Origin of the sequence: Morganella sp. BCCO 40_0007 (assembly GCF_032989665.1) — a bacterium.
GTDB lineage: Bacteria > Pseudomonadota > Gammaproteobacteria > Enterobacterales > Enterobacteriaceae > Morganella > Morganella sibonii.
In genome coordinates this window covers 115,344-172,301 of record NZ_JAVBIN010000007.1, presented here as the reverse complement: position 1 = coordinate 172,301, position 56,958 = coordinate 115,344, and the positions used below count along the sequence as shown (strand labels likewise).

At 50.1% G+C, this 56,958-nt stretch carries 55 protein-coding genes and 1 tRNA gene (2 of these 56 running past the window's edge); 25 read left to right on the top strand and 31 right to left on the bottom strand.

The annotated features are described in order from the left end of the window. The 3 genes from R5268_RS10285 to gapA all read right to left on the bottom strand — a co-directional run. Positions 1-814, bottom strand: partial view of a D-hexose-6-phosphate mutarotase gene (locus R5268_RS10285; RefSeq protein ID WP_317419932.1) — the 5' portion only. Its footprint begins 68 nt before the window's first position; the window shows 814 of its 882 coding nt (coding positions 1-814); its start codon is at positions 812-814; the stop codon falls past the left edge of the window. 105 nt (positions 815-919) lie between these two features. Then, on the bottom strand, positions 920-1,396 hold the full coding sequence (locus tag R5268_RS10280) for a hypothetical protein (RefSeq protein ID WP_317419934.1): 477 nt from the start codon (positions 1,394-1,396) through the stop codon (positions 920-922). 455 nt (positions 1,397-1,851) lie between these two features. Then, positions 1,852-2,847 (bottom strand): glyceraldehyde-3-phosphate dehydrogenase, encoded by a 996-nt coding sequence (gene gapA / locus R5268_RS10275; RefSeq protein WP_052927560.1) that lies wholly within the window; start codon positions 2,845-2,847, stop codon positions 1,852-1,854. Between the two features lie 329 nt (positions 2,848-3,176). Between gapA and msrB the strand changes: the two genes are divergently transcribed. Together msrB and R5268_RS10265 are read left to right on the top strand one after the other, a co-directional pair. After that, entirely contained in the window at positions 3,177-3,590 is a 414-nt protein-coding gene (msrB, locus tag R5268_RS10270) for a peptide-methionine (R)-S-oxide reductase MsrB (RefSeq protein ID WP_004235540.1), read from the top strand. A 103-nt stretch (positions 3,591-3,693) separates the two neighbouring features. Beyond that, entirely contained in the window at positions 3,694-3,969 is a 276-nt protein-coding gene (locus tag R5268_RS10265) for a YeaC family protein (RefSeq protein WP_052927561.1), read from the top strand. 42 nt (positions 3,970-4,011) lie between these two features. Here the strand turns inward: R5268_RS10265 and pncA are convergent, their stop codons facing one another. From pncA to sppA, 3 genes are all read right to left on the bottom strand, one after another. After that, the gene (gene pncA / locus R5268_RS10260) at positions 4,012-4,650 is read right to left on the bottom strand and encodes a bifunctional nicotinamidase/pyrazinamidase (RefSeq protein WP_317419940.1); all 639 of its coding nucleotides are present in this window, start codon (positions 4,648-4,650) and stop codon (positions 4,012-4,014) included. A gap of 10 nt (positions 4,651-4,660) precedes the next feature. Continuing rightward, positions 4,661-5,680, bottom strand: a complete 1,020-nt coding sequence (gene ansA / locus R5268_RS10255; protein WP_046893480.1) for an asparaginase — start codon at positions 5,678-5,680, stop codon at positions 4,661-4,663. A 105-nt stretch (positions 5,681-5,785) separates the two neighbouring features. Further along, complete coding sequence (gene sppA / locus R5268_RS10250; RefSeq protein ID WP_317419943.1) at positions 5,786-7,648, bottom strand: signal peptide peptidase SppA; 1,863 nt, start codon at positions 7,646-7,648, stop codon at positions 5,786-5,788. 162 nt (positions 7,649-7,810) lie between these two features. On the opposite strand from sppA, the gene R5268_RS10245 reads away from it, so the two are divergent. The 3 genes from R5268_RS10245 to R5268_RS10235 are packed head-to-tail and all read left to right on the top strand — an operon-like array spanning position 7,811 to position 11,416. After that, positions 7,811-8,362, top strand: a complete 552-nt coding sequence (locus R5268_RS10245; protein WP_046893478.1) for an NAD(P)H nitroreductase — start codon at positions 7,811-7,813, stop codon at positions 8,360-8,362. A 28-nt stretch (positions 8,363-8,390) separates the two neighbouring features. Continuing rightward, complete coding sequence (gene selD / locus R5268_RS10240) at positions 8,391-9,434, top strand: selenide, water dikinase SelD (protein WP_410795828.1); 1,044 nt, start codon at positions 8,391-8,393, stop codon at positions 9,432-9,434. A gap of 2 nt (positions 9,435-9,436) precedes the next feature. Next, positions 9,437-11,416: a DNA topoisomerase III gene (locus R5268_RS10235; RefSeq protein ID WP_317419945.1), complete on the top strand. Its 1,980-nt coding sequence runs from the start codon at positions 9,437-9,439 to the stop codon at positions 11,414-11,416. A 212-nt stretch (positions 11,417-11,628) separates the two neighbouring features. Here R5268_RS10235 and xthA read toward each other — a convergent pair whose 3' ends face one another. Next, on the bottom strand, positions 11,629-12,438 hold the full coding sequence (gene xthA, locus R5268_RS10230) for an exodeoxyribonuclease III (RefSeq protein ID WP_046893613.1): 810 nt from the start codon (positions 12,436-12,438) through the stop codon (positions 11,629-11,631). Between the two features lie 415 nt (positions 12,439-12,853). Between xthA and R5268_RS10225 the strand changes: the two genes are divergently transcribed. Further along, positions 12,854-13,717, top strand: a complete 864-nt coding sequence (locus R5268_RS10225; protein WP_317419946.1) for a LysR family transcriptional regulator — start codon at positions 12,854-12,856, stop codon at positions 13,715-13,717. 16 nt (positions 13,718-13,733) lie between these two features. Here R5268_RS10225 and R5268_RS10220 read toward each other — a convergent pair. The 3 genes from R5268_RS10220 to R5268_RS10210 all read right to left on the bottom strand — a co-directional run bounded on the left by R5268_RS10220 (position 13,734) and on the right by R5268_RS10210 (position 15,367). Next, positions 13,734-13,818 (bottom strand) — tRNA-Tyr (locus R5268_RS10220). Between the two features lie 158 nt (positions 13,819-13,976). Beyond that, complete coding sequence (purU, locus tag R5268_RS10215; protein ID WP_046893474.1) at positions 13,977-14,825, bottom strand: formyltetrahydrofolate deformylase; 849 nt, start codon at positions 14,823-14,825, stop codon at positions 13,977-13,979. 65 nt (positions 14,826-14,890) lie between these two features. Continuing rightward, the gene (locus R5268_RS10210) at positions 14,891-15,367 is read right to left on the bottom strand and encodes a YchJ family metal-binding protein (RefSeq protein WP_046893473.1); all 477 of its coding nucleotides are present in this window, start codon (positions 15,365-15,367) and stop codon (positions 14,891-14,893) included. Between the two features lie 168 nt (positions 15,368-15,535). On the opposite strand from R5268_RS10210, the gene rssB reads away from it, so the two are divergent. The 4 genes from rssB (at position 15,536) to R5268_RS10190 (ending at position 20,020) form a co-directional block, all read left to right on the top strand. After that, complete coding sequence (gene rssB / locus R5268_RS10205) at positions 15,536-16,564, top strand: two-component system response regulator RssB (RefSeq protein WP_107680249.1); 1,029 nt, start codon at positions 15,536-15,538, stop codon at positions 16,562-16,564. Between the two features lie 162 nt (positions 16,565-16,726). Further along, a complete protein-coding gene (gene galU, locus R5268_RS10200) occupies positions 16,727-17,632 on the top strand; it encodes a UTP--glucose-1-phosphate uridylyltransferase GalU (RefSeq protein ID WP_107680248.1) in 906 nt (301 codons plus the stop codon). A gap of 22 nt (positions 17,633-17,654) precedes the next feature. Next, positions 17,655-18,998 (top strand): UDP-glucose dehydrogenase family protein, encoded by a 1,344-nt coding sequence (locus tag R5268_RS10195; protein ID WP_107680247.1) that lies wholly within the window; start codon positions 17,655-17,657, stop codon positions 18,996-18,998. Positions 18,999-19,006: 8 nt separating this feature from the next. Continuing rightward, positions 19,007-20,020, top strand: coding sequence for an NAD-dependent epimerase (locus R5268_RS10190; protein ID WP_182105443.1), 1,014 nt, complete (start codon positions 19,007-19,009; stop codon positions 20,018-20,020). Positions 20,021-20,138: 118 nt separating this feature from the next. Here the strand turns inward: R5268_RS10190 and R5268_RS10185 are convergent, their stop codons facing one another. Then, entirely contained in the window at positions 20,139-20,549 is a 411-nt protein-coding gene (locus R5268_RS10185; protein ID WP_046893468.1) for an H-NS family nucleoid-associated regulatory protein, read from the bottom strand. Between the two features lie 499 nt (positions 20,550-21,048). Here R5268_RS10185 and R5268_RS10180 point away from each other — a divergent pair, with 499 nt between their 5' ends. Further along, positions 21,049-21,651, top strand: coding sequence for a thymidine kinase (locus R5268_RS10180; protein WP_107680245.1), 603 nt, complete (start codon positions 21,049-21,051; stop codon positions 21,649-21,651). Between the two features lie 350 nt (positions 21,652-22,001). Here R5268_RS10180 and adhE read toward each other — a convergent pair whose 3' ends face one another. Further along, positions 22,002-24,662 (bottom strand): bifunctional acetaldehyde-CoA/alcohol dehydrogenase, encoded by a 2,661-nt coding sequence (gene adhE / locus R5268_RS10175; RefSeq protein WP_182105445.1) that lies wholly within the window; start codon positions 24,660-24,662, stop codon positions 22,002-22,004. A gap of 555 nt (positions 24,663-25,217) precedes the next feature. Here adhE and R5268_RS10170 point away from each other — a divergent pair. Beyond that, on the top strand, positions 25,218-25,865 hold the full coding sequence (locus R5268_RS10170; RefSeq protein ID WP_046893465.1) for a YchE family NAAT transporter: 648 nt from the start codon (positions 25,218-25,220) through the stop codon (positions 25,863-25,865). Between the two features lie 44 nt (positions 25,866-25,909). Here R5268_RS10170 and R5268_RS10165 read toward each other — a convergent pair whose 3' ends face one another. The 5 genes from R5268_RS10165 to R5268_RS10145 all read right to left on the bottom strand — a co-directional run bounded on the left by R5268_RS10165 (position 25,910) and on the right by R5268_RS10145 (position 30,987). Further along, a complete protein-coding gene (locus tag R5268_RS10165) occupies positions 25,910-26,644 on the bottom strand; it encodes an ABC transporter ATP-binding protein (protein WP_052927568.1) in 735 nt (244 codons plus the stop codon). Next, complete coding sequence (locus R5268_RS10160; protein ID WP_317419951.1) at positions 26,631-27,479, bottom strand: ABC transporter ATP-binding protein; 849 nt, start codon at positions 27,477-27,479, stop codon at positions 26,631-26,633. Before R5268_RS10160 ends, R5268_RS10165 begins: the two co-directional genes overlap by 14 nt. Next, positions 27,472-28,296: an ABC transporter permease gene (locus R5268_RS10155; RefSeq protein ID WP_317419952.1), complete on the bottom strand. Its 825-nt coding sequence runs from the start codon at positions 28,294-28,296 to the stop codon at positions 27,472-27,474. Before R5268_RS10155 ends, R5268_RS10160 begins: the two co-directional genes overlap by 8 nt. After that, entirely contained in the window at positions 28,293-29,339 is a 1,047-nt protein-coding gene (locus R5268_RS10150; protein WP_112550027.1) for an ABC transporter permease, read from the bottom strand. Before R5268_RS10150 ends, R5268_RS10155 begins: the two co-directional genes overlap by 4 nt. A 79-nt stretch (positions 29,340-29,418) precedes the next feature. Then, positions 29,419-30,987 carry an ABC transporter substrate-binding protein gene (locus R5268_RS10145; protein ID WP_317419954.1) on the bottom strand — a complete coding sequence of 523 codons (1,569 nt, stop codon included), beginning with the start codon at positions 30,985-30,987 and terminating at the stop codon, positions 29,419-29,421. Between the two features lie 740 nt (positions 30,988-31,727). Here R5268_RS10145 and R5268_RS10140 point away from each other — a divergent pair. From R5268_RS10140 to R5268_RS10105, 8 genes are all read left to right on the top strand, one after another. Continuing rightward, complete coding sequence (locus tag R5268_RS10140) at positions 31,728-33,359, top strand: ABC transporter substrate-binding protein (protein ID WP_317419956.1); 1,632 nt, start codon at positions 31,728-31,730, stop codon at positions 33,357-33,359. Positions 33,360-33,480: 121 nt separating this feature from the next. Beyond that, on the top strand, positions 33,481-35,121 hold the full coding sequence (gene oppA, locus R5268_RS10135) for an oligopeptide ABC transporter substrate-binding protein OppA (RefSeq protein ID WP_046893612.1): 1,641 nt from the start codon (positions 33,481-33,483) through the stop codon (positions 35,119-35,121). Between the two features lie 78 nt (positions 35,122-35,199). Continuing rightward, positions 35,200-36,120, top strand: coding sequence for an oligopeptide ABC transporter permease OppB (gene oppB, locus R5268_RS10130; RefSeq protein WP_107680240.1), 921 nt, complete (start codon positions 35,200-35,202; stop codon positions 36,118-36,120). Between the two features lie 14 nt (positions 36,121-36,134). Then, complete coding sequence (gene oppC, locus R5268_RS10125; protein ID WP_046893457.1) at positions 36,135-37,043, top strand: oligopeptide ABC transporter permease OppC; 909 nt, start codon at positions 36,135-36,137, stop codon at positions 37,041-37,043. A gap of 11 nt (positions 37,044-37,054) precedes the next feature. Next, the gene (locus R5268_RS10120) at positions 37,055-38,029 is read left to right on the top strand and encodes an ABC transporter ATP-binding protein (protein WP_112549576.1); all 975 of its coding nucleotides are present in this window, start codon (positions 37,055-37,057) and stop codon (positions 38,027-38,029) included. Further along, positions 38,029-39,027, top strand: a complete 999-nt coding sequence (gene oppF / locus R5268_RS10115; RefSeq protein ID WP_107680238.1) for a murein tripeptide/oligopeptide ABC transporter ATP binding protein OppF — start codon at positions 38,029-38,031, stop codon at positions 39,025-39,027. The genes R5268_RS10120 and oppF overlap by 1 nt, the downstream gene beginning before the upstream one ends. A 231-nt stretch (positions 39,028-39,258) precedes the next feature. Beyond that, a complete protein-coding gene (locus R5268_RS10110; protein WP_046893454.1) occupies positions 39,259-39,483 on the top strand; it encodes a hypothetical protein in 225 nt (74 codons plus the stop codon). 27 nt (positions 39,484-39,510) lie between these two features. Next, positions 39,511-40,068, top strand: coding sequence for a DNA-binding protein (locus R5268_RS10105; RefSeq protein WP_317419961.1), 558 nt, complete (start codon positions 39,511-39,513; stop codon positions 40,066-40,068). Between the two features lie 20 nt (positions 40,069-40,088). Here R5268_RS10105 and R5268_RS10100 read toward each other — a convergent pair whose 3' ends face one another. Continuing rightward, positions 40,089-40,421, bottom strand: a complete 333-nt coding sequence (locus R5268_RS10100) for an HI1450 family dsDNA-mimic protein (protein WP_317419963.1) — start codon at positions 40,419-40,421, stop codon at positions 40,089-40,091. A gap of 68 nt (positions 40,422-40,489) precedes the next feature. Continuing rightward, positions 40,490-41,950 (bottom strand): cardiolipin synthase, encoded by a 1,461-nt coding sequence (gene cls, locus R5268_RS10095; RefSeq protein ID WP_107680237.1) that lies wholly within the window; start codon positions 41,948-41,950, stop codon positions 40,490-40,492. 253 nt (positions 41,951-42,203) lie between these two features. On the opposite strand from cls, the gene R5268_RS10090 reads away from it, so the two are divergent. Next, positions 42,204-42,383 (top strand): YciY family protein, encoded by a 180-nt coding sequence (locus R5268_RS10090; RefSeq protein WP_046893450.1) that lies wholly within the window; start codon positions 42,204-42,206, stop codon positions 42,381-42,383. A 118-nt stretch (positions 42,384-42,501) separates the two neighbouring features. Next, a complete protein-coding gene (locus tag R5268_RS10085) occupies positions 42,502-43,236 on the top strand; it encodes a TonB family protein (RefSeq protein WP_182105467.1) in 735 nt (244 codons plus the stop codon). Positions 43,237-43,291: 55 nt separating this feature from the next. Here R5268_RS10085 and R5268_RS10080 read toward each other — a convergent pair whose 3' ends face one another. The 4 genes from R5268_RS10080 to R5268_RS10065 form a co-directional block, all read right to left on the bottom strand. Then, positions 43,292-44,074 (bottom strand): hypothetical protein, encoded by a 783-nt coding sequence (locus R5268_RS10080; protein WP_182105469.1) that lies wholly within the window; start codon positions 44,072-44,074, stop codon positions 43,292-43,294. Positions 44,075-44,202: 128 nt separating this feature from the next. Next, a complete protein-coding gene (gene dbpA, locus R5268_RS10075; protein ID WP_218454114.1) occupies positions 44,203-45,576 on the bottom strand; it encodes an ATP-dependent RNA helicase DbpA in 1,374 nt (457 codons plus the stop codon). 134 nt (positions 45,577-45,710) lie between these two features. After that, positions 45,711-46,151: an acyl-CoA thioester hydrolase YciA gene (gene yciA / locus R5268_RS10070; RefSeq protein ID WP_004238167.1), complete on the bottom strand. Its 441-nt coding sequence runs from the start codon at positions 46,149-46,151 to the stop codon at positions 45,711-45,713. Between the two features lie 69 nt (positions 46,152-46,220). Then, on the bottom strand, positions 46,221-46,760 hold the full coding sequence (locus R5268_RS10065) for a septation protein A (RefSeq protein WP_046893445.1): 540 nt from the start codon (positions 46,758-46,760) through the stop codon (positions 46,221-46,223). A 217-nt stretch (positions 46,761-46,977) separates the two neighbouring features. Here R5268_RS10065 and R5268_RS10060 point away from each other — a divergent pair, with 217 nt between their 5' ends. After that, positions 46,978-48,735, top strand: coding sequence for a SulP family inorganic anion transporter (locus R5268_RS10060; protein ID WP_317419967.1), 1,758 nt, complete (start codon positions 46,978-46,980; stop codon positions 48,733-48,735). On the opposite strand, the gene qseC is transcribed toward R5268_RS10060, so the two are convergent. Beyond that, on the bottom strand, positions 48,725-50,071 hold the full coding sequence (gene qseC / locus R5268_RS10055) for a quorum sensing histidine kinase QseC (protein WP_317420075.1): 1,347 nt from the start codon (positions 50,069-50,071) through the stop codon (positions 48,725-48,727). The two genes, R5268_RS10060 and qseC, sit on opposite strands and share 11 nt — an antisense overlap. Continuing rightward, entirely contained in the window at positions 50,058-50,729 is a 672-nt protein-coding gene (gene qseB, locus R5268_RS10050) for a quorum sensing response regulator transcription factor QseB (RefSeq protein ID WP_317419968.1), read from the bottom strand. The genes qseC and qseB overlap by 14 nt, the downstream gene beginning before the upstream one ends. A 178-nt stretch (positions 50,730-50,907) precedes the next feature. Here qseB and R5268_RS10045 point away from each other — a divergent pair, with 178 nt between their 5' ends. Further along, a complete protein-coding gene (locus R5268_RS10045; protein ID WP_107680230.1) occupies positions 50,908-51,327 on the top strand; it encodes a YgiW/YdeI family stress tolerance OB fold protein in 420 nt (139 codons plus the stop codon). Between the two features lie 35 nt (positions 51,328-51,362). On the opposite strand, the gene R5268_RS10040 is transcribed toward R5268_RS10045, so the two are convergent. Both R5268_RS10040 and R5268_RS10035 read right to left on the bottom strand, forming a co-directional pair. Further along, a complete protein-coding gene (locus R5268_RS10040; RefSeq protein ID WP_218454112.1) occupies positions 51,363-52,244 on the bottom strand; it encodes an aminoglycoside 6-adenylyltransferase in 882 nt (293 codons plus the stop codon). 9 nt (positions 52,245-52,253) lie between these two features. Then, positions 52,254-53,030: a YciC family protein gene (locus R5268_RS10035; protein ID WP_046893439.1), complete on the bottom strand. Its 777-nt coding sequence runs from the start codon at positions 53,028-53,030 to the stop codon at positions 52,254-52,256. A gap of 424 nt (positions 53,031-53,454) precedes the next feature. Here R5268_RS10035 and ompW point away from each other — a divergent pair, with 424 nt between their 5' ends. Continuing rightward, entirely contained in the window at positions 53,455-54,090 is a 636-nt protein-coding gene (gene ompW / locus R5268_RS10030; RefSeq protein WP_046893438.1) for an outer membrane protein OmpW, read from the top strand. 80 nt (positions 54,091-54,170) lie between these two features. Here ompW and R5268_RS10025 read toward each other — a convergent pair whose 3' ends face one another. The 4 genes from R5268_RS10025 to trpCF form a co-directional block, all read right to left on the bottom strand. Then, positions 54,171-54,485, bottom strand: a complete 315-nt coding sequence (locus R5268_RS10025; RefSeq protein WP_107680228.1) for a BON domain-containing protein — start codon at positions 54,483-54,485, stop codon at positions 54,171-54,173. A 124-nt stretch (positions 54,486-54,609) separates the two neighbouring features. Continuing rightward, complete coding sequence (gene trpA, locus R5268_RS10020; protein WP_317419970.1) at positions 54,610-55,416, bottom strand: tryptophan synthase subunit alpha; 807 nt, start codon at positions 55,414-55,416, stop codon at positions 54,610-54,612. After that, entirely contained in the window at positions 55,416-56,606 is a 1,191-nt protein-coding gene (gene trpB, locus R5268_RS10015) for a tryptophan synthase subunit beta (RefSeq protein WP_317419972.1), read from the bottom strand. The genes trpA and trpB overlap by 1 nt, the downstream gene beginning before the upstream one ends. A gap of 33 nt (positions 56,607-56,639) precedes the next feature. Next, positions 56,640-56,958, bottom strand: partial view of a bifunctional indole-3-glycerol-phosphate synthase TrpC/phosphoribosylanthranilate isomerase TrpF gene (gene trpCF, locus R5268_RS10010; RefSeq protein ID WP_317419974.1) — the end only. The gene runs 1,049 nt beyond the window's last position; the window shows 319 of its 1,368 coding nt (coding positions 1,050-1,368); its start codon lies beyond the right edge, outside the window — the gene reads right to left on this strand; the stop codon is at positions 56,640-56,642.

Sequence of the window (56,958 nt, the reverse complement as noted above, 5' to 3'; positions counted from 1 at the left end):
TAGGGCGGTTAATCCGCGCACTTTCGACACATACCATGGTTTTGTAACCGTCATCGGGCATATCGGCCATTGAGGCGGATAATGCCGCGCCCGGATTCCAACAGACCACATCACTGTGATGAAAGTGCACCACTTCAATATGACGTTTTAATTTCTTATCGTGAATATACGTGGATTGCTCCGGCTCGGTATAGATACGGTCTGTACGGCCATTGAACACCAGTTTTGTCTCTTCCGTATACTCTTCGCGCTGTGACAGATTATCCAGCAGATGCTGACCCAGCCCGCTGACACTGACCTGCGCAATATCCCCGACGGTAAAATAGGTATGCAGCGCAGCAGTTGCCTGATACTGACCGTAGGCTTCCAGTTCAACCTCACAGGTTTCTCCCAGACGGATACGGGCGATCAGTGTGAACTCGTGCGGCCACAATTTGCGGGTTTCCGCACTGTCGCGCAGGGTAAAGGTCAGAAATACACCTTCTTCATTTTCATTATGAGCGGTGAACTCCCACTGCATAATACGGGCAAAACCGTGAGAGGGTGCCTGCACAGGGCCGAACCACGGCCAGCAGATCGGTATCCCGCCGCGGACAGCCACGCCCGGGGTAAATGCACTGTTTTCACTGAGCCATAACCCCGGCTGTTCTGAACCGGCCGGTTGCCATGCCAGTACCTGTGCTCCCTGAAAACTGACGGCTGCACGGACTTTCGGATGGTCGATCACAATAACCGGCAGTTCCCCGATCTGACGCTGAGACAGCGAAGGGGTGATCGGACTGGTAACCGGTAATGCAAGAAGGCGCTCAATCATAATTTACCCTTTTGTAATAAAAACAGGACATTTACTCTGTACTTTACGACTGTTTACCACAAAACAAAAGAGCCGCAAAAGCGGCCCCGGGGATCTGCGGGGATTTTATGCCGCGATGGATATATTATCAAAGCAAGGATAGAAAAGATGATATGAAAGATTTGAAAAATTCGGTTCACTCAGTGAAGTGCCGCCGGTATTACTCATGATACTTTCATTTTTATAATGCGCGGTCATCAGTTGACAGGTCAGTGCAAGGTTCATCCGGTATGCTGCGCTATGAAGTATCTGAAGTTTTTCCGGTGTAATGCAGATCTCTTTATTCTGAGTATTGTCTGCCGGTTTTGCGGTAACAATATACTTGTCCTCATACCGGGAAGAATGATCTCTGGACAGACAAAAGCCCTGTTCTGCCATCTCAAGTACCATTTGTATGGTGTCTGCACTTTTTTGTGAAAACCCGCTTTCGGATGACAGATATTTATCCTGTTGTTTTTTTGAGCATATTATATGCTGCCTGTGCCGGGACAGATGAAGTGGATAAGACAGATAATTTACCGATTGATGCAGTTGCCAGTCCATTTTCTGCTGCAACAGGCTCGGTCTGACCCGGTAATACAACCCCGAGTTCCTGCGCGTACGCTTTTATTACGGGAGTCAGATAACATTCGGGGGTCATGCAGGTCAGCGCAATTAATCGTTCACACACTTTGCGGATATTATGATCTTTCTGTGTATGACATCCGGTTGAGAATGTTTTGAAACTATTAATAACGGAAGCGAGGTTGTCTTTCAGATAGCTGAAAACAGGCTGATTCTGAGTACAGCTTCCTGCTCGTAATGGCTGATATTCCGGAGCATGGGATATTATTTTCACGGTTACTTTCCTGTTGATGGTAGTCACCGGAAAAATAATATGAAACAGGTAACGAAATGTATTTAAAGATATCACCATTTAAATCTGCATGATGCTGTCACGATGTACAAAATAAAAAATGGCCGCAATTGCGGCCATTTCAGAGAACATGAGTGCAGACTTATTTGGAGATGTGTGCAATCAGATCCAGAACTTTATGAGAGTAGCCGGTTTCGTTGTCATACCAGGAAACCAGTTTCACAAAGTTGTCGTTCAGTGCGATACCGGCTTTGGCATCGAACACAGAAGTCAGTACTTCGCCGTTGAAGTCAGTGGAAACCACGTCATCTTCGGTGTAACCCATCACGCCTTTCAGCTCGCCTGCTGCAGCTGCTTTGATTGCTTCGCAGATTTCAGCGTAGGTTGCTGATTTTTCCAGACGGACAGTCAGGTCAACAACAGAAACGTTAGGGGTAGGAACACGGAAAGACATACCGGTCAGTTTACCGTTCAGTGCAGGGATAACTTTGCCCACTGCTTTTGCTGCGCCGGTAGAAGACGGGATGATGTTCTGGGATGCGCCGCGGCCGCCGCGCCAGTCTTTGTGTGAAGGACCGTCAACGGTTTTCTGAGTGGCGGTGGTGGCGTGAACAGTAGTCATCAGACCTTCAACGATACCGAACTTGTCGTTGATGACTTTTGCCAGTGGTGCCAGGCAGTTAGTGGTACAGGATGCGTTAGAAACGATTTCCTGGCCCGCGTAATCTTTGTGGTTAACACCCATAACAAACATCGGGGTTGCATCTTTGGAAGGGCCGGTCAGAACAACTTTCTTCGCGCCTGCCTGGATGTGTTTACGTGCAGTTTCGTCAGTCAGGAACAGACCGGTTGCTTCAGCAACAATATCAACACCGGCTTCGTTCCACTTCAGGTTTGCAGGGTCACGCTCGGCGGTAACGCGGATAGTTTTACCATTAACAACCAGATGGCCATCTTTCACTTCAACGGTTCCGTTAAAACGGCCGTGAGTTGAGTCGTACTTCAGCATGTATGCCATGTAATCTGCATCGAGCAGGTCGTTGATTGCAACGATTTCGATATCTGAACGCTCTTGTGCAGCACGGAATACGATACGGCCGATACGACCAAAACCATTAATACCTACTTTGATAGTCATAGTATTACCACCAGCTATTTGTTAGTGAATTAAAGTTGCTACTAAAGTTACCAAAACCTTGCCAGCCGTCAAGCGGAATCGTGTCAATTAATGTCATTTAACATTTGTTCTGCTCAACAAATCGCCACTTTCAGTAAATTTGTCGCCGCTATTATCGGGAGTTACCGGAATAAAGACAGCGTGTATGGGGCATAAATGTGAAGAATGTCACAAATAAGTGGTGTCAATGCTGACATGACAAGTTTAGAATAACATCCGGTCATTTGATGTTAATTTTTTGTTATTCTGTATTCTGACTGACCCTGCACAATAATGATAAGGATTCAGCTATGTCCGGGACTGATAAAAAGCGGGATACACCCGCTGAGCTGACAGAGATTCAGCGCTATGTCACACAGGAAGCGGGAACTGAGCACCCGTTTACCGGCCGCCTGCTCTATAATGAGAAACAGGGGGTATATCGTTGTATTTGTTGTGGTTCTCCGCTTTTTTATTCGGATACCAAGTTTGATGCCGGTTGCGGCTGGCCGAGTTTTTATGAACCGGTCAGCAAAAGTGCAGTCCGGTATATTGACGATACCTCACATGGCATGCATCGTATTGAGACCCGTTGCGGTCATTGTGATGCTCATCTGGGGCATGTTTTTCCTGACGGGCCGGCCCCGACAGGGCAGCGTTATTGTATTAATTCAGCATCCCTGAGTTTTGAAGATGAAAAAACAAAAGCGATAACAAACGGTTAGTTTGGTTATATTGAAATTTAACATTTGTATAACGACAGAAAAAACGATTCAGCTTCTGATGTGATAAAAACGTAAAATCAGACGCTTTCGGGGAAGGAAGAGTATGGAAATTGATGATTTATTGTCTGCCATGACGCCGGACGTATACGGACGCCTGGTGACAGCGGTTGAACTGGGTAAATGGGCGGACGGTGTACCACTGACGGAATCCCAGAAAAACAGTAGTCTGCAACTGGTGATGTTATGGCAGTCCCGGCATAATGCTGACCCTGCACATATGACGGTCGGTACTGACGGGGAGATCAGTCTGAAAAGCAAACAGGAACTGAAAGCGCTGTTTACCGACACGCACCTTGCCACACTGAAGCCGCAGGACTGAGAATAAAACGGGACAGTGCTTGCTGTCCCGTCATGACGATCGCTATTCTTTTTCGCCGCAGAACTGAGCCGCTGTCTGCAAAACCGCTCCGGCGTTTTCCATCTCTGTCAGTGCCGTGAGGCTGTCTTCTGCCTGTAAATTAACGCCCCGGCATCCGTCCGTAATCACGGTGACGGCAAAACCTTCCGCCAGTGCATCCAGCACCGTAAATTTCACACAGTAATCTGTGGCGATCCCCAGCACCGCGAGATGCGTGATGTGCTGTTCTGCCAGCAGTGGCAGCAGGGCGGTCGGCTCCCGGTGGTCGTTATCATAAAACGCGCTGTAGCTGTCCACCGCCGGGTTTTCACCTTTATAAATAATATGGGTGATGGCATGTTTATTCAGGTCAGGATGAAAATCAGCTCCCGCCGTGTTCTGCACACAATGTACCGGCCACCAGACCTGCGGCAGTCCGTTCAGTTCACCGCATTCACCAATTACTGTCCCGGAATTGACCGCGAAGCTGAGATGGTTTGCCGGGTGCCAGTCCTGACTGGCGATCACCGGGATACCCTGCTGCTGACAGCGGGTTATCATCCGGTTTGCTGTGCGGATCACGGTATCACTGTCGCGGACAGCCAGACTGCCGCCCTGACAAAAATCATTCTGGATATCCACCAGAAGCAGTGCCGGTTTCATTGCAGACTCCTCAGTTATCGTTATAGCTCAGCTCACCGCGCAGATCCTGCTGCATCAGGATGCGGATCTCGTCGCTGGTGTAATCCTGACTGAGCAGATAATGCAGTTTGGTCAGCGCCGCTTCGAACGTCATATCAAAACCGCTGATCACACCGGCTTCCGCCAGGGCATGACCGGTGGCATAACCGCCCATATTGACACGGCCGGAAATACACTGTGTCAGGTTGATCACAATGATACCCCGTTCGGTGGCCTCCCGCAGGGCAGTGAGCAGTTTCGGATGCTGTGGGGCGTTACCGACGCCGTAAGAGCGGATAATCAGTGCTTTGACCGGCTGCTGCAGAATGTTATTAACCACATCGACTGACAGCCCCGGATACACCGTTACCACGCCGATAGGCTGCGGAGTGATGTTATGCAGTGTGAACGGTGCGGTGTTCTGCGGCAGCGGGTGGGTGTTGAGATTACGGATATTAATCCCTGCTTCCATCAGCGGCGGGTAGTTCGGGGAAGTAAAGGCCGCAAAACCGTCAGCATGTGCTTTGACGGTACGGTTACCCCGGTATAACCGGTTATTAAAAAATAATCCCACTTCATTAACCGGATAATTAGCCGCCAGATAAAGGGCATTAAGCAGATTGATCTGACCATCGGAGCGCAGCGCTTCAAGCGGGATTTGTGACCCTGTAACAATGACCGGCTTGGTCAGATTCTCAAACATAAAGGAGAGTGCGGAGGCGGTAAACGCCATGGTATCCGTACCATGCAGGATAACGAAACCATCATAACGGTCATACTGGGCTTTGATATCATCCGCGATACACTGCCAGTCATCCGGCGTCATATCGGACGAGTCAATCAGCGGCTGGTGTTCGGTAATGGTAAAATCCGGCATCTCCGGACGGAAAAATTCCGGCATTTTGGCTACCTGGCGCTGAAGGTGGCCGGATACAGGGATATAGCCCTGCGCCGAGTGCTGCATACCGATAGTCCCGCCGGTATAGACCACATAAATGGATTTCTTTTGCATGTTACTGCTCTTAACGATGAGTACAGGGAAGGAAATTATAGGGGCTTCAGAAATAAAAAAAAGCCTGTTCGTCACGAACAGGCTTCTGAGAGTAAAGAATAAAACTTATTGAATATTGGTGCAATTTAAGCAGAACGCATAACGGTACTGCGGATCAGTCAGCATTTTCATAAAGGATGCCTGCTGTGTCAGCTGTGCACCGACCGGAGCCGGGATCAGTCCCTGAAGGGAAGACGGCAGGGTGACTTTCACATTCCCGGCGGTTTCCGCAAGCAGTTTGTCGATAAAGGTCATTTCCGGCTGCATCCAGTTGAGAACCGGCTGCTCAACAGAGGCCAGCTCTGCCGCTTTGGCGACAGCGTCGTCAAAATCGCCGAGTTTATCAACCAGACCGTTAGCTTTGGCATCCGTACCGACCCAAACACGACCCTGGGCAATTTTATCCACCTCTTCCGGTGTTTTATGGCGTGATTTGGCAACGAGATTAATAAAATTACTGTACCCGTTTTCGATATAAAGCTGCATCAGCTCTGAGAATTCCGGTGTCAGCGCTTTGGTTACGCTGGTATCTGCCAGCGGCGAAGTGGAAACGCCGTCGGTATGTACACCGATTTCACTCAGGGTGTTTTCAAACGTGGTGACCACACCGAAGATACCGATGGAGCCGGTAATGGTACTCGGGGACGCAATAATGTAGTTCGCCGGGGTTGAAATCCAGTACCCGCCGGAAGCGGCCAGTCCGCCCATGGAAACCACCACGGATTTACCGCTCTGTTTCAGTGCCGCGACTTCCGCACGGATCTGATCGGATGCGGTGACACTGCCGCCCGGGCTGTTCACCCGCAATACCAGCGCTTTTATTTCCGGGTCCAGACGGGCTTCACGGATTTGTGCGGCGATGGTATCACCACCGGCCATTCCCGGTGCATCCGGGCCGTCAACGATGGCGCCCTGAACCACGATCACGGCGATATTGCCGGTGGTTTTACCCTGTGGTACGCCGATATTCATGTTTTTGGCATATTCGGCAAACGGAATGGCATTGATGGTGTTGTTTTGTTTATCCCAGCCGAATGCTTTGGTCATTTCTGCCTCAAACACGTTAGCCGGCATAATCTCATCAACCAGTTTTTGTGTGACAGCATAACCGGCATTATCGCCTTTCGCGGTTTTCATCAGTGCCAGCATCTGCTGTGCGCCCGGGAAAATCGTATCCTTAGCGGTTTTGCGGTTTTCCGCAAGGGTGGTGAGATAATTATCCCACAGCACGCTGATAAAACGCTGTGTGGATTCACGGGCTTCCGGCGACATATCGTTACGCATCATCGGCTCAACCGCTGATTTATAAGTGCCGACGCGGAAGATATGTGTTTTCACCTTCAGCATTTCCAGCAATTCGTTATAATACAGCGTATTGGTGGCAAAGCCGTAGATACCGATGCTGCCCTGCGGCGGCATGTATATCTTGTCTGCATAAGAGGCCAGATAATATTGAGATTGGTTATAGTTGCCGCTGACGGCGTAAACCCGCTTACCCTGTTTGCGGAATTCAGTAATGGCTTTGCCGATATACTGAAGTGACGGCTGATCAGCACCGACGAAATCATCCAGTTTCAGGATCATTCCGGTGATGTCCGGGTCGGTGGCGGCGGTACGGATAGTTTCAACCACATCAAACAGGGAGTTTTCCTGTAACTGACCGGAAGAGGCCCCGAGCAGCTGAAGTGAAAGGCTTTCCAGCGGACTGTTACGGGTCAGCTGATCGACGACAACGCCGGAGAGATTTACATATAATGCACCGGGTTCACGGCTGACCTGAGCATCCTGCTCAGTCAGCAGTGCATAGGTTCCGGCGGCAAGCAGCAGTATAATGATAAAAAGGACATTGGCGGCAAGCTGACGCACAAAATTCAGTATTCGCCAGCTCCATTTAAATATTCCGGCAATGATAGTCCATAAAGTATGCATGACGGCTCCAAAGACAAAGATGTCCTGCTATCGTAAAGAGGATGTGCGGATTTGTCAGCCTGAAAACGACACATTGCGGAAAATATAAGCAGTTAAGCAATCTATCCTTAAAAATAGTGAAAAAAGTGGTAGCTTATTAGCGACTCAAAAAGGGGAAAACCGATGGATGCACTGACATTATTACTCAACCGCCGTTCTGCTTCCCGCCTGACAACACCTGCACCTGAAGGCGAAGCATTAAAAAATATTCTCAATGCCGGGATGCGTGCGCCGGATCATGGCGCGTTACAGCCCTGGCATTTTATCGTGATGCAGGGTGACGGCATCACCAAATTCAGTCAGTTGCTCGAAAATGCGGCAAAAACAGCCGGGCTCGGGCCGGAAGTCGAAGAAAAAGCCCGCAACGCGCCATTACGTGCGCCGCTGATTATCACGGTTATCGCGAAAGTGAAGCCGGAACATAAAGTTCCCGGATGGGAGCAGGTTGTGGCGGCGGGCTGTTCGGTTCATGCGATGCAGATGGCTGCTGTGGCTCAGGGCTTCGGCGGGATCTGGCGTACCGGTGCGTGGACAAAAGATCCGGTGGTCCGGGAAGGCCTGGGATGTGAGGAGCACGATAAAATTGTCGGCTTTCTGTATCTCGGTACTCCGGCACTGAAAGCGCCTGCCAAAGTGGCAGCACCGGATCTGACACCGTTTGTCACGTATTTCTGAGCGGACTGACGCTAACAAGGAGACTATCATGTCAGAAGCGGTGCGTTTAACGCAATACAGTCACGGCGCGGGTTGCGGCTGTAAAATTTCCCCGAAAGTGCTCGATACCATCCTGCACAGTGAGCAGGCCAAATTTATCGATCCGAATCTGCTGGTCGGTAATGAGTCCCGTGATGATGCGGCGGTGTATGATATCGGTAACGGGACCGGCATTATCAGTACCACCGATTTCTTTATGCCGATTGTGGATGACCCGTATGATTTCGGACGTATCGCAGCCACCAACGCCATCAGTGATATTTATGCTATGGGCGGCAAGCCGATTATGGCGATTGCGATCCTCGGCTGGCCGATCGCCAAACTGGCTCCTGAAATCGCACAGCAGGTAATTGAGGGCGGACGTGCGGTCTGCCGCGATGCCGGTATTTCACTGGCGGGCGGTCACTCTATTGATGCCCCTGAGCCGATTTTCGGTCTGGCCGTCACCGGTATCGTCCCGACAGATAAAATCAAACAAAATAACCGCGCAAAAGCCGGTTGCCAGCTGCTGCTGACCAAACCTCTGGGTATCGGCATTCTGACCACGGCGGAAAAACAGAGCAAACTGCGGCCTGAACATAAAAATCTGGCGCGTGACACTATGTGTCAGCTCAACAAACCCGGCGCAGATTTCTCTGAAATTGACGGTGTAAAAGCGATGACCGACGTGACCGGGTTCGGTCTGCTCGGCCACCTGAGTGAAATTTGCCAGGGTTCCGGGTTACAGGCCATCATTCACACCGATTCTGTTCCGGTGCTGCCGGGGGTCTATGACTATATCGCACAGGGCTGCTGCCCGGGCGGTACACAGCGTAACTTTGACAGCTACGGCCACCTTATCGGCGAAATGACCGATGTACAACGCAAACTGCTGTGTGATCCGCAGACATCCGGCGGCCTGCTGCTGGCGGTCGACCCGGCGGCGCGTGAGGAAGTGGAGGCGGTTGCCCGCAAATACGGCCTGACATTAAGCCCGGTCGGTGAACTGACTGAGCCGGACCCGTCCCGTGCACTGATTGAAGTCACCGCATAAACATGCGTTTGTTTATTGCCGAAAAGCCCAGCCTCGCCCGTGCGATTGCGGATGTATTACCCAAACCGCACCAGCGGGGGGACGGCTTTATCCGCTGCGGTCAGAATGACTGCGTGACCTGGTGTGTCGGCCACCTGCTGGAACAGGCAGAGCCGGATGCTTATGATCCGCGTTACGCCCGCTGGAACCTGGCTGACCTGCCGATTATCCCGCAAAAATGGATCCTCAGACCCCGCGACTCAGTAGCGAAACAGCTGCGCACTATCGGTACGCTGCTCAGTTCCGCAACCGAAGTTATCCACGCCGGAGACCCCGATCGCGAAGGGCAACTGCTGGTGGATGAGGTTCTGGATTTCCTGGAGTTACCGCCGGAAAAACGACAGCAGGTACAACGTTGTCTGGTCAATGATCTTAACCCGCAGGCGGTAACACGGGCGGTGGATAAAATGCGTTCCAACCGTGATTTTATCCCGCTGTGTGTTTCGGCACTGGCGCGATCCCGGGCCGACTGGCTCTACGGTATCAATATGACGCGCGCCTACACCATTCTCGGCCGCAATGCCGGGTATAACGGTGTGCTCTCGGTCGGCCGTGTGCAGACCCCGGTACTCGGGCTGGTGGTGCGTCGTGACGAAGAAATTGAAAACTTTGTGCCGCGGGATTTCTTTGAGGTACGGGCACATATTGTCACCCCGGCAGATGAGCGCTTTACGGCGATGTGGGTGCCGAGCGATGCCTGTCAGGACTATCAGGATGAAGAAGGGCGTCTGACCCACCGGCCGCTGGCGGAACATGTGGTCAGCCGTATTACCGGCAAGCCGGCGTATGTGACGGATTTTCAGGATAAAACCGAAAATGAGGTCGCGCCGCTGCCGTTTTCATTATCCGCCTTACAGATTGAGGCCGCCAAACGCTACGGGCTGAGTGCCCAGGCGGTGCTGGATGTCTGCCAGCGTTTGTATGAAACCCACAAACTGATTACCTATCCCCGTTCGGACAGCCGCCATCTGCCGGAAGAGCATTTTGCCGGGCGTCACAGTGTGCTTAACGCCATTTCTGTACATACCCCGCATCTGCTGCCGCAGGATAACCTTGATGATTCGTTGCGTAACCGCTGCTGGGACGATAAAAAGGTAGATGCGCACCACGCCATCATTCCGACGGCAAAATCGGTCTCCGTGTCACTCAGTGAGAATGAAGCCAATATCTACGAGCTGATTGCGCGTCAGTATCTGATGCAGTTTATGCCGGATGCGCAATACCGCAAATGTGTGATTGAACTGGATATCGCTAACGGTAAATTTGTGGCAAAAGCACGTTTCCTTTCTCAGGCGGGCTGGCGGACCATGCTGGGCGCCAAAGAGCGTGACGAGGAAAACGAAGGAACTCCGCTGCCGGTGCTGACCAAAGGGGACGAGCTCCTGTGTGAACGCGGTGAAGTGGTTGAACGCCAGACTCAGCCGCCGAGGCCGTTTACGGATGCCACGCTGCTATCCGCCATGACCGGGATTGCCCGGTTTGTGAAAGATAAATCCCTGAAAAAAGTGCTGCGTGAAACAGATGGCCTGGGAACAGAAGCGACCCGGGCCGGGATTATTGAACTGCTGTTCCGCCGTGAATTTCTGTACAAAAAAGGGCGGAATATTCACTCATCACCGGCGGGACGGGCGCTGATTCATGTTTTGCCGGAAATGGCGACATTGCCGGATATGACCGCACACTGGGAATCCACACTGACGCAAATCAGTGAAAAACAGTACCGTTATCAGGATTTTATGGTGCCGTTATCCGAAACGCTGACCGGACTGATAAACCAGGCCAGACAGAACCGGAATGTCCGCGCTTTCCGTGATTTACCGCCGCCGCCACAGGCAAAAAAAGCGGGGGCAAAAAAAGCGGGGGCAAAAGGAAAGGGGAAAACGGCCGCGAAGGGTAAAGGAAAGACCGGCGGGAAAAAAGCGCCGCCACAGGAAGAAGAATAAAAATGTCCCGCCTTGGCGGGACATTTGAGATTGCCGACAAAGCAGGATAAAACGTGGTTTTTCCTGCTTTGTGTTATCAGCCGAAAGTGTTATCAGCCGAAAATCAATAAATTGATTTTCCTGGTTTATTTTTACAAACTCTGCCGGTCGTCGCCACCCCCTGCGGGTTTGTCAACGGCCTGAAATGTCCCGCATTGGCGGGACATTTTGTATCAGCGGGTTAAATCAAACTCCGCCCAGATTGGCGCGTGATCAGACGGTTTTTCCATACCGCGGATTTCATAATCAATACCTGTGGCGGTACAACGCGGCGCCAGCCCGGAACTTGCCAGAATCAGGTCAATCCGCAGACCCCGGTTGTCATCAAAGCCGCGTGAACGGTAGTCAAACCATGAAAAACGGTCATCTGCATCCGGATACATGGCGCGATAGGTGTCAGTCAGCCCCCAGCCGAGCAGGCGATCCATCCACTCCCGCTCTTCCGGCAGGAAAGAACATTTACCGGTCTTCAGCCAGCGTTTGCGGTTAGCATCACCAATTCCGATATCAATATCCTGCGGGCTGATATTCATATCGCCCATAATAACAATCGGGTCCTGATTTGAACGCCCGGACAGATAGTCCTGCAAATCCTGATAGAATTTGGTTTTCGCTGGGAATTTCAGCGGATGGTCACGGCTTTCTCCCTGGGGGAAATAACCGTTAATCACTGTCAGTACCCCGGCCGGGGTATCAATATCCGCCATAATCAGACGGCGCTGGGCATCTTCATCATCCCCGGCAAAGCCTTTGCGTACGGCAACAGGCTCTGCTTTGGTCAGCAGGGCGACACCGTAATGGGATTTCTGGCCGTGATAAAAAATGTGGTAACCGAGATGTTTCAGGTCATCGAGCGGGAACATATCGTCATGAACTTTGGTTTCCTGGAGGCCGATAACATCAGGCTGATGCTGTGCGATAATCGCTTCCAGCTGGTGAGGCCGGGCTCTTAACCCGTTAATGTTAAAAGAGACAAACTTCATAGAATTCCAACCGGTTGATGAGTTAACAACAAAAGAGTAACAGATTGCAGAAAAAAAGTAACCCGTCAGAAGAATAATAAAAACCGGTATGCCCGGCAGGAATTAATATATCTTAATTTTTAATTGACAAAATAAACAGCATTAATAATGATTATTCTTGCTTCAGCAAAGTGAAATGAAAAGGGGGTAATAAAAATCAGAAGGAAGGTTTTTGTATTTATGTATTAATCTTTAAAATGAAATTTAATAAAACAGAATAATAAAAATATAATGTTGTATTATTATTGTTGTATGAGTTTTAACGAAAATCGTATTTTAACTCTTTGTTTAAGAAAAAAACACCAGAAATAAAGTCGTTACATATCAATAAGTAATTATTTAACTGATTATTTACTACAGCACAGGAATCGACATTATGTTTTTTTCAAGGAAGTTAGAGGCCTTTATGGCTGTTGTTGAATACGGCTCGCTCAGCAAAGCAGCAAAAGTGATGAACAGGACAACACCGCCGGTGGCGAAATCGATCAAGGATTTTGAAATTTCATTGGGTAAACGTCTATTTAAACGTGAAAAATTCGGTATGAGTCTGACGCGTGAAGGTATGGAGCTGTACAATGACCTTAAAGACCTCTATATGCAGGAAAAAGAGATCACTAAAAAACATATCAGCGGAACGATATGCAATAAGATGAATATATTTTATGACTGGGGTAAAAGTAAATATATTGGTGCGTTATACAGTGCTGCATTTAAAGCCGGTATACAAATTAATATATTCCGTTTCCATTATGATTGTATTGATGAAATAAATGATTTCGAGGGGAATACACTGATACTTTCTTCAGAGCCGGTTATCAGTGAACGTTTTGCGCTGCTGCGTCATTTACCGCAGGGGCAGATCGGAATTTGCTGCCGCCGTTCGCTGTTTCAGGACTGCGATAATAATTTGCAAACATTATTATCCTGCTGTGTCTGGTTATGTGAGCCGTTGTTATATGAAAGCCCGCTGCTGAAAATAATGCTGCAGCAGCATGATGAGCAAAGCAAACATGAACATGTACATCTGATTGATAATGTGAACAGTTATCTGCATCTGCTGATTGACGGAGACTATCTCTGCTTTATCGATGAGCAGCCGAAAACACTGCCGTACAGTGACGAACTCATTTTCCTGCCGTTGTCGCAGATCGAAGCGGAAAACCATTGTTATCTGTACAAATCGAAGTCACATGCAAGTGTGCTGAATAAGGTTATGGATTGTATCGAGAATATGAAATAACAGGAGAGAAGAGAGATGGTGGTGGGAGAAGGATTCGAACCTTCGAAGTCTGTGACGGCAGATTTACAGTCTGCTCCCTTTGGCCGCTTGGGTATCCCACCAATAATCAAATTGTCTGTCCGTTCAGCTGTTGCCTTGGGACGGGCTGCATAATAGCAAATATGCGGGCGCTGTAAAGTAAAAAAAGAGAAAAAATGAATGGCCGTTGTTTTTTTGCCCGAAGTGCACGTTATGCGTGCAACTTCAGGCAATTAAGCCGTTATAAAATCACAGTACGGTTACCGTAAACGAATACACGTTGTGTCAGTACACGGCCCAGGGCATGGCTGAGTACGTTTTTTTCGACATCACGGCCGGCCATTACCATGTCATCGGCACTGTAGGTGTGATCGACATTAATCACGCTCTGATGAATGATCGGACCTTCGTCGAGGTTATCATTCACATAGTGTGCCGTGGCACCGATAATCTTCACGCCGCGCTCATAAGCCTGATGATAAGGCCGTGCGCCGATAAATGCCGGCAGGAAGGAGTGGTGGATGTTGATAATCTGGTTCGGGTAGTGCTGAACAAACGCCGGGGTCAGCACACGCATGTATTTTGCCAGCACCACGTAATCCGGCTGATACTGATCGATCTGCTGAATGATCTGCATATCATGCTGCTCACGGGTTAACCCGTCGTGGCTGATATGATGGAACGGAATACCAAACTGAGTGACCAGGTGAGATAACACATCGTGATTGCCGATAACTGCCGCGATTTCGACATCCAGGCCGCCGTAGGCGCTTTTCATCAGGATATCACCGAGGCAGTGTGCCTCTTTGGTCACCATAATAACAATACGGCGGCGTCCGGCAGTGGTTAACTCGCGGGTGGAGCCTTTCGGCAGAGCATCATCAAGGTCGGCCAGCAGGGTTTCATCGTTAAAAATCCCTTCCAGCTCGGTACGCATAAAAAAGCGCCCGGTGCGGTGATCAACGAATTCATTGTTCTGGACAATATTCAGCTGATGCTTGTAACAAATATTGGTGATCTTGGCGATAAGACCTTTTGCGTCAGGGCAAATGGTTCGCAGAATCTTTCTCTGACTCGTCTGGTGTTGCATGGAAGGTGTGGATCCTTAATAACTGATGTCGGTGATGTTTGTTTACAGGAGGTGCCTGTCCGGTATCAGGCACAACATTTTTTGTATTTTTTTCCGGAGCCGCAGGGGCAGGGATCATTACGGCCGGTCTGAGGTTTAACACCGTCGAGGTACATCCAGCAGCCGTCAGTCAGGCGAAAACGGGACCGTTCGTGAATGAATTGTTTATCTTCGGACTTTTTATCAATAAAGCAAGCACAAAATTCAACGAAAGCCTCGTCCGGTGCGGTGCCGGGCTGAAAATCAATAACATTCAGCCCCAGCCATTCCGTTTCACCGAACCCGGCGATCAGTTCTGCCCGTAACGCTTCCGCCCGCTCCGGCGGATACCATGTCCGGATCAGGTGATCGGCATTATGTGTGACAAATGCACTGTAACGTGAACGCATCAGCGCACGCGCATCAGGGGCACTGAGTGCACCGGAAAGATAAGGCTGACAACACTGTGCGAATGTATCGCCGCTGCCGCACGGACAGGGGGCGCTATCTGTAAAATGAGACATAATTATCAAATAATGTGTTCAGGGTAAATAATCGTAAGGAACAGGGTTCTGATGCTACCGGAAATACAGATCACACGCTATCCTTAATCACAGGAGCAGTGCGGGAGCAACGTTATCACCGGTGTTCCGGGTAATCTGTAGTGTGTGGCCGGGTGAGAAGAGGATGCGATGAAACAAGCACTGGACGGAAAACGATTGTTAGTCATCGATGACGACCCGGTATTTAATATGGCGTTGTCATCTTATTTGCGCCTTCTCGGTGCCACTGTACTCTCCGCCGGTGACGGTGCCCGTGCATGGGCGTGTATAGAAGAGGGATTTCAGCCGGAGCTGATTTTCTGCGATCTGAATATGCCGGTGATGACCGGTGCGGAATTTATCGCACGTTTACAATCGGAATTACCGGCGGTTCCGGTGATTGTTATTTCCGCGACACAAAAGATGTCCGATATCGATGAAGTGCTGCGCCTGGGGGCAAAGGATGTTTTGTTAAAGCCGCTGAGCAGGCTGGAAGAAGTGAAAAAAATGTGTCTGTCGCATTTGTACCCGTCATTTTTCTCACCGGGCGTGCTGGAAAACAATGATCTGTCCGGGATCTGGGCTCAGTTACAACATAATGTGGATGATGTTTTGCGTTTATTAAAACAGCTGAATCCGCCGCCGAGCCAGGTGCTGGCAAATTATCAGATCCGTTACGCGCAATTATCCGATACCTGCCGGGCCGGGCTGGTATTTGACGTGGCCGAATTTTCGGATAATGAAGTGGCGTTTTATTGCCTTGATATCAGTCAGAATACCGGCAACGGTCCGCTGATGGCGATGTTAATCCGCGTGATTTTTAACGATCTGCTTAAACGTTATATTCATAATCACCACCGGAGATTACCGAGTATGACCGCTATCCTGAATAAGCTGAACCGCTTATTGCAGGAGGCCGGTATTCCGGGACAACTGCCGCTGCTGCTGGGGTATTATCACACCCGGCGTAAGTCGGTGTTATTATCCAGCGCCGGTATCAGTGCGGAATTACGCTCTGATAATCATGTGATCCGTATTAACAGGGGGATTCCGCTGGGTACACTCTCTTCCGTTTATTCCAGTCAGATAAGCGAATTCAGCCGTCATCTGCAATGCCGGATCTGGAACAGCAGCAGCCAGATTAAATTAAGCCTGACGCCCGGACCACATCAGGGATAATTGCCGGGCTTTATCAACCCGTTCAGATATTAAACATCTCTTAACACTAAACCGCATTTACACGGAACAGAGTATTTATCCCTGAAAATTAGCTGGTATACTCAGTCTCATTATTTTTTATAAATCGCGTATTTATTCTGTTTATGCGCATGAGGATGATGTATGTCAGTGCAGAAAAATAAGGTACACAAGGCTGTGATCCCGGTTGCAGGATTAGGAACACGTATGCTTCCGGCCACAAAAGCGATTCCGAAAGAAATGCTGCCGCTGGTGGATAAACCGCTTATCCAGTATGTGGTTAATGAGTGTATCGCGGCAGGGATCACCGAAATTATTTTAGTGACCCACTCATCAAAAAACTCCATTGAAAACCATTTCGATACCAGTTTTGAACTGGAAGCCATCCTGGAAAAACGCGTTAAACGTCAGTTGCTGGAAGAAGTTCAGTCAATCTGCCCGCGTCATGTCACTATCATGCAGACCCGCCAGGGCATCGCCAAAGGGCTCGGTCACGCGGTGTTATGTGCGAAACCAATGATTGGTGATGAGCCGTTTGCGGTGGTATTACCGGATGTCATCATTGATGAACACAGCACTGACCTGACAAAATTCAACCTCAGAGAAATGATTGCACGTTATGAAGAGCACGGTGCAAGCCAGGTCATGGTCGATCCTGTTCCGCAGGAAATGGTGTCAAACTATGGCGTGGTGGATTGTCACGGTGAAAGCCTGGCTGCCGGCGAAAGCAAACCGATGTTTGCGGTGGTGGAAAAACCGGAACCGGCCAAAGCACCGTCAAATATGTCTATCGTCGGCCGCTATGTGCTGTCTCAGGATATCTGGCCGCTGCTGGGGAAAACCGCACCGGGTGCCGGTGATGAGATCCAGCTGACGGATGCGATCGCGATGCTGATTGAAAAAAATCCGGTGGAAGCATACCGCCTGGTAGGCCGCAGCCATGACTGTGGTGACAAAATGGGTTATATGAAAGCCTTTGTCGAATACAGCATGCGTCATAAGCACCTGGGCCGTGAATTCTCAGACTGGCTGAAAACATTACAGAATTAATAATTGTTGCAATAGGTGAACTATGAAAGTAACCGTATTTGGAATCGGGTATGTCGGCCTGGTGCAGGCGACAGTACTGGCGGAAGTCGGCCATGATGTGATGTGTGTCGACGTTGATGCAAAAAAAGTGGAAAACCTGAAAAACGGTGTTATCCCGATTTTTGAACCGGGCCTGGCGCCGCTGGTGAAGAAAAACTATGAAGAAGGCCGTTTAAGCTTTACCACCGACGCGGAAAAGGGTGTGGCTCACGGTACACTGCAATTTATTGCGGTCGGCACACCGCCTGACGAAGACGGCTCAGCCGATCTGCAATACGTGACCGCCGTTGCCCGTACCATCGCGCAGCATATGCAGGACTACAAAGTGGTTATCGACAAATCCACTGTACCTGTCGGTACCGCAGACAAAGTCAATGCCACCATCAAAGCCGCGCTGGCGGAACGTGGTGCGGATATTGCCTATGACGTGGTGTCCAATCCGGAATTCCTGAAGGAAGGGGCGGCAGTTGCTGACTGTATGCGTCCTGAGCGTATTGTTATCGGTTGTGATAATGAGCGTGTTGTCGATATTATCCGTGAACTGTATGAGCCGTTTAACCGCAACCATGACCGGATGATCGTCATGGATATCCGCAGTGCGGAGCTGACCAAATACGCGGCAAACTGCATGCTGGCCACGAAAATCAGCTTTATGAATGAAATCTCCAACCTGGCGGAAATGCTGGGTGCGGATATTGAGAATGTGCGGCAGGGTATCGGTTCTGATTCCCGCATCGGTTATCACTTTATTTATCCGGGCTGCGGCTACGGCGGTTCCTGCTTCCCGAAAGATGTACAGGCTCTGATCCGTACAGCAGAGCATATCGGCTTTACGCCGCGCATTCTGCGTGCGGTGGAAGAAGTGAACGAACAGCAGAAATACAAACTGCCGTCCTTTATCAAACGTCATTTCGGTGAAAACCTGAAGGGTAAAACCTTTGCGGTATGGGGACTTTCCTTTAAACCGAATACAGATGATATGCGTGAAGCATCCAGCCGTATCCTGTTACAGGAATTATGGGCAGCCGGAGCCAAAATTCAGGCATATGACCCGGAAGCCATGCAGGAAGCACAGCGTATTTTCGGGCAGCGTGATGACCTGGCACTGATGGGGACGAAAGAAGCGGCACTGCACAATGCGGATGCACTGGTTATCTGCACGGAATGGCAGAGTTTCCGCGCGCCGGACTTTGACGTTATCAAAGCAGGCCTGAAAACGCCGGTTATTTTTGACGGACGCAACCTTTATGACCCGGAACGTTTAGAAAATCGCGGCTTTATCTATTATGGTATAGGTCGTGGTGCTTCCATTAATCCGGTAATTTGAGTCTGAATATGAAAATACTTGTAACCGGTGCGGCCGGTTTTATTGGTTATCATGTCTCGCAGCGCCTGCTTGAGCAGGGGCACGAGGTTGTCGGTGCCGATAACCTGAATGACTATTATGATGTTAATCTCAAGCAGGCCCGCCTTGATCTGTTATTACCGCATCCGCAATTTCAGTTTTTTAAAATGGATTTGTCGGAGAAAGCGGCCGTCAGTGAACTGTTTGCCGCGCAAAAATTTGAACGGGTGATCCACCTTGCGGCACAGCCGGGTGTTCGTTACTCGATTCAGAATCCGATGGCGTATATTGATGCGAATATTCTGGGGCATATGAATATCCTGGAAGGATGCCGTCATAATAACGTCGGGCATCTGATTTATTCCTCCTCAAGTTCGGTATACGGACTGAACCGTAAGCAGCCGTTCTCTGTTGAGGATGATGTGGATCATCCGGTTTCGTTGTATGCGGCGACGAAAAAAGCCAATGAACTGATGTCTCACAGTTATTCGCATCTTTATCAGTTACCGACAACCGGTTTGCGCTTCTTTACGGTATACGGCCCGTGGGGCCGCCCGGATATGGCGTTATTTAAGTTTGTTAAAGCCATGCTGGACGGAAAACCGATCGATGTTTATAACCACGGTAATATGGTGCGCGATTTCACCTATGTTGGTGACATCGCGGAAGCGGTGGTGCGTCTGGTGAATGTGATTCCGGCAGCTGACAGTGACTGGACGGTGGAAGAGGGGCTGAAATCAGCCAGTTCCGCACCGTACAAGATCTATAATGTCGGTAACGGACAGCCGACCAGGCTGGGTGATTTTATTCAGGCGATTGAAACCGCACTGGATATTAAAGCCAATAAACATTATATGGATATGCAGGATGGTGATGTGTTATCCACCTGTGCGGATTCCGGCGAGCTGTATAACACGATTGGTTTCTCACCGGATACACCGGTTAATTACGGTGTACAGCAGTTTGTTGACTGGTATATGTCGTTTTATCACGGTAAAAAGTAAATAACAGCAACGGTTATAAGTATAGAAAAGGAGGCGAAAGCCTCCTTTTTTCTGTCCGGCTGATCGGCGGATATAAAAAAAGCCCTTCAGGGAAGGGCTTTTTGTCAGGTGTAATCGCTTACTTGATTAAGAAATCGTTCAGAGATTTACCTTCGTTATCGATAGCCTGCTTGATCACAGCTGGTGTACGACCCTGGCCGGTCCAGGTTTTGCTTTCACCGTTTTCATCGATATATTCATATTTGGCCGGGCGCTGAGCACGCTTGGATTTGCGTGTTGCTTTGCCTGTACCCATAGACTGAATTAATTCTTCCGGATTGATATTCTGCTTTTCAAGCAGTTGACGGAACTCTTCTAATTTACGGGTGCGCTCTTCTTCTTTAGCCTGAGCCTGAGATTCTTCCAGACGACGTTCTTCTACAACAGAAGTCAGTTTTTCCAGAATTTCTTCTAAAACTTCTAAGCTGGATTCTCTCGCCTGAGCGCGAAGAGTACGGATATTATTAAATGGCTTCAAAGATTCACTCATAATCCTGGTCTCAAATTAAATGTTGGCTGATGTATAGTTAATAATAGATTGCTATTTAAAAATCTGCAATAGCAAATTTCGGAGTAAGGTTAAAACACATTTTTTTTAAAAGCAATTATTTCTGAGGAATAATAAGGGTGTTTTTGGGTTTTCGTTTAAATTTGATAAGGGGACGGGGTGAAAATGCGTTGATGTTCAGCATCTTCATAAAAATTGTTCATAAATGAGGGAGGGAATACAAATTATATTTAACCTTGTCTTATGTAAAGAAACGTTATTCTTCGGCCCCGGTATAATGAAAAACAGGATGAAGCGAAGGGTTGCTGATAACAACAGTGAATATCCGTCATGTAACCATGCCTTGCGTGAATTTACAGTTGCAATGAATTCAGGATATTGAGCATGCGATCCGGGCATGTGTGAAATACAGATTGCGCTGTTTTTAACACTAATGTGTTAGTATTGTCGCAGATCTTGATTGTGTAAGGGGAGAGAGCCGGTGGCTCAGCTTTATTTTTATTACTCCGCAATGAACGCGGGAAAATCGACTGCATTACTGCAGTCATCCTATAACTATAACGAACGCGGTATGCGCACGCTGATATTTACCGCAGAGATAGACGACCGCTACGAACAGCGCAGAGTCACCTCACGTATCGGCCTGAGCGCGGATGCACGGGTATTTGGTACTGATACTGATGTCAGCACGGTTATTATCCGTGAACATCAGCAGACACCCGTACACTGCGTATTAATCGATGAATGCCAGTTTCTGACCAAAGCACAGGTGGAACAGCTGTGTTATATCGTCGATGACATTGATATTCCTGTTCTGTGCTACGGATTACGCACAGACTTTAAAGGTGAATTATTCAGCGGAAGCCATTATTTATTGGCGTGGGCGGATAAATTAGTTGAATTAAAAACAATTTGTTATTGCGGGCGGAAAGCCAGCCGGGTTTTACGTTATGACGGACAGGGCAGAGTCATGGCGGACGGCGCACAAATAGACATCGGTGGTAATGAAAAATATGTATCGGTCTGCCGCAAGCATTACAATGAAGCGATACGTGAAGTAAAAGCAGCAGAATATCGGTCATAAAACAGGGAAGTCTCTCTGTTATACAAAAAAGTGCCGGACGTCATTGTCCGGTTTTTTTATATCCGTTGCGGATTGCCGGGGATATCAAAAAACAGCGGAAGCAGTTTGTGCAGGAAAGTGATTAGGCGGTATTTGAGTCAGCAGGGATAAAATCGTGGTAAATAGCGGCGGTAGCTGCATCAGTTTCGTGACCGGTATTAAGTTAAATATTAAAGACCGGCGACAGCGGGAAACATGATCAAAAGTGAAGAGCAGTTAATACAGAGACAATTATTTAATTATTATTATGGGATAAATATAAAAAAGCCCTCCGGAGAGGGCTTTACGGTTATTATTTACCGGATTGATGACTATTTCTTAGCATTTCGTTTGGCAACCGGTTTAGGCGCCGCAACAGGAACGGATTCGTCATAGGTACGGCCGTAATACGTATCCAGCATAATTTGTTTTAATTCAGCAATCAGCGGATAACGCGGGTTCGCACCGGTACACTGGTCATCAAAGGCATCTTCTGACAGTTTATCCAGCTTCGCCAGGAACTCGGCTTCCGGCACCCCGGCTTCACGGATAGATTTAGGAATACCCAGAGACGCTTTGATTTCATCCAGCCAGATCAGCAGTTTTTCAATTTTCTGCGCAGTACGGTCACCGGCAGCACTCAGTTGCAGGTGATCTGCAATTTCCGCGTAGCGGCGGCGTGCCTGCGGACGGTCATACTGACTGAATGCAGTCTGTTTGGTCGGGTTATCTGTGGCGTTATAACGAATGACGTTACAGATAAGCAGGGCGTTAGCCAGACCGTGCGGAATATGGAACTCTGAACCCAGTTTATGGGCCATGGAGTGACAGACACCGAGGAAGGCGTTGGCAAACGCGATACCGGCGATAGTTGCGGCATTATGCACACGCTCACGGGCAACCGGGTTTTTCGCGCCTTCGTGATAGCTGGCCGGTAAGAACTCTTTCAGCAGTTTGAGAGCCTGTAATGCCTGGCCGTCAGAGAACTCGTTTGCCAGTACCGATACATACGCTTCCAGCGCATGGGTGACCGCATCCAGTCCGCCGAAGGCGGTAAGGGATTTCGGCATGTTCATCACCAGGTTGGCATCAACAATAGCCATATCCGGCGTCAGGGCGTAGTCTGCCAGCGGGTATTTCTGGCCGGTGGTATCGTCAGTCACGACGGCAAACGGGGTGACTTCCGAACCGGTACCGGAGGTGGTGGTGATCGCGACCATTTTCGCTTTCACACCCATTTTCGGGAATTTATAGATACGTTTACGGATATCCATAAAGCGCAGAGCCAGTTCCTCAAAGTGAGTTTCCGGATGTTCATACATCACCCACATGATTTTGGCCGCATCCATCGGGGAACCGCCGCCGAGGGCAATAATCACGTCCGGTTTGAAGCTGTTCATCTGCTCCGCACCTTTGCGGACGACAGAAAGTGTCGGATCAGCTTCCACTTCAAAGAAAATTTCCACTTCCATGCCGTAGGATTTCAGCACACGGGTGACTTCATCCACGTAGCCGTTATTGAACAGGTAGCCGTCAGTTACGATAAATGCACGTTTTGCACCGTCACCGGCGATCTCTTCCAGGGCAACCGGCAGAGAACCGCGGCGGAAATAGATAGATTTCGGAAGTTTATGCCACAACATATTTTCAGCTCGTTTTGCCACGGTTTTGGTGTTGATCAGGTGTTTCGGCCCGACGTTTTCGGAAATGGAGTTACCACCCCAGGAACCGCAGCCCAGTGTCAGTGACGGAGACAGTTTGAAGTTATACAGATCGCCGATCCCGCCTTGTGACGCAGGGGTATTGATAAGAATACGTGCGGTTTTCATCTTCTCGCCGAAGAATTTAACGCGTTCAGGCTGGTTGTCCTGATCGGTATATAAGCAGGAGGTGTGGCCGATTCCGCCCATTTCCACCAGTTTTTCCGCCTTGACCACCGCATCTTCAAAATCTTTGCCGCGGTACATTGCCAGCAGCGGAGAGAGTTTTTCGTGAGCAAACGGCTCTGATTCATCCACTACGGAAACAGCACCGATCAGAATTTTGGTCCAGGAAGGGACTTCAATACCGGCCATTTCAGCAATTTTCACCGCAGACTGACCGACAATTTTCGCATTCAGCCCGCCGTTGAGCAGAATGATGTCCTGAACGGCTTTCAGTTCTTTGCCTTTCAGAATATAGCCGCCGTGGGTTTCAAAACGTTCTTTGACCTGCTCATAGACATCATCGACAACAATAACGGATTGCTCAGAGGCACAAATCACGCCGTTATCGAATGTTTTGGACATCAGAATAGAGGCGACCGCACGTTTGATATCAGCCGTTTCATCGATCACCACAGGGGTATTACCCGCACCGACACCGATAGCCGGTTTACCGGAACTGTAGGCGGCTTTCACCATACCCGGCCCGCCGGTGGCGAGGATCAGGTTAGTATCCGGGTGGTGCATTAAGGCATTGGATAATTCAACAGACGGCTCGTCAATCCAGCCGATAATATCTTTCGGGGCACCGGCGGCAACAGCGGCGTTGAGGACAATCTCTGCGGCTCTGTTAGTGGCTTTTTTGGCACGCGGATGCGGGGAAAAAATGATCCCGTTACGGGTTTTCAGGCTGATCAGTGCTTTAAAGATAGCAGTGGAGGTCGGGTTGGTGGTCGGGACGATACCGCAGATAATACCGATAGGCTCTGCGATAGTGATGGTGCCGAAAGTCGGGTCTTCCGATAAGATGCCGCAGGTTTTTTCATCGCGGTAGGCGTTATAGATGTATTCAGAAGCAAAATGGTTTTTAATCACTTTATCTTCAATAATCCCCATACCGGATTCTTCAACCGCCAGTTTTGCCAGCGGGATACGGGCATCGGCAGCAGCGAGTGCCGCGGCCCGGAAAATGGCATCCACCTGTTCCTGGGAGAAACCGGCAAACTCGCGCTGAGCTTTCTTCACGCGGGCAACTAATTCATTGAGTTCGGTAACGTTCGTTACGGCCATACAGATCACTCCTGATAAATTGTTAAACTTTTTAAGCAAATCAGCGGATTGATACGATTTGATTATAGCGGTGATATCTTCCGGTAACTAAATCGATTTTGCCGGTAACATAATGCAGATATGCCCGCTGATTTGCTTAAAAAGCCCGTCAGGTCTTTCTGTCACATTATAGTTGAATCGATTCAACTATAATGAAAGCAGCTTAACATTCGGGAAAAATATTAAAGTGATCCAAATCACAAATATATCAAGCTGACACCATTCAGCATGAGTCAAAACAGGAACAACACGGCGTAACAGGAACGATATCGGGTTTCAATTTTACAGAGGAACTGATGATTGCCTGAAATTCAGGCAAAAATAAGGCGATATAACTGTATCGTGTCAGCGGACGGCGGAAAATATTCTGTGCAAAGCAATTCCTTTTCCTGCACATTCAACGGTATGATGTCTGTGTTAATAATCACATTTATAATTATTACAACCCTTTTGGCGACAGACTGCGGTTAATATCAGCAGGCTGTTACTGTTTTATCATCAGGTTGAGGATCGTTTGTGGGCAACACCTTGCTGGATTTTTCCGGTTATTTAAAATTTTTTGTCGGCTTATTTGCTTTAGTTAACCCGGTGGGTATTTTGCCGGTCTTTATGAGCATGACAAATTATCAGACTGCCGCAGTGCGCAATAAAACCAACATGATTGCGAACTTTTCGGTGGCCGTGATTTTGTGTATATCACTTTTGGTCGGCGATAAGATCCTCATTATGTTCGGTATTTCCATCGAATCTTTCCGGATAGCAGGGGGGACACTGATTGTCCTTATTGCGATGTCCATGATCAGCGGTAAGCTGGGGGAAGATAAGCAGAACAAGCAGGAGCAGTCAGAAACGGCAATCCGCGACAATATCGGCGTGGTGCCGCTGGCGCTGCCGCTGATGGCGGGACCGGGTGCGATCAGTTCCTGTGTGGTCTGGAGCGCCCGCTGGCAGGGCTGGCAAAATTTTTTCGGGCTGGCGCTGACCAGCATCCTGTTTGCGTTCTGCTGCTGGCTGCTGTTCCGCTCAGCGGGATTGTGGGTGAAGTACCTCGGGCAAACCGGCATTAACGTCGTCACCCGTATTATGGGGCTGATGCTGATGTCATTAGGTATTGAGCTGATTATTACCGGCATGAAAATGAGTTTTCCCGGATTATTGTCATAATCACGCAGTTCATTATTATCAGAACGGGGCCATCGGCCCCGTTTTTACATCTGAGCATTCTCCATCCTGTGATCGCCGCGCAGCAGGGCGGTGCGATCAAATTCCCGCTCAATGCTGCCGTTTGCCATAAATGCCGCGCGATCCGACATATGCGCCACCACATCCGCATCATGGCTGACCAGCAAATACGTCATGCCGTGCGCAGTTTTCAGGTGATTAAGCAAATTGAGAATTTCCGCCTGTACGGACATATCGAGTGCGGATGTCGGTTCATCGAGTAACAGGATCTGCGGACGCAACATCAGTGCCCGGGCGATGGCGATGCGCTGACGCTGGCCGCCGGAGAGCTGATGCGGATAACGCTGTGCGACATCCGGCGGCAGTCCGACAGACGTTATCGCCTCTGTCACACGACTCTCTATATTATTTTCCCGGTGAATATGCAATGGTTCCGAAAGTGCTTTGTGAATGGTATGGAACGGATGCAGGGAAGCATAAGGATCCTGGAATACCATCTGCACATTGCGGCGCAAAGCACCCTGATAACGTTGTCCGGGGTGGATATGTTGTGACAGCAGCTGAACGCCGCCCTGCCATTCACGCTGTAATCCGGCAATTACCCGCAGAATCGTGGATTTTCCGCAGCCGGACTCGCCGATAAGACTGAATGTCTCTCCGGCGCAGAGGTGAAAACCGGCCTTGCGGACAACCTGGCGCGGACCGAAACTGACAGAAAGATTATTCACCTCAATAATCGGCGCTGCATTATTTTCCGGCATGATGTGTCTCCTGAGTCAGTAACACCTGTAAAGCCGTGCGATCCAATACCGGTAAATCGGTGCCGTAGGTTTGTGCATCCGGGCGGCAGGTCCATAACGTCCGGGTGTAGGGATGTGTTGCCTGCGGCAGCTGTGCGGCGGGCAGCTCATCCACCTGCTGACCCTGATACATCACCATAACGCGCTGGCAATGAGCGGCTACCAGCGGTAAATCATGGCTTATCAGCAACAATCCCATATTGCGTTCCTCACACTGGCTGACAATCAGTTCCAGAATCTGGTGCCGCAGCCGGGCATCCAGCGCAGAGGTCGGTTCATCAGCAATTAAAACAGACGGATTGTTAATCAGGGCAATGGCAATCATCGCACGCTGTCCCATCCCGCCGGAAAGCTGTCCGGGATAGCGGGAAAGCGCCTGCTCAGATAATCCGGCCGCGCGGGCCATCTCATACACACGGTCGCGGCGGTCAGATTTATTCAGCGTCTGATGCCGCAGCAGTGATTCCTCAATCTGCTGATACAGATTTCTGACCGGATTCAGCGCATAACGCGGGTCCTGCATGATCATCGCGATATCGTTCCCGCGCAGTGCCGCCCACTGTTTTTCCCGCAGGGAAAGCAGAGAGGTCTGACCGAATGTCAGCGTATCCGCACTGACAATCCCGGGTTTGCGCACCAGTCCCATCAGGGCTCTGGCCGTCATGGATTTACCGGAACCGGACTCCCCGACCAGCGCCAGCCGTTCCTGCCCCAGGGTAAATGAAACATTCCTGACGACCTGTGCACGGGGATAATCCACACTCAGATTGCTGACACAAATAAGCGGCTCAGTCATGTTGCGGCTCCATAATATCCCGTAAACCATCACCCAGAAGATTGAATGCCATACCGGCAATCAGAATCGCCGCGCCGGGTACGGCGGCTATCCACCACTGGTCAAAAATAACCTGCATACCATCAGCAATCATTGCACCCCATTCCGCCATCGGCGGTTGTGCACCCAGTCCGAGGAAACCCAGACCGGCGGCAGCCAGAATAATGGTGGCGAGATCCAGCGCCAGCCGGACGATGGCTGACGGCAGACAGAGCGGTAAAATATGTCCCCATAACAGACGAAATCCGCGAATTCCCAGCATTTCCGCGCTGGCCAGATAATCACTGTTGCGCAGATGGCGGATTTCGCTGCGCGCCTGGCGGGCATAGGCGGGCCAGGAAGTCAGGGCAAGCGCCAGTGCGCCGTTAATCAGGCCCGGGCCGAGAATGGCAACAAACGCAAAGGCGAGGATCAGACGCGGCATCGACATCACGATATCGGTAAACCGCATCAGAATCGTTTCCACCCAGCGGCCGTAAAAACCGGCCAGAATACCGATCAGTAGCCCGGCGGGCAGGGTGATTGCCGCGACCAGCCCGACCAGACCAAACATCGGACGTGCGCCGTAAATCAGGCGGGAGAGCACATCACGTCCGTAGCTGTCCGTACCGAGCCAGTGCTGTGCATCGGGTGCCATCAGGCGCTGTGCCGGGTTTTGCAGTACCGGGTCATAGGGGGCGAGCCACGGCGCAAATAGTGCCGCCAGCAGCAGAAACAAAATAATCAGGGTGCCCGTCAGGGCGGACGGGGATCGGCGGATTTTCGGCAGTAATGTCATGATTTCACCCGCGGATCAGTTAAACGCACAATCATATCCGTTACGTTATTGATAAAGATAAAACAGATACCGATGACCAGTGTCCCGCCCATCACGGCGGTGGTATCTCCGGCAAACAGAGCGGCGGTCAGATAGCGGCCGATGCCGGGCCAGGAAAAGACGGTTTCTGTCAGCACCGCACCTTCCAGCATACCGGTGTAGGCCAGTGCTATCACGGTGATCAGCGTTCCCCGGATATTCGGCAGCACATGGCGGAACAATACCTGCATTTCGGTATTGCCCTTGGCACGTGCCAGCGTGACATACTCTTTGTTCATTTCACTCAGGCAGGCGGCACGCGTCAGCCGGGTGATCCCTGCCAGACAAAAATAAGCCAGCAATGATACCGGCAGGATCAGGTGTGCCACCGCATTGGTAAATGCGCCCGGGTCATCTGACAACCAGGTGTCGATCAGCACAAAACCGGTTTTTGCCTCAACAGTATACTGGTAGATATCGTCCAGCCGCCCCGGTCCGGGACTCCATTGCAGCGTGGCGTAGAACAGCAGCAGCATCAGCAGCCCCAGCCAGAAAACCGGCACCGAGTTACCGAGGAGCGTCAGGGTGCGGATGATAAAATCAAACGGCGTGCCTGCATAACGGGCGCACAGCGTACCGCAGAGGATCCCGAGTACAGCACCAATCAGCAGCGCAAGGGTTGCCAGTTCAATGGTGGCGGGCAGCGTGGTCAGCACGCCGTCAAGCACCGGCTGTCCCATCGAGGAGGCCATACCGAGATCGCCGTGCAGCAGGCGTTCCGCGTAGTGCCAGAACTGGATATAGACGGGCTGATCCAGCCCCAGTTCCAGCCGGACCTGTTCATAGGTTTCATGGCTGGCGTGATCGCCGACAATCTGTAACACCCGGTCAACCGGAGAAAGTGCCGACAATGCAAAGGTGATCACCAGTAAGCCGAGCAGTGTCAGAGCCAGCGTAAAAAGACCCTGAAGCGTCACACGCAGGGTATGGCGAAACAGTGTGCCGGCAGGGGAAATATCGGACATACAGCAGTTCCTGAATAAAAACAAAACACACAAACCCCGTCAGCGGTACTGACGGGGTTATAACCGGAAAATCAGCGGATTATTTGGTGACTCTGTCGTAATACACCATATCGGCATTCAGTCCCTGCTGATAGCCTTTCACATTATCCCGCAGCACGACCTGATTTTGTCCCTGAGCCATAAAGACATACGGAGAGCTGCGCTGTAACTCTTCCTGCATGGCGGTATACATCTGTGCGCGTTTGGCCTTATCCGGCTCAGCGACGGCTTTCAGCGTAGTTTGTGATAACTGCGGAATATCCCAGCCGTTCAGCCATGCTACTGTGCTGCTCTTGCCGTCATTAAAGGCAAAGGCGCTGGCGTTGGAATGGGCATCAAAATAATCCGGGATCCAGAAACGGATGGCCGCCTGATGCTGACGTGCGCGTACACGGGAATAGACCTGGCTGCCCGCGGCCGGTAATAATTCCACTTTGATACCGCCCTGAGCAAAGCTGGCCTGAAGAGACTGGGCAATAGTGATATACGGCGGTTTGTTTTCCACATCGAGGGTGAAGTGTGCATCTTTAATGCCGGCTTTTGCCAGAATCTCTTTGGCTTTGGCCGGATCAAATTTATACGGGTTATTTTCCAGTGCGCCCGGTAAACCGACCGGCAGGAAGCTTTGATGAATAAAATACTGGCCTTTCAGTAAATCGCGGGTAATGCCTTCATAATCCACCAGATAACGGGCAGCTTCCCACAGAGCCGGATTTTTCAGCAGCGGATTGGCACTGTTGCCGGTATTAAAGGCCATATAATCCTGTTCGGCGGACGGAATATTTTCAACCCGCACCCCGGCACTGTTTTTCAGTGCGGCGGTCTGGTCAGCACCGAGCTCACGGGCAATATCGGCATCACCCTGCTGAATAAGCAGACGGCGGGAGGCCGGGTCCGGCACATTTTTAATAATAATGGACGGGATTTTTGCTGCGCCGGTGGATACATTCGGGTTGGCGGCCATCACAATCGCCTGGTTCGGCTGATACACTTTCAGGGAATAAGCGCCGCTGCCGGCAGAGTGCATTTTCAGCCAGGCATTACCGAAGTCATTATTCTTAATATTCGGTGTCACCAGTTTTTCATCCACCACAGATGCTATCGGGGTGGATAACAGATTCAGTGCCACATCCGGACTGATATCCGCACTCCATTTTATCTTCAGGGTGCGGTCGCCGGTTTTTTCAAACTGCTGCGCGATATTCTCTTTATTCCAGCCGAGGATATTAAGAATAAACGCAGGGGATTTATTCATGATCACGGCACGCTGATAAGAGAAAATAATATCTTCCGGGCGTACCGGGTTGCCGGAGGCAAATTTTGCATTCTCTTTAATTCTGACAATCAGGATTTTATTGGCGGCGTCTGCCTGCCAGTCTTCCAGCAAAATGGCATCAAGCTGTTCAGGATTATCCCGGTTCGGCTGTACCAGACGCTGATATAAGCTGGGAACGGTCTGGATACTGGAAAGTTCATTACTCTCTGCCGGGTCAAGGCTGACAATGTCATCCAGGCTCTGGACAACAATTAAGGTATTCGGTGGTGTGGCGGCAAATGCGGAGACGGAAAAGAGCAGAGCCAGTGACGCTGCCGGATATATTTTTTTCATATATTTCCCCTGAAAGCGGTGTTATTGATTTTTTTAATACTGACACGTTAAAAAAAACAGAGGTGTTTTGCAAAGTCTGTTAAGTGCTTGTTTATAACTTTTCGTTATAGATAAAGTTAATCATAGTCTGAAATTCCTGTCCGGGAGATTTCACCGGCAAAAAAAGCAAAAAAATAGTTGTAATATAACAACAGGTTATCAGCTCATAAAAAACGGCACTAAAAACAGACAGAATTGGCAAATAGGGTCACCCGTACAATCCTGTTGTAAACGGGTATAACAGATAAAGTTGGTTAAATAAACAACAGAAACGATATTTGCAGTCAATGGGTTATTTCTGTTACTCACCAGATTGATATTTCAGCGGATTTTTTTGCTTTACTCTTTTTATTTACAGTTGTTTTTTAATTGGTTGTTAATATTTAATCAGCTAAAACTGTGATAGAGGCAGGGTTTTTATCTGGAAAAATTGCTTTTTGTTAATTAAATGTTTACTTTTTTATCCGGGCCGGACAAAAACAGTCCGGTCATAAGCAGCTATGGGTCAATGTTTTATTTCAGCGGCAGAAAAATGCTGTTTACAGATAAAAACAATCACTGCTCAGGAATATGTACATCAGGCCGGAAAACAGCACAGATAAACAGGCTGAACCCGTCGCTGACGGCACTTATAAATAAAGCATTTGCGATTTTTTAATCACGTTGTTCATTTAACAGGTGTTATTCAGAAGGGACGGAAGATGAAAAAACACACTATTGCTGTTTCTCTCATGCAGGCGCTGCTGCTGAGTACATTCTCTTATTCCGCGGGGGCGGCGGACGTCCCGCCGGGAACTAAACTGGCGGAAAAACAGGTTATTGTTATCAATAACGGAACTGAACCGGTATCACTCGATCCGCATAAGGTGGAAGGTGTGCCGGAATCCAATATTATTCTCAATCTGCTGGAAGGGCTGGTGTCCTCTGACAGTGATGGTCATATTGTGCCCGGGGTGGCAGAAAGCTGGTCATCGCCGGATAATCTTACCTGGACATTCACACTGCGGCCGGATGCAAAGTGGAGCGACGGCTCGCCGGTGACTGCACACGACTTTGTCTACAGCTGGCGGCGGTTGTCTGACCCGAAAACCGCGTCACCTTACGGCAGCTATCTGCATTATGCCTATGTCGAAAATGTCGATGATATTATCAGCGGTAAAAAACCGCCGGAAAGCCTCGGCGTCAAAGCGGTTGATGACAGAACGTTTCAGGTTCAGCTGACTCAGCCGGTGCCGTATTTCCCGGATATGCTGAGCCATACCGCACTGAAACCGGTGCCGAAAGGGGCGATTGAACAGTTTGGCGATAAATGGACATCTGCCGGGAAATTTACCGGTAACGGCGCATATACACTTTCTGCGTGGAATGTGAATGAACGGCTGGTACTGAAACGCAATCCGCAATACTGGAATGATAAAGAAACCGTTATTGAGCAGGCGACATTCCTGCCGATCCAGTCAGAAACCAGTGATATTAACCGTTACCGTGCCGGTGAAATTGATGTCACCAACAGTGCGGTTCCGCCGGTTTTATTTGCCAAACTGAAAAAAGAGATCCCGGCGCAGGTGCGGATTTCCCCCTATTTATGTACATTCTATTATGAAATAAATAATACCGCGGCACCGTTTACTGACCCGAAAGTGCGTGAAGCCGTTAAACTGGGGCTGGATCGCGATATTATCACGCATAAAATCATGGGGCAGGGTCAAATTCCCGCATTTGGCTTTACGCCGCATTATATTAACGGCGGCCATTTTATCACACCGGACTGGGCATCCCTGACGCAGGAACAGCGCAATGAAAAAGGGCGCAAACTGCTGGAAGAAGCCGGTTACAGTGAAAAAAATCCGCTGACCTTCGAATTGCTCTATAACACGTCCGATCAGAATAAACAGCAGGCGATTGCCGCCGCCTCTATGTGGCAGAAAAATCTCGGTGCCAAAGTGGTGCTGAAAAATCAGGAATGGAAAACGTCTAATCAGAATCGTCATGAAGGGAATTATCAGGTGGCCCGGGCGACCTGGTGCGCGGATTATAACGAGCCGTCTTCATTTCTGAACATTTTCCTGTCAGACAGCAGTAATAACACCAGTTTCTACCGGAATACCGGATTTGACAGCGCAATGCAGCGTGCTTTGCTGGCAACGGATGAAAAAACGCGTCAATCCGCTTATCAGGAGGCAGAAACTCAGTTAGATCAGGATTCTGCACTGATTCCTGTTTACTACCGCGTGAGTGTCCGGCTGATAAAACCATCAGTCGGCGGAATTACCGGCAATGACCCGCTTGATTATATGGATATTAAGCGCTTATATATGGTAGAAACATATTAATAATAAAAATTTGCACTCACTGAGTGCGAAAAAAAATGAAGGTGCGGAAGATAAAACGAAAAGCACCGGATAAAAATGCAACAAACGCAAAACACATTCGTCAATGGGGAGTTTATGTAAGATGGTTAATTCAACGAAAAAAACACTGCTGGCACTCAGTGTGGTTGCAGCGATGGGGATGGGTATTGGTACACAGGCGTTTGCTGCGGATGTACCGGCCGGTGTTCAGCTGGCAGAAAAACAGGATTTCATCCGGAATAACGGCTCTGAGCCGCAGTCACTTGATCCGCATAAAGTGGAAGGGGTGCCGGAAGCCAATATTATCCGCGACCTGATGGAAGGTATTACCCTGGAAGGGCCAAGTGGTGAAATTCTGCCGGGCTCAGCAATTTCCTGGGAAAATAAAGATTTTAAAGTCTGGACGTTCAAAATCCGCGAGGATGCGAAATGGTCCAACGGCGACCCGGTTACCGCACAGGATTTCGTCTACAGCTGGCGCCGCCTGGCTGATCCGAATACCGCCTCACCGTATGCCAGTTATCTCCAGTATGCACACGTGGTAAATATTGATGATGTTATTGCCGGAAAGAAAAAACCGGAAGAACTGGGCATCAAAGCGCTGGATGATAAAACCCTTGAGCTGACGCTCTCCGAAGAAGTCCCGTATATTCCGAAACTGCTGGCACATAACTCCATGTCTCCGGTGCATCCGGCCACTGTTGAAAAATTCGGTGATAAATGGACGCAGCCCGGCAATTATGTCAGTAACGGCGCATACACTCTGAAAGACTGGGTGGTGAACGAAAAAATTGAACTGACCCGTAACCCGAAATACTGGGATAACGAAAAAACGGTTATCAATAATGTCCGTTTCCTGCCGATTTCGTCCGAAGTTACCGATGTTAACCGCTACCGCAGCGGTGAAATCGACATGACCTATAACAACCTGCCGATTGAACTGTTCCAGAAACTGAAAAAAGAAATCCCGGACGAACTGCGTATTTCGCCGTATATGTGTACCTATTACTACGAAATTAATAACGATAAAGCGCCGTTTGATAATCCAAAAGTCCGTGAAGCCCTGAAACTGAGTCTTGACCGCGACATCATGGTGAATAAAGTCAAAGCACAGGGGGATACCCCGGCATTTGGTTTCACACCACCGTTTGCGGATGGCATGTCAGCCAAAGAACCTGAGTGGTTCGCGAATATGACACAGGATCAGCGTAACGAAAAAGCACGCAAGCTGCTGGAAGAAGCCGGGTTTAATAAAGATAATCCGCTGAAATTCAATCTGCTGTATAACACGTCTGATCTGCATAAGAAAATGGCGATCGCCGCATCATCTATCTGGAAGAAAAACCTCGGTGCGGAAGTTCAGCTGGTTAACCAGGAGTGGAAAACGTTCCTCGATACCCGTCATCAGGGAACCTATGATGTTGCCCGCGCCGCATGGTGTGCGGATTATAATGAACCGTCTTCATTCCTGAATATGGTTCTCTCTTACAGCAGCACCAACACACCGCATTATAAGAGTGCGGAGTTTGATAAGCTGATGAAACAATCCCTTCAGGTGAAAACCGATGCAGAACGTGCACAGATCTACCAGCAGGCGGAAGCTCAGCTGGATAAAGACTCTGCTATCGTGCCTGTCTATTACTATGTCAGTACCCGTTTAGTGAAACCGTACGTGGGTGGCTATACCGGAAAAGATCCGCTGGATCACTTCCACACCAAAAACTTATATATGATTAAAAAATAATACCGACGGTTGGCCGCCCTGCGAAGGGCGGCCTGTGTAGTGTGTACCCCGGGAGCGGGTACTGTATAGGAACGGGCAATGTTTAAGTTTATTCTTCGCCGTATACTCGAGGCGATCCCGACGCTTTTTGTGTTAATTACGATCTCTTTCTTTATGATGCGTCTGGCTCCGGGCAGCCCATTTACCGGTGAGCGTAAATTGCCGCCGGAAGTGATGGCGAATATTGAAGCCAAATACCATCTTAATGATCCGATTCATGTTCAGTATTTTGATTATTTAGTTCAGTTATCAAAAGGGGACTTCGGGCCTTCCTTTAAATATAAAGATTACTCGGTTAATGACCTGGTGGCGTCTGCGTTTCCGGTCTCTGCAAAACTCGGGCTGGCAGCCTTTGTGCTGGCACTGATTGTGGGGGTCAGTGCCGGTGTGATAGCCGCACTGAATCAGAATACCAAATGGGACTATACCGTCATGGGCTTTGCCATGACCGGAGTGGTTATCCCCAGCTTTGTGGTGGCGCCGCTGCTGGTCCTTGTCTTTGCCATCCATCTGCACTGGCTGCCGGGCGGCGGCTGGAACGGCGGGCAGCTCAGCAATATCATTCTGCCGATGGTCGCGTTGTCACTGGCCTACATTGCCAGTATCTCGCGTATTATGCGCAGCTCGATGATTGAGGTGATGCACTCCAACTTTATCCGTACCGCGCGGGCCAAAGGATTGCCGATGCGTAAGATTGTCTGGCGGCATGCGCTGCGCCCGGCACTGTTACCGGTGGTTTCCTATATGGGACCGGCGTTCGTGGGGATTATCACGGGTTCGATGGTGATTGAGACGATTTTCGGTTTGCCGGGCGTGGGGCAGTTATTTGTCAACGGCGCGCTGAACCGGGATTACTCCCTGGTACTGAGCCTGACCATCCTGGTCGGTGCACTGACCATCGCCTTTAACTGTATCGTTGATGTGCTGTATGCCGTTATCGATCCGAAAATCCGTTATTAGTCCCGGAGCACGCTATGTTACCGAATGAAAAAAACCGCGAAGCTCTGGAAAATTTTACGGAGCAGCTTGATGTCGAAGGACGCAGCCTGTGGGCGGATGCCCGCCGCCGCTTTATGCATAACAAAGCCGCGATCACCAGCCTGTGTCTGTTGTTTTTAATTACTCTGTTTGTGATTTTTATGCCTGTGCTGTCGGAGTTCGCCTATGACGATACCGACTGGGGCATGATGTCCGCAGCACCGGATATGGAGAGCGGACACTATTTTGGTACCGATTCCTCCGGCCGTGACCTGTTGGTGCGTGTGGCTATCGGCGGCCGTATCTCACTGATGGTGGGACTGGCGGCTGCGCTGGTGGCGGTACTGGTAGGAACACTGTACGGTGCGATGTCCGGCTATGTCGGCGGCAAAACCGACTCTGTCATGATGCGTGTGCTGGAAATCCTCAACTCTTTCCCGTTTATGTTCTTTGTTATCCTGCTGGTGACCTTTTTTGGTCAGAATATTTTTCTGATCTTTGTTGCTATCGGTATGGTTTCCTGGCTGGATATGGCGCGTATTGTGCGCGGCCAGACCCTGAGCCTGAAGAGTAAAGAATTTATTGAGGCGGCGAAAGTGTGTGGTGTGCCGACACGCAATATCATTCTGCGTCATATTGTCCCGAACGTGCTGGGTGTGGTGGTGGTTTACGCCTCACTGCTGGTGCCGAGTATGATCCTGTTTGAATCCTTCCTCAGCTTCCTCGGGCTGGGTACACAGGAGCCGTTAAGCAGCTGGGGCGCACTGCTCAATGACGGTGCTAACTCAATGGAAGTTTCGCCCTGGTTACTGATGTTCCCGGCAGCATTCCTGGTGGTAACTCTGTTTTGTTTCAACTTTATCGGTGACGGGCTGCGTGATGCCCTTGACCCGAAAGATCGCTGAGGAGGCCGCCAATGACTCAGTTATTACAGGTTAACGACCTGAACGTGACATTCAAAACGCCTGACGGCGATGTCACTGCCGTGAACAAACTAAACTTTTCGCTGTCGGCAGGTGAGACGCTCGGGATTGTCGGTGAATCCGGCTCCGGTAAGTCACAGACAGCGTTTGCACTGATGGGACTGCTGGCGCGCAATGGCGTGGTCAGCGGCTCTGCGGTATTTAACGGGCGTGAAATTCTCAATCTGAAAGAGAAAGCACTGAACAAAATGCGGGCCGAAGAGATTTCCATGATCTTCCAGGATCCGATGACGTCGCTCAATCCGTATATGAAAGTCAGCAAGCAGCTGACAGAAGTGCTGATGCTGCATAAAGGCCTGAGTGCGCATGATGCCTTTGAGGAATCCGTCCGGATGCTGGATGCGGTGAAAATGCCGGAAGCCCGTAAACGGATGAATATGTATCCTCACGAATTCTCCGGCGGGATGCGTCAGCGCGTTATGATTGCCATGGCGCTGCTGTGCAAACCGAAGCTGCTGATTGCCGATGAACCAACCACTGCGCTGGACGTGACGGTGCAGGCGCAAATCATGACGCTGCTGAATGAGCTGAAAAGTGAATTCAATACCGCAATTATTATGATCACCCATGACCTCGGTGTGGTGGCCGGTATCTGTGACAAGGTTCTGGTGATGTATGCCGGACGCACGATGGAATACGGAACTGCCCGCGATGTGTTTTATCATCCGTCGCATCCGTATTCTATCGGGTTGCTCAGAGCCGTTCCGCGCCTTGACGGACCGGAGGACAGTGAGCTTGCCACGATTCCGGGTAACCCGCCGAATCTGCTGCGTCTCCCTGCCGGGTGTCCGTTCCGCCCGCGCTGTCAGTATGCGACTGATGAATGTGTGCGGAATGAACCGCCGTTACAGGCATTTTCTCAGGGCCGTTTGCGTGCCTGCTTCAGAACTGCGGAGGAGTTGGCGTAATGACACATTCAGAACGTCCGGTTTTGCTGGAAATTGAAGATTTAAAAGTCCATTTTTCCATCAGAGATAATAAACAGTGGTTCTGGCAACCGGCCAAAAGCCTGAAAGCAGTGGATGGTGTGACTGTCCGCCTGTATGAGGGGGAAACGCTCGGAGTGGTCGGGGAATCCGGCTGCGGGAAATCCACCTTTGCGCGTGCCATTATCGGCCTGGTGAAATCCACCGCGGGGCGGGTAACCTGGCTGGGTAAAAACCTGAGCGGGATGAGCGAAAAAGACTGGCACAATATCCGTAATGATATCCAGATGATTTTCCAGGACCCGCTGGCGTCACTTAATCCGCGTATGACCATTGGTGATATTATCGCGGAGCCGCTGCGGACATACTATCCGTCAATGAGCAAGACGGAAGTGGCAGACAAAGTTAAAGCCATGATGATGAAAGTCGGGTTGCTGCCGAACCTGGTAAACCGCTATCCGCATGAGTTTTCCGGCGGGCAGTGTCAGCGTATCGGTATTGCCCGTGCACTGATCCTTGAACCGAAACTGGTTATCTGTGATGAACCGGTTTCAGCGCTGGATGTATCTATCCAGGCTCAGGTGGTGAACCTGCTGAAAGAATTACAGCGGGAAATGGGGTTATCCCTTATTTTTATTGCTCACGACCTGGCCGTGGTGAAACATATTTCTGACCGTGTGCTGGTGATGTATCTCGGTCATGCGGTGGAACTCGGCACCTATGATGAGGTGTATCACAACCCGCTGCATCCTTACACCAAAGCACTGATGTCTGCGGTACCGGTTCCTGATCCGGATAAAGAGCAGAATAAAACGATTCAGCTGCTGGAAGGGGAACTGCCGTCGCCGATCAACCCGCCATCCGGTTGTGTTTTCCGCACCCGCTGCCCGCTGGCGGACAGTGAATGTGCAAGAACCCGCCCGCTTCTGGAAGGCAGTTTCCGCCATGCGGTCTCCTGCCTGAAGGTTGATCCGCTGTAAATGCAGTCAATCTGTTAATCGTATTTTTACGACAAAGCGCCCGGTAAGGGCGCTTTTTTTTCATCATCACACCCTGGTTTTCCATCCCTGCCGCAAAATCTGAAGCAGTCCGTTTCCGGATATTGCAGACCGTCTGCCGGTTCCGTTATTTAAAAGAAGACCGGTTTTCCCGGTAAAGCGATAACACGATGTTGACGAACGTCAACGCATAAACTACAGTAGGTGCAGGAAATGAAAAAACACCCGGATAAACATATTCAGTCTGCGATTGAATATGCGTTATTGCAGGGATGGATGTGGATTGCTCCGGGGAATTCCTCTCATGCATTTTGCCGGTTACGGTGCGGGTCGCCGTATGATGAACACCGGCAGCATCAGATGAGTGTCTGGTCAACGCCGCGGAATCCGGAAAACCATGCAAAGCAAATCAGGCGAAAAGTGGATGCCTGTCAGTGAAAACAGGCAGAAGGAAAGGGGAAAACGATGGCACTGTATAATTTTACACTAACGCTGTCCGGAGTGACGGCGGATACAGAAAATCTGGAAGATGCCTTGTTTGAAAGCGGCTGTGATGATGCCTTACTCTGTTTTTACGGTAAATCAGTCTATCTTGAGTTTGACCGGGAAGCGCCGTCACTGGACTACGCTATCCGTACTGCCGTGGAGGATGCGGAATCAGCCGGTGTGAACGCGCGGGTGGAATCAGTGGATTCAGCCGTTGTCGGCCTGAGTGATATTGCAGAACTGACCGGTATGTCACGCCAGGCAATCGCCTTACTTAAGGATGGCACCCGTGGTCCGGGAACTTTTCCGGGACCGGTACAGCGGTTGCGCGGACAATCCCCGCTGTGGGACTGGGCGGTCGTTGCGGCCTGGCTGACAGCACAGGGGCGGCTGGATACGTACTCTGAGCTGGCAGAAAATGCAAAAGTGATCAGTAAATGGAATGTGGCATTGCGGGCAGGAGCCGCAGAAGATCCTGCCGAAATTGAGGCTATCACACGATCACTGATTACAAGACGGGAAAAATGCTGCTGCTGACAAAACGGCCGCCAGGGAATTTATTCCCGCCAGCGGACTGCGTACTCCGGTGAACCGGTAAAATGACGGGAAATCAGTACTCTGGCAAAAATCTGGTCGATGTCTGCACTCTCATCGGGTGCCAGGCCGATAACCACTTCGGCACATGCCGGATTTTGTGCCAGAAACGGTGCGAATTCTGACCAGTCATTGCCGGCCGGAACAATTTCGGCGCCGCCGATCTCTTCAAACTGAAGGTTAAACAGCAGAACGTCTGCCGGATCAAGATTATCCATTGCCTGTTCCAGAAACAGGTCATAGGCCATTTCAATGGTTTCCTGTTCGCTGAGGAGGCGGGGCTGAGAGGTACTCATAAGTCAGATTATATTCCGGTGATCCCCCGCCGTGTTATACCGGCGGGGATGATAAAGGGAGCAGTTTATCACAGCAGCGGACTGAAGAAATAACATAACCGCTCGAGAATCCGGTTTGTCAGCGGGCGTTTTTCCCATTCGGTGTAATCGAGGCGGGTAGCGCGTGAAATATAATCATTCTGGACAATATTCAGGTCACCGGCAAAACTTTCATCGTCGATAACGGCGGTAATTTCAAAGTTCAGCCACAGGCTGCGCATATCCAGGTTTACGGAGCCGACCATACTGAGCTGGTCATCCACAAGAACACTTTTCGTGTGCAGCAGACCATCTTCGAACAGATAAATTTCCACACCGGCTTCCAGCAGTTCGGTATAAAACGCACGGCTTGCCCAGCGGACGAGGAACGAGTCATTGAGTCGCGGCATCACAATGGCGACACGTACGCCCCGCATGGCAGCGGTACAGATGGCGTGCATCAGGTCATCACTCGGTACAAAATACGGTGTGGTGAAGGTCAGGCGCTCCTGTGCGGCGAAAATAGCCGTCATCAGCGACTGCTGAATCAGTTCCTCGGGGAAACCCGGCCCGGAGGCGACAATATTCACAGTATGGCCGCTGTCTTTTTCAAACGGCATTTCAATATCATCAGGCGGAGGCGGTAACCGGCGTTCGCCGCGTTCCATCTCCCAGTCCAGTGCATAGATAATACCGAACAGAGTGGTCACCGGGCCTTCCATACGGACAAGAATATCGACCCACTCACCGACACCGGCATCCTGCTTAAAGTAACGCGGATCGACCATATTCATACTGCCGGTGTATGAAATATAGTTATCGATGGTGATAATTTTCCGGTGCTGGCGCAAATCCATCCGGCGCAGAGCAAAACGCAGAACATTCACCGGCAGTGCTTCGACAAACTCGATCCCGGCGTCCCGCATCATTTTCGGATAATCATGGCGGAAGAAGTGCCAGCTGCCGGCGGAATCAACCATAATCCGGCATTTTACGCCCCGTTTTGCGGCGGCGAGCAGGGCATTGGTGACATTGTCCACATCACCGCCCGGTTTCCAGATGTAAAACACCATATCAATGCTGTGTTTTGCATTATCGATATCTTTTACTATCTGGCGTAATGAATCTTCACAGGTGGTAAACAGCTGAATCTGATTACCTTTTACTCCGGGTATACCCTGACGATGCTCGATCAGCTGAAACAGCGGGGCAGCCTGCGTACTGTTTTCGGTGGCAAAAATATGTTTTGACCGGCGCAGATTTTCAATCCAGCCGGAAACAGACGGCCACATGCCTTTTGCCTGTTCAACGCGGCGGCGGCCGAGATGCAGCTCACCAAAGGCAAGGTAAGCGATTATCCCGATGAAGGGCAGGATATAAATGATCAGTAACCAGGTCATGGTCGATGTCACCGGGCGGCGTTTATACATCACGCGGACAGAGATACCGGCCACCAGCAGCCAGTAGAAAAGAATACTCAGCCAATATAACAGCGTATAAAAGGTCGACATAGGTATTATCTTTCCCTAAAAATAAGGTTCGCAGACAAGACAGGCACAGAATCTGATTGATACTCCACCGGAAAATGTATCAGAAAGCTTTCTGTAATGCTGCTATATTTGTGATTTAAGTCAGTTTAACCCCTTTTTTCCGGCAATGTTTGCGGATATTGCGGGAAAGCGGTTGGTTATTGTGTCAGGCAGTTTATAATAATCGCCCTTATTATTAGCTTATTTTTTCACACAGTCTAAAAAGGGTTTAGTTATGAGACACAGCAGACCGGAAGTTGCACGTTGGCGTATGTTACGGCAGGCAACCCGTCGTCGTCGTCGCTGGCTGGAAAGTCAGTCACGGCGGAATATCCGGATTTTCGCCCTGCGTAAGCTGGATATCGCGAGACAGCGCCGTTCGCTGTTGTTTGCTCAGACCGGATTAAGCCACTAAGAGTGACCATCAGCACGATAAGTGACAATGGTTGCATCTTTCTTATTGAAACTGATTGCTATTTGCATTTACACTAGTGACCATTGTCATTATTAGTTGCTTATAAGATTGTATTGATATGTCTATTTTTCGCTGGGTCAGCTGGCCGATTCTCATTTCACTTTGTCTGCACGCTTCTGTGGCTGCGGCGATTTACTACAACATAAATAAGGAAGCTGAGGACGAGCCGAAAGTACTGATGGTGGAGATGGCGGCTTTTGCGCCTGCACCGGCCGCTGCTGTGGCTGAACCTCAGCCGGAACCCGAACCGGAGCCCGAGCCTGAACCAGAGCCGGAGCCTGAACCGGTAGTGAAGCCGGTTATTGAAAAACCGGCGGAAAAGAAACCGGTTGAGAAAAAACCAAAACCGAAACCGAAAAAAGAGAAAAAAATTGAGAAACCTGCCGTAAAACCGGCAGAAACCAAAGCACCGGTATCCGATAAGCCTCTGTTCAGTGGTACGCCGGATGGTCAGCAGAACGAGAAAAAAGCCCCCGCAGGTCCCGTGGGAAATGTGGCCTCTGCCGGACAAAGTGATATTGGCGGCGGTGATCCGAAAGCGTTAAGCCGTGCTGATCCGGTTTATCCGGCACGGGCACGCAGCCTGGGTAAAGAAGGGAAGGTACGGGTCAGATTTGATGTTGATACCGATGGCCGTATTGAGAATATCGATATTATCGAAGCATCACCGAAAAATATGTTTGAACGTGAAGTCCGTAACGCAATGCGTAAATGGCGTTACGAGAAAAAACCTAAGAAAGGTATGACGACAACCATTATTTTCCGGATCGACGGCAAGACCACCATTCAGTGATCTGATAAAAAAGAAACCCCGGCACCTGAAAAATGCCGGGGTTTTTGTTTCAGCTTTATTTTGCCGGGAAAATATCGCTGCGTAAATTTATCAGGTTATCCGGTACAACATGTATAACCCCTTCACCCGGAATATCAATTTCCGCAATCATAAACAATGCCATGGTTGTCAGCAGCGGCAGGATTAAAATCATAATATTATTGCCGCGTAACCCGCGGATATTATACCCGATCAGCACATTGGCACTGACCGCAAATAAAATCAGTAATACCCAGGCGGCACCCGGAATCTGATAACGCCAGCTGGCCATGGTTTTCTCTTCGGAAACATAGAGATCACTGAAAGCGGTCAGCACAGAGGCAATCACCGGATTTGGTGTGGTGCGGGCTTCAGCTGCAGCGAGTTCCCAGAGAGAGGACTGCGCATCGAGGGAGATATCCCGCCATTTTTCATTTTTTGCCTGTGATCCGCCGTTAAAGAAATCAATACGGGCATCAATATACGTGCCAAGCAGGGTATTGGCCCGCAATGTATTTTCCGGAGACAGTAATTGTGCCCGCTGGAATGCATTACCGATGGCAATCGCTTCGTTTTCTTCCATTTGTTCGCGGTTATTATAGCCGCCGATAGAAATCGTCAGTAAAAAGCCGATTAATAAACCCAGCAGAGACAATACGGCGCCGAGAACAATTTTGGTTTCATCATCCGCTAATTCAGTTTTTCCGTGGCGTTTTCTGAACAGGTATTTTCCGGCATAAGCCGAACCGACAGATAAAATAAAAATAACAACAAATAAAATAACGGAATCAGAGACTAAAGCATTAAACAGCGCAGCCATACAGAGACCCTTTAACAAAAAAACTCAGCAGAAAGCTGAGATACAGGTGGAATAAAGCCGGCCTGAAAAGGCCGGCCGGATACAAAACCGTTATATCATCCGCTGACGGGAAATGCGGTCCTTTCTGATTATTTCAGCAGTCTGACTCTGACGGCCTTACCTTTGATTTTACCCTGCTGAAGCAGTTTGCGTGCCTGCTGTGCAATACCCTGACGTACCGCGACATAAGCATGCATCGGGTGGATCACGATTTTGCCGATATCTTCGCCGTTCAGCCCCATATCACCGGTCATCGCGCCGAGAATATCCCCCGGACGGATTTTGGCTTTTTTGCCGCCGTCGATACACAATGTTGCCATTGCCGCATCCAGCGGGGTGATCCGCAGACCGGCCGGGATCGGCTGCCAGTTCAGTTTCATATGCAGCATTTCTTCCAGTGCATTCGCACGGACGGCTTCTTCCGGTGCGCACAGACTGATTGCCAGACCGCTTTCACCGGCACGGGCAGTACGGCCGATGCGGTGGATATGCACCTCCGGGTCCCATGCCAGTTCGTAGTTGATCACCAGCTCCAGCGCTTTGATATCCAGCCCGCGGGAGGCCACGTCCGTGGCGACAAGCACACGGCTGCTGCCGTTGGCAAAGCGGATTAAGGTCTGATCGCGTTCGCGCTGCTCCATATCACCGTGCAGCACCAGAACACTCTGTCCGCTGCTTTCAAGAGCTTCAAATACATCCTGACAATCTTTTTTGGTGTTACAGAACACCACGCAGGAGGCCGGTTGTTCACGGCTCAGTAATTTCTGTAACAGCTCAGTTTTGCCGCGGCGCGATACTTCATAAAATTGCTGTTCAACGGCAGGCAGTTCATCCGTGCTGTCGGTTTCGATAGTTTGCGGGTCGCGCTGAAAACGGCGGCTGACAGCGGCGATTTCATCCGGCCAGGTGGCGGAAAACAGCAGTGTCTGACGTTCTTCCGGTGTCCGGGAGAGAATGTCGGCGATATCGTCAGAGAATCCCATATCCAGCATACGATCCGCTTCATCCAGCACCAGTGTGCGGACAGCATCAAGGCGCAGGGTATCTTTGTTCAGATGGTCAATCAGGCGGCCGGGAGTAGCCACAATGATGTGCGGCGGGTGGATCAGGGAATCGCGCTGGGCACCGAACGGTACGCCGCCGCATAAAGTCAGAATTTTGACATTCGGCAGATAACGGGCCAGACGGCGTAACTCACCGGCGACCTGATCCGCGAGTTCGCGGGTCGGACACAGAACCAGTGCCTGAGTCATAAATTGTCCGGCATCGATATGCTGTAACAGTCCCAGACCGAATGCAGCCGTTTTCCCGCTGCCGGTTCTGGCCTGCGCACGGACATCTTTCCCCGCCAGAATAGCCGGTAATGCGGCGGCCTGAACAGGTGTCATGGTCAGATAACCCAGTTCATTCAGGTTGGTAATTTGTTCTGCGGGAAGTGCATTAAGTTCAGCAAATGAGGTCACGATGAAAATTCCGGATTAAATAAAAGAGAGATTTCCGGCAATGATACTATTACCGGGCGCCGGTGTCGCGGGGAACCTGCGCTTTACCCGGCAGACAAAACGGCCACTCAGAAGAGTGGCCGGCATGAAAGGTGTTATTTTAAATCACTGTTACTGCTGTCTAACTGAAAATGACGTTTTCCGTCAGGCAGCGGGCGGGGACGGTTATCCGCATCCACCGCAACATAACTGAAGACAGCTTCTGTTGCGCGGTAACGGTCACCGATAGGGTCAGTGGCGACTTTTTTCACCCAGACCTCGACTTTTACCGTCATGGATGAATTACCGGTTTTCAGGCAGCGCGCATAACAGCAGACCACATCACCGACAGCCACAGAGCGCAGGAAGGTAATGCCGTCAACGCGGACTGTCACCACGCGTCCGAGAGCTATCTCTTTGGCCAGAATAGCGCCGCCGATATCCATCTGCGACATCAGCCAGCCGCCGAAGATATCCCCGTTGGCGTTGGTGTCTGTCGGCATGGTTAAGGTGCGCAGCACCAGTTCCCCGTTGGGTAAACATTGTTGTTGAGTCATGAGAAACACTTACATCCGTTTAACGAAAAAGGATACCGGCGGAAACAAACCGATATCCGGTTGATTTTATTATTTTTCTTCTTCCCGTGGCAGATGACGGTAAATATATACCACACTGGCAACGGTAAATACCAGTGTTACAGCGGTCAGACCAAAGACTTTGAAGTTCATCCAGGTATCCATCGATAACCAGAAGGCGACATACACATTCACTGCCGCACAGACGATAAAGAAGAGCGCCCAGGCCAGATTCAGACGCTGCCAGACCTGCGGCGGGAGCGTCAGCTCTTTGCCCAGCATCTTCTGAATCAGCGGCTTACCGAAGATAAACTGACCGCCCAGTAAAACGAGGGCGAACAACGCATAAATAATCGTCACTTTCCATTTGATAAACTGCGGATCATGGAACACGATGGTCAGTGTGCCGAAGACAGCCACAATCACAAAGGTGATAACGGCAGATTTCTCCAGATGTTTATACATGAACCAGCGCACAGCCAGCGCCACCGCTGAGGCGGCAATTAAGGCACCGGAGGCGTAATAGATATCCACGGTTTTATATATGGCAAAAAAGATAACCAGCGGGATAAAGTCGAGTAGTTGCTTCATAATTGAGTCTGTCCGAAATTTAAATTTATTTTAAGTACGTGGCATTCAGTCGCTTATTTTTAAAGAAAAAAAATATATTACAATTGATTTTGCAATATTTTACCATAAGACGCGGTCTGACTATCTTCTTTATCCGCGTTCGGTTATAAATCAGTTTAACTATTAGCCGTAAAATTAAATTGTACATCTTAATACGATATTTTTATAAGGGGCGATAATGCAGTCGAGCCGACTTTTGCGCTGGATGCCGGGACTTTCTGTTTTTCTGCACTATGAACGAAAAAATCTGCGCTTTGATATCCGTGCGGGGCTTTCTGTTGCGGCCGTGGCATTACCGGTGGCTATCGCTTACACGGGGCTGATGGGCATTAATGCGATTGTCGGCCTCTATGCCTGTATCCTGCCGATGATGACGTATGCACTGTTCGGCTCTTCCCGGCAACTGATTGTCGGGCCGGATGCGGCGACCTGTGCGGTGATTGCGGCAGCAATTATCCCGCTGGCAAAAGGCGATCCCGATACGCTGTGGCAACTGGCGATCATCATGACGCTGATGACCGGCGTCTGGTGTCTCATTGCCGGGCATTTTAAACTCGCCGCATTTGCCGATTTTTTATCACAGCCGATTTTGCAGGGGCTGCTCAACGGTGTGGCGGTGACAATTATTGTCGGACAGATAGGAAATGTGCTCGGGCTGGATGAACTGCCGTCCCAGCTGATTGAGTGTCTGGTGGCGCTGCCTGAACATATGCACCTTCTGCATATGCCGACCCTGATCCTCTCCGGTGCCAGTCTGGCGGCGCTGCTTTTATTGCGGGCCGTCCGCCGTAACTGGCCGGGACCGCTGATTGTGATGACAATTGCCACACTGATCAGCGCACAGCTGGATTTTGCCTCTATGGGGATTGCGGTAGTCGGTAATCTCGGTAACGGGTTGCCGCATATTAAAATGCCGTCGTTTGATCCCGGCCTGTTGCGTGAACTGGTGATCCCGTCTCTGAACCTTGCAGTGATCAGTATTGTCAGCTTTATGATGACGGTGCGCAGTTTTGCCGAGAAAAACGGCTATACCATCGATGTGGATCAGGAGCTGCGGGCACAGGGCTATATCAACATTGCTTCCGGATTATCGCAGGGATTTGCGGTCAGTGCCGCAACCAGCCGTACTGCGGTCAACGATGCCTCCGGCGGTAAAACACAGATGGTATCGCTGATTGCTGCCGGGTTAATCGCACTGGTGTTATTTTTCCTGACCGGCTTCCTCGGACATATCCCGCTGGCAACACTCGGGGTGGTACTGATTTACTCCTCCTGGTCGATGTTCAGCATCCGTCAGATTTTCTCTTTCCGTAAGCGGAATAAATCGGCATTCACGCTGGCGCTGTTTACTCTTATCGCGGTGCTGGTGGTGGGGCTGATCAACGGTATTGGTTTTGCGGTTCTGCTGGGACTGGTGCAGTTCCTGCGCACGGTTTTCCGTCCGACAGATCAGTTGCTGGGTGTGGATGAGCAGGGGATGATTCATTCTATCAATAACAGTAACGTCGATATCAATCAGGTCGACGGATTAGTGATGTACCGCTTTAACTCGCCGCTGACCTATTTCAACGTTGCTTATTTTAAAAAGCGGGTGTTACAGGTGGTGAATACCGCACCAAAACGTCCCGGCTGGATTGCGGTGGATGCAACGGTCAGCTTTATCAATAACGACATGAGTGTGTTCAGTACGCTGAATGAGCTGGTGACAGAGCTGAAAATCAAAGGTGTCACATTGATCCTGGCCGGACGGCGCACCGAACTGACGCGCTGGGTGTCCGAAAACAAAATCAAACGTAATGATGATGATTTGATTATTGTGCCGGATCTTTATTTCGCCATCCGGCTGATTCAGAGTAAGCAGCAGGGCCGCATCAAAGCGATAGAAGAGGCGATGGCGCAGGCTGAGGAGGGAGCGGAAAAACCGCTCACCACCTGATTTCAGCAATAAACCCGCCCTGCGGGCTGCGGCGGAACTGTATGGTCATGTGATGCAGTTCCGCAATTCGTTTAACGATAGATAACCCCAGGCCGCTGCCGGTTTTTTCCTGTCCCGGCGGCCGGTAAAAGCGCTCTCCCAGCCGGGCCAGAGTCTCATCACTGACACCCGGCCCGTCATCCTCAATCACTAACTGCTTCGCAGTCAGTATCAGCTGAACAGTACCGCCTGTTTTGCCGTAGCGGATAGCATTGTGCAGCAAATTACGCAGCATCACGGTCAGCAGCAGTTGTTCGCCGCGGACGGATAATTCCGGTGAGGAAAGATCCGTGATCACACTGACCTGATGTTCCGCAGCCTCTGCCGCAGTCTGAGCAACAGCGTCTCCGATAATAACTGACCAGCGCTGCTCTGTGTTTTCTGCCGGATGTGATTGTGATTCCAGCCGCGAGAGAGTCAGTAATTGATCCACCAGGCGGGTGGCACGGTCAATACCGGTGATCAGATTTGCGGTGACGTGTTCCCGTGTGGCAGGGTCATCTCCGGCTATCTGCATTACTTCAGACTGAACTTTGAGTGCAGCCAGCGGGCTGCGCAGTTCATGGGCGGCATCAGAGGTAAAACGGCTCTCCCGTTCCCGCAGGTCGCGGATACGCAGAAATAATCCGTTCAGTGCATCCAGCATCGGACTGACCTCTTTCGGCAGTACCGGCGGGGTCAGCGGTGTGAGTTCTGCCGGGCTGCGGCGTTGTAACTGTCGCGCCAGCAGGCGCAGCGGGGTCAGTGCGCGGGTCAGCAGCCACAAAAACAACAACAGCATCAGCGGCAGTGCCACCAGCCACGGAACGGCCTGCGCGGTAATAATGGTCAGCCCCATATCTTCACGGTATTCCCATTCCTGGCCGACCACGATGATATAGCGGCCATCAGCAGAGGGCAGCTGTACAAAGCGCCACTGGTCGTTGTCATCTGTCAGTGTCCCGTCACGAAAACCGTTTTTCCTGTCAGAAAACGGAATTTTCCGGCCGTTTTCGCCGTCATCCAGTACCCGTTCGCCCTGCGGGGTAAAAATAGCAAAAGCGAGAGCATCATCATCCTGCTTTCCCCGGTTGCCGGAGAGCATCTTTTTCGTTTTCTGAATAGCGGATGACGGAAATGCCAGTCCGGAAGGCAGGACTGACAGGCGTTTGGCAAAGGCCATTTGTTGTGTATCGAATAATTCATTGATGGATTTTGTGGTCTGCATCCAGGCAAACACACTGGCGATACCCCATGTCAGCAGGGTAAGCAGCAACAGTAGCCCGCCCAGCCGCAGGCGCAGACTATACGTTTTCATCATTTTTCCCCGCGACATACCCGACACCATGAATGGTTTTGATAAACCCGCGTCCCAGTTTGCGGCGCAGATGGTGAATATGCACCTCAACGGCATTACTGGAAACATCCTCATCCCAGTTATACAGTTTCTCTTCAATCATTGCGCGGGACAGCACTTTCTGAGGATTACGCAGAAACAGTGCCAGCAGTGCCAGTTCTTTGCCTTTCAGTGATACCGGCACACCGCCGCGGGTGACAGTCATGGCTACCGGGTCCATCTCCACGTCGCCGAGCACCAGTTTTTCAGAAACCTGCCCGTAGCGGCGGCGGATCAGCGCCTGTAGCCGTGCAGCAACTTCCGCAAGCGCAAACGGTTTGCACAGATAATCATCCGCACCCTGCTGCAAACCACTGACCCGCTGTTCAAGGGCATCGCGGGCGGTCAGGATAAGTACCGGTTCGTCGCGCCCCTCTGCCCGCCACTGCTTCAGTATGTCCAGCCCGTCAATACCGGGCAGGGAGAGATCAAGGATCACCGCATCATAAGGGGCAGAATAGAGTGCCTGCTGACCGGTCAGTCCGTCGGTAAACCAGTCCGGGGTAAAACCGAGCCTGCTCAGGCCGATTTTCAGCCCGTCGCCAATCAGCCGGTCATCTTCAATTAATAATATCCGCATAATTCTTATCCGTATAAAGTGCGCTATACTAGTTTTAACTCAGACATCTCAGGATAACCACCTGTTTTCGCTGAAATATAAAATATAATCAAAAATGACATCCCCTTAAGATCCTGTTAAGAACTTAATGGTTTAATAGTGTCCATGAAGCAAAGACGCTTCCTTATAAAGGAGATAAATGATGAAAAAATTACCTGCATTCGCATTACTTGCTACTTTACTGGCTGGGTCAGCCGGCTCCGTTTTTGCAGCAAACGGCGGTTTTGAAGGTCCCGGTTCGGCGACGGCGGCAACGACGGTCACAACAGGACAAAACGGCGGCTTCAGCGGCCCTGACGCCCGTAAAATGACCGTTGCGGATGCACTGAAATTATCTGATGATGCGCCGGTTGTGCTGCGCGGTACGATTGTCCGCCAGCTGGATAACAAACATTATGAATTTAAAGATAACACCGGCACTATCCGTGCTGAAATTTCCCCGAAACGCTGGAACGGACTGAAAGTCACGCCTCAGGATGAAATTGAGGTCGAAGGGGAAATCGATAAAGAATGGAATAAAACCGAACTGGATGTGAAAGCCGTGCGCAAAGTACAATAATGGCCACAGCAAACACACCGGATAATCAGGCCATATTATTGGCCTGATTTTTTACCTGTCCGGGCAGTTTTATAAATTTTGCGGAGATAATGAACAGACGCATCACATTCCCGTGTGTTGATTTCAAACCCGGATATTTCTGCCGTCACTGTCTGATATTCGCGGAACAGTTCACACATCAGAAATAACGCCCGCCAGTTATTTTCCGGATCTGCATCAGAATAGGTATCGAGAACGGCCTGCATTTCATCCGTGGTCAGGTAACGGGATAAATATTTTCCGTTTTTTCCGGTGGACAGATTAAACCCGCAGGTACAACCAATTTTCCAGTCCAGCATCTGCATAAAAACCGGGCGTATAACATCTTCTGTCATTGCTTTGGCACAGGTTATTTCATGTCTTGCCAGACCTTTGGCCACATTTGTGGCGCACCACCAGAATTCATTGGCGGTTTCGGCAAATAAGCGGGCATCGGGTGGTGTGATAAAATAACTGCTTTCATCTGCCGGGGCTGTGTCAGCAAAGAGGCCGTCTTTATCTGCGAGAGGAATGGTCAGGCTGTCGTGTCTGTAATCTGAGGCGAAATGCGTCAGCGGAAACAGTGTCAGGTCTATCCGGTGACCATCCTCATATATCATCAGCAGGGTATACGCCGCACGGGGCGGCATACCTTCATTGCCCAAAAGCATGTCATCAGGGCATTGCTGTAATACCGGAATACCGAAAAAGGATTCCCGCAGGGCGGGAAACTTTGCAGCCTCAATATTGTGTACAAAAAAGACAATATCGAAGTCCTGATATTTATCGGCAGCAACCTGTTTATTTGCCCGTGACCCGTTCAGAATGGCCGCGCGGATATTATCATCAGCACGGATATAATCCTGAATTGCCCGGTAAATATCATTATCGGTGCGCATATGTCCGCCTTACTGATAGTCGCTGACAGACTGTGATTGTGTAAATAACTGATAGAACCGGAACAGATAAATAATGACCAGTCCGCTGATGACATTATTAATAAACAGAATCAGCGTCATCAGAATATGTTCATTAGCTACAGGAAGTTTACTAAGAAACACTACGGATGCCTGTTTCAGGGCAAACCAGATTAGAATAGCAGGCAGAAGTACTCTGATATTTTTCAGTGCAATATTCCCGCTGATTTTTATGGCGGTAAATACGCTGTTCTTTTCGGTGAACATAATGATCGGTGCCAGCGCCAGTAACATTGCCAGAATTAATCCCGGCAGATACATGGCGACCAGTCCGAGTGCAATCACCAGTGAACAGATCAGCAGCAGTACCAGCATGCGCGGAATGCGTCCGGCAGATCCGGTGATTGCCTGTAAAGCGGAAACAGATTGTCCCTGTGATGCACTGAAAATCAGGAAAATCATGGCAGTCACGAAGACCGCATTGCCCAGCAGGGAGCTGAAGATAGTGCCCAGGCCGGTTTTCAGCATCTGCCACTGGTCATCGGAGGTCAGTGTTGCGACTGCCCGCTGAAATCCGCCGGAACCCTCGGTGGCATAGGTGGTTTCCAGGGCGCGGATAAGCGCCAGCCCGTTGGAATTCCAGGTCAGCAGCACATTGAGCCCGACGGTAACTGCGGCGGTGAGCAGCGAAATAATCAGAACGGACATCAGCTGATTGCGGAAAAAATTAAGGCTGTCACGGGCGAGAACCGGCACCGGCATGGACATGGAACAACTCCTGTAAAGCGTGGAATAAAAATATGGGTGTAATTGTAAAACAGTATGGCGGGAATTGTAACCTGTTCGTCAGGCGGAAATACAGGGATCAGACGGAATATCAGGAAATACAAAACGGAAAAATCACATATTATTAACAATGTTGATACAAAACCCCCGGCTGAATACTAAGCGATATGTTTTATAAATTGACATAAAACCGGAAAGCGCGGATTGAAATAAAAATGAAAAACGTTGTTTTTGATATATATCAATAAATGAAAATATCACCATGGAATAATAATTTAGATCTTTGCGTAAAATGTGATTTTTATTTAAATGTTGTGATCTGTCTTAGATCATAATTCGATTTAAGGTTGTATATTTCAAACTGTACTTATTGTGTTTTTTTTCTTTTTTTAGGATGGGATAGATAATGAAAAAACTTTCTGCAGTGTGTTTAGCACTGGCAACTGTTTTACCGTCAGTTTCAATGGCACACCAGGCCGGTGATTTTATCGTTCGTGGTGGTACTGCGACTGTGCGTCCGAATGTCAGCTCCGATAATGTTCTGGGCTTTGGTTCTTTTGAAGCAAATAATAATACTCAGTTAGGTTTAACGTTCAGTTATATGATCACCGATAATATCGGTGTGGAATTACTGGCTGCGACACCGTTTGAGCATAAAATTTCTGTTCCGGCAGCAGGTGAAATTGCAACAGCCAAACATTTACCGCCAACCTTAATGGCACAGTACTATTTCCGTACCCCGGAAGATAAACTGCGTCCGTATTTAGGTGTGGGTGTTAACTATACCTTCTTCTTTGATGAAGGATTTAACGATACCGGTAAAGGCGCAGGTTTAAGCGACCTGAGTATGAGCAGTTCATGGGGTGTGGCAGCACAGGCCGGTCTGGATTATGAATTAGACCAGAACTGGATGCTGAACGCTTCTCTCTGGTGGATGAACATCAAAACAGATGTTGATTTCAAAGCCGGTGGTGCCAACCAGTCTTATAAAACGAACCTCGATCCGTGGGTATTCATGTTCGGTGTCGGTTACAAATTCTGATAATCCCCGTTATCAGTATCATAAAAGATGGCGCAATAATAATTGCGCCATTTTTATATCCGGTAATCTGTTATTCAGAGTCACCGCAACTTCATTGAGTTAATCACAACCTGTACACCCGGCACTTTGCGCGCGGTATTTACTGCCAGGTTGGCTTCTTTCTCTGAAGAGACAAATCCGCTCAGCTGCACTTTACCTTTAAACGTTTCCACGCTGATTTGAGTGGATTTGATACCTTTCTCACCCAGCAGGGCTGTTTTTACTTTGGTGGTGATGACGGAATCATCAAAATAGCCCCCGGTACCTTCACTGGTGGAAGTCGGGGCACAGGCGGACAGGGTGAAAGCCATAAACATGACAACAAAAAATGAGGTAACTAATTTCATGTACTTCATGATGTTCTCCTAATTACCGGCACGGATAGCAGAATAATATGTGCCTGACCCTTTTAGTATTAATGAAAACCAAATGTTTCTCAACAAAAAATAACCCGCTGTTAACAGCGGGCCGGGTGAAAACTTATAATTGCGTTGCGTTTTTCATTTTCTGCGTAAATTCCCGCAGTTTCTGACACATCACAGGGACATTATCCAGATTTGCGGCGATGATTTTTACCACAGCCGAGCCGGAAATTGCCCCGGCGGCACCATTGCGCAATGATTCCTGCACCTGTTCCGGTTCGGAGATCCCGAATCCCTGAACCGGCGGGGCGGCATTCAGTGCGGTCAGTTTTGCGGTCAGGCCGGTCAGGGATTTCTCCGCCCGCTTTTCTGTCCCGGTCACACCGGCACGGGAGAGCAGGTAGGTATATCCTTTCCCGGCGGCAGCCAGTGTTTCCAGTAACTTATCATCCGCATCCGGCGGGCAGATAAAGACCGGTGCGATATTATTTGCCAGTGCGGCATCACGGAACGGCTGAGATTCATGCAGCGGCACATCGGCGATCAGCACGGAATCCACACCGGCGTTTGCTGCGGTTTTATAAAACTGTTCAATGCCGTTATGAAACACCAGATTGGCATACATCAGCAGCCCCACCGGCAGTTCAGGATACTTGGCGCGGATTTGTGAAATCAGTTCAAAGCAGCGTGCCGGGGTCATGCCGGCGGCAAAGGCGCGCAGGTTAGCATCCTGAATCACCGGGCCGTCTGCCAGCGGGTCAGAAAACGGAATACCGATTTCCAGAGCATCGGCACCACCGGCCACCAGCGCATCGATAATTTGCAGGGAAACGTCAGCAGACGGATCACCCAGAGTGACAAACGGGATAAACGCACCCTGATTAAGGGACTGCAAACGCTGAAAAAGTTGTTCATACCGGCTCATCAGAAATCACCTCTTGCTTTAAAAATGTCATAAACAGTGAAAATATCTTTGTCTCCGCGACCGGAAATATTGACGATAAGAATTTGTTCTTTCTCCGGATTTTCACGGATCATTTTCAGTGCGTGTGCCAGGGCATGGGAGGATTCCAGCGCCGGAATAATGCCTTCCTGACGGCTCAGGGTTTTGAATGCGTCCAGTGCCTCATCATCGGTGGCGGAAACATAATCCGCCCGGCCGATAGCATTCAGATATGCGTGCTGCGGCCCGACAGACGGGAAGTCCAGACCGGCAGAGATAGAGTAAGATTCCTCGATCTGGCCGTCTTCTGTCTGCATCATCGGTGATTTCATACCGAAGTAGATACCAATGCGGCCATGTTTGAGCGGCGCACCGTGTTCGCCGGTTTCAATGCCGTGTCCGGCCGGTTCGACACCGATCAGGGCAACAGATTCATCCGGAATAAACCCGGCAAACGCACCGATGGCGTTTGAACCGCCGCCGATACAGGCGATCACCGCATCCGGCAGGCGGCCTTCGCGGGTGAGGATCTGCGCGCGGGCTTCATCACTGATCATACGCTGAAATTCGCGGACAATAGTCGGGTACGGATGCGGGCCTGCGGCGGTGCCTAATAAATAGTGCGCACGGTCATAGTTGCCGCTCCAGTCGCGCAGCGCCTCGTTACAGGCATCTTTCAGTGTGGCGGAGCCGCTGTGTACCGGGATGACTTCCGCGCCCATCAGCCGCATACGGAATACGTTTGGTGACTGACGTTCCACGTCTTTTGCACCCATATACACGCGGCATTTCAGGCCGAGCAGTGCACTGGCCAGTGCGGCTGCCACACCGTGTTGTCCGGCACCGGTTTCGGCAATAATTTCGGTTTTACCCATCCGTTTTGCCAGCAGTGCCTGGCCGAGAACCTGGTTGGTTTTGTGCGCGCCGCCGTGCAGTAAATCTTCACGCTTCAGATACAGTTTGGTTTTGCTGCCTGCCGTCAGGTTTTTGCACAGCGTCAGGGCAGTCGGCCGTCCGGCATAGTTTTGCAGCAGATCGGTAAATTCACGCTGAAATTCCGGGTCTTCCTGAGCAGCAATAAAGGCATCTTCGAGCTGATCGAGAGCCGGGATTAAAATCTGCGGCACAAACTGCCCGCCGAATTCACCAAAGTAGGGATTTAATTTACTCATTGTTTTCTGATCCTTTTTCTTTTCAGTCGTCAGTCAGGCAACTTGCTGATGTAATTGATTAAATATTTGACGGAGTTTCTCTGCATCTTTAATGCCGGGGGCGGACTCGGCACCGGAGTTAAAATCCAGCCCGGCGGCACCGGAGGCGGCTGCGGAGACACAATTTTCCGCATTCAGCCCGCCTGCGAGGGTAAAAGGCACCGGCAGTGAGGGCGGCAGGGTCTGCCAGTCGAACGTCTGCCCGGTACCGCCTTTGCCGTTATCCAGCACCAGCCGTACCACGCCGTCCGGAACGGTGATGTCCGAACCGTGAGTCATATCCAGCGCTTTCCAGATCTCACACGCCGCCGGG

What these genes read in the sequence shown, in the direction of transcription:
- R5268_RS10045 (WP_107680230.1), top strand. Translation starts at nt 50,908, where the DNA reads ATGATGAAAAAATTACCTGCATTCGCATTACTTGCTACTTTACTGGCT.
- R5268_RS10035 (WP_046893439.1), bottom strand. Translation starts at nt 53,030, where the DNA reads ATGTCCATGCCGGTGCCGGTTCTCGCCCGTGACAGCCTTAATTTTTTC.
- R5268_RS10085 (WP_182105467.1), top strand. Translation starts at nt 42,502, where the DNA reads ATGTCTATTTTTCGCTGGGTCAGCTGGCCGATTCTCATTTCACTTTGT.
- R5268_RS10110 (WP_046893454.1), top strand. Translation starts at nt 39,259, where the DNA reads ATGAAAAAACACCCGGATAAACATATTCAGTCTGCGATTGAATATGCG.
- R5268_RS10090 (WP_046893450.1), top strand. Translation starts at nt 42,204, where the DNA reads ATGAGACACAGCAGACCGGAAGTTGCACGTTGGCGTATGTTACGGCAG.
- R5268_RS10225 (WP_317419946.1), top strand. Translation starts at nt 12,854, where the DNA reads ATGTTTTTTTCAAGGAAGTTAGAGGCCTTTATGGCTGTTGTTGAATAC.
- trpB (WP_317419972.1), bottom strand. Translation starts at nt 56,606, where the DNA reads ATGAGTAAATTAAATCCCTACTTTGGTGAATTCGGCGGGCAGTTTGTG.
- R5268_RS10165 (WP_052927568.1), bottom strand. Translation starts at nt 26,644, where the DNA reads ATGCCGGAAAATAATGCAGCGCCGATTATTGAGGTGAATAATCTTTCT.
- R5268_RS10195 (WP_107680247.1), top strand. Translation starts at nt 17,655, where the DNA reads ATGAAAGTAACCGTATTTGGAATCGGGTATGTCGGCCTGGTGCAGGCG.
- oppF (WP_107680238.1), top strand. Translation starts at nt 38,029, where the DNA reads ATGACACATTCAGAACGTCCGGTTTTGCTGGAAATTGAAGATTTAAAA.
- gapA (WP_052927560.1), bottom strand. Translation starts at nt 2,847, where the DNA reads ATGACTATCAAAGTAGGTATTAATGGTTTTGGTCGTATCGGCCGTATC.
- purU (WP_046893474.1), bottom strand. Translation starts at nt 14,825, where the DNA reads ATGCAACACCAGACGAGTCAGAGAAAGATTCTGCGAACCATTTGCCCT.
- R5268_RS10060 (WP_317419967.1), top strand. Translation starts at nt 46,978, where the DNA reads ATGCAGTCGAGCCGACTTTTGCGCTGGATGCCGGGACTTTCTGTTTTT.
- R5268_RS10185 (WP_046893468.1), bottom strand. Translation starts at nt 20,549, where the DNA reads ATGAGTGAATCTTTGAAGCCATTTAATAATATCCGTACTCTTCGCGCT.
- R5268_RS10155 (WP_317419952.1), bottom strand. Translation starts at nt 28,296, where the DNA reads ATGACATTACTGCCGAAAATCCGCCGATCCCCGTCCGCCCTGACGGGC.
- R5268_RS10190 (WP_182105443.1), top strand. Translation starts at nt 19,007, where the DNA reads ATGAAAATACTTGTAACCGGTGCGGCCGGTTTTATTGGTTATCATGTC.
- galU (WP_107680248.1), top strand. Translation starts at nt 16,727, where the DNA reads ATGTCAGTGCAGAAAAATAAGGTACACAAGGCTGTGATCCCGGTTGCA.
- R5268_RS10265 (WP_052927561.1), top strand. Translation starts at nt 3,694, where the DNA reads ATGGAAATTGATGATTTATTGTCTGCCATGACGCCGGACGTATACGGA.
- qseB (WP_317419968.1), bottom strand. Translation starts at nt 50,729, where the DNA reads ATGCGGATATTATTAATTGAAGATGACCGGCTGATTGGCGACGGGCTG.
- R5268_RS10245 (WP_046893478.1), top strand. Translation starts at nt 7,811, where the DNA reads ATGGATGCACTGACATTATTACTCAACCGCCGTTCTGCTTCCCGCCTG.
- msrB (WP_004235540.1), top strand. Translation starts at nt 3,177, where the DNA reads ATGTCCGGGACTGATAAAAAGCGGGATACACCCGCTGAGCTGACAGAG.
- R5268_RS10100 (WP_317419963.1), bottom strand. Translation starts at nt 40,421, where the DNA reads ATGAGTACCTCTCAGCCCCGCCTCCTCAGCGAACAGGAAACCATTGAA.
- oppB (WP_107680240.1), top strand. Translation starts at nt 35,200, where the DNA reads ATGTTTAAGTTTATTCTTCGCCGTATACTCGAGGCGATCCCGACGCTT.
- pncA (WP_317419940.1), bottom strand. Translation starts at nt 4,650, where the DNA reads ATGAAACCGGCACTGCTTCTGGTGGATATCCAGAATGATTTTTGTCAG.
- R5268_RS10080 (WP_182105469.1), bottom strand. Translation starts at nt 44,074, where the DNA reads ATGGCTGCGCTGTTTAATGCTTTAGTCTCTGATTCCGTTATTTTATTT.
- R5268_RS10105 (WP_317419961.1), top strand. Translation starts at nt 39,511, where the DNA reads ATGGCACTGTATAATTTTACACTAACGCTGTCCGGAGTGACGGCGGAT.
- trpA (WP_317419970.1), bottom strand. Translation starts at nt 55,416, where the DNA reads ATGAGCCGGTATGAACAACTTTTTCAGCGTTTGCAGTCCCTTAATCAG.
- selD (WP_410795828.1), top strand. Translation starts at nt 8,391, where the DNA reads ATGTCAGAAGCGGTGCGTTTAACGCAATACAGTCACGGCGCGGGTTGC.
- cls (WP_107680237.1), bottom strand. Translation starts at nt 41,950, where the DNA reads ATGTCGACCTTTTATACGCTGTTATATTGGCTGAGTATTCTTTTCTAC.
- rssB (WP_107680249.1), top strand. Translation starts at nt 15,536, where the DNA reads ATGAAACAAGCACTGGACGGAAAACGATTGTTAGTCATCGATGACGAC.
- R5268_RS10210 (WP_046893473.1), bottom strand. Translation starts at nt 15,367, where the DNA reads ATGTCTCATTTTACAGATAGCGCCCCCTGTCCGTGCGGCAGCGGCGAT.
- R5268_RS10025 (WP_107680228.1), bottom strand. Translation starts at nt 54,485, where the DNA reads ATGAAGTACATGAAATTAGTTACCTCATTTTTTGTTGTCATGTTTATG.
- R5268_RS10065 (WP_046893445.1), bottom strand. Translation starts at nt 46,760, where the DNA reads ATGAAGCAACTACTCGACTTTATCCCGCTGGTTATCTTTTTTGCCATA.
- R5268_RS10120 (WP_112549576.1), top strand. Translation starts at nt 37,055, where the DNA reads ATGACTCAGTTATTACAGGTTAACGACCTGAACGTGACATTCAAAACG.
- R5268_RS10040 (WP_218454112.1), bottom strand. Translation starts at nt 52,244, where the DNA reads ATGCGCACCGATAATGATATTTACCGGGCAATTCAGGATTATATCCGT.
- yciA (WP_004238167.1), bottom strand. Translation starts at nt 46,151, where the DNA reads ATGACTCAACAACAATGTTTACCCAACGGGGAACTGGTGCTGCGCACC.
- R5268_RS10140 (WP_317419956.1), top strand. Translation starts at nt 31,728, where the DNA reads ATGAAAAAACACACTATTGCTGTTTCTCTCATGCAGGCGCTGCTGCTG.
- R5268_RS10150 (WP_112550027.1), bottom strand. Translation starts at nt 29,339, where the DNA reads ATGTCCGATATTTCCCCTGCCGGCACACTGTTTCGCCATACCCTGCGT.
- ansA (WP_046893480.1), bottom strand. Translation starts at nt 5,680, where the DNA reads ATGCAAAAGAAATCCATTTATGTGGTCTATACCGGCGGGACTATCGGT.
- xthA (WP_046893613.1), bottom strand. Translation starts at nt 12,438, where the DNA reads ATGAAGTTTGTCTCTTTTAACATTAACGGGTTAAGAGCCCGGCCTCAC.
- R5268_RS10235 (WP_317419945.1), top strand. Translation starts at nt 9,437, where the DNA reads ATGCGTTTGTTTATTGCCGAAAAGCCCAGCCTCGCCCGTGCGATTGCG.
- R5268_RS10280 (WP_317419934.1), bottom strand. Translation starts at nt 1,396, where the DNA reads ATGGACTGGCAACTGCATCAATCGGTAAATTATCTGTCTTATCCACTT.
- R5268_RS10160 (WP_317419951.1), bottom strand. Translation starts at nt 27,479, where the DNA reads ATGACTGAGCCGCTTATTTGTGTCAGCAATCTGAGTGTGGATTATCCC.
- adhE (WP_182105445.1), bottom strand. Translation starts at nt 24,662, where the DNA reads ATGGCCGTAACGAACGTTACCGAACTCAATGAATTAGTTGCCCGCGTG.
- sppA (WP_317419943.1), bottom strand. Translation starts at nt 7,648, where the DNA reads ATGCATACTTTATGGACTATCATTGCCGGAATATTTAAATGGAGCTGG.
- R5268_RS10145 (WP_317419954.1), bottom strand. Translation starts at nt 30,987, where the DNA reads ATGAAAAAAATATATCCGGCAGCGTCACTGGCTCTGCTCTTTTCCGTC.
- oppA (WP_046893612.1), top strand. Translation starts at nt 33,481, where the DNA reads ATGGTTAATTCAACGAAAAAAACACTGCTGGCACTCAGTGTGGTTGCA.
- ompW (WP_046893438.1), top strand. Translation starts at nt 53,455, where the DNA reads ATGAAAAAACTTTCTGCAGTGTGTTTAGCACTGGCAACTGTTTTACCG.
- qseC (WP_317420075.1), bottom strand. Translation starts at nt 50,071, where the DNA reads ATGAAAACGTATAGTCTGCGCCTGCGGCTGGGCGGGCTACTGTTGCTG.
- oppC (WP_046893457.1), top strand. Translation starts at nt 36,135, where the DNA reads ATGTTACCGAATGAAAAAAACCGCGAAGCTCTGGAAAATTTTACGGAG.